At 60.9% G+C, this 54,672-nt stretch carries 54 protein-coding genes and 1 pseudogene; 31 read left to right on the top strand and 24 right to left on the bottom strand.

All coding sequences use genetic code 11. The annotated features are described in order from the left end of the window. Positions 1 to 639: HesA/MoeB/ThiF family protein (locus tag AKV04_RS04430; protein WP_202905562.1), on the top strand; the 639-nt coding region annotated here is incomplete at its 5' end. A gap of 141 nt (positions 640 to 780) precedes the next feature. Beyond that, positions 781 to 993 (top strand): hypothetical protein, encoded by a 213-nt coding sequence (locus tag AKV04_RS04425; protein ID WP_054005265.1) that lies wholly within the window; start codon positions 781 to 783, stop codon positions 991 to 993. A gap of 192 nt (positions 994 to 1,185) precedes the next feature. Here the strand turns inward: AKV04_RS04425 and AKV04_RS04420 are convergent, their stop codons facing one another. Further along, a complete protein-coding gene (locus AKV04_RS04420) occupies positions 1,186 to 1,980 on the bottom strand; it encodes a DODA-type extradiol aromatic ring-opening family dioxygenase (protein WP_054005264.1) in 795 nt (264 codons plus the stop codon). A gap of 179 nt (positions 1,981 to 2,159) precedes the next feature. Here AKV04_RS04420 and AKV04_RS04415 point away from each other — a divergent pair, with 179 nt between their 5' ends. From AKV04_RS04415 to AKV04_RS04395, 5 genes are all read left to right on the top strand, one after another. Beyond that, entirely contained in the window at positions 2,160 to 2,663 is a 504-nt protein-coding gene (locus AKV04_RS04415) for a hypothetical protein (RefSeq protein WP_162232831.1), read from the top strand. A gap of 100 nt (positions 2,664 to 2,763) precedes the next feature. Next, positions 2,764 to 3,555 carry a transporter substrate-binding domain-containing protein gene (locus AKV04_RS04410; RefSeq protein WP_054005262.1) on the top strand — a complete coding sequence of 264 codons (792 nt, stop codon included), beginning with the start codon at positions 2,764 to 2,766 and terminating at the stop codon, positions 3,553 to 3,555. Between the two features lie 36 nt (positions 3,556 to 3,591). Then, positions 3,592 to 4,383 (top strand): amino acid ABC transporter permease, encoded by a 792-nt coding sequence (locus tag AKV04_RS04405; RefSeq protein ID WP_054005261.1) that lies wholly within the window; start codon positions 3,592 to 3,594, stop codon positions 4,381 to 4,383. Positions 4,384 to 4,590: 207 nt separating this feature from the next. After that, positions 4,591 to 6,603, top strand: coding sequence for a M3 family metallopeptidase (locus AKV04_RS04400; RefSeq protein ID WP_054005260.1), 2,013 nt, complete (start codon positions 4,591 to 4,593; stop codon positions 6,601 to 6,603). 63 nt (positions 6,604 to 6,666) lie between these two features. Further along, on the top strand, positions 6,667 to 7,176 hold the full coding sequence (locus tag AKV04_RS04395; RefSeq protein WP_054005259.1) for an MgtC/SapB family protein: 510 nt from the start codon (positions 6,667 to 6,669) through the stop codon (positions 7,174 to 7,176). Here AKV04_RS04395 and AKV04_RS04390 read toward each other — a convergent pair. Next, a complete protein-coding gene (locus AKV04_RS04390) occupies positions 7,114 to 8,091 on the bottom strand; it encodes a GlxA family transcriptional regulator (RefSeq protein ID WP_054005258.1) in 978 nt (325 codons plus the stop codon). The two genes, AKV04_RS04395 and AKV04_RS04390, sit on opposite strands and share 63 nt — an antisense overlap. A 73-nt stretch (positions 8,092 to 8,164) precedes the next feature. Here AKV04_RS04390 and AKV04_RS04385 point away from each other — a divergent pair, with 73 nt between their 5' ends. From AKV04_RS04385 to AKV04_RS04355, 7 genes are all read left to right on the top strand, one after another. Next, positions 8,165 to 9,079, top strand: coding sequence for a BKACE family enzyme (locus AKV04_RS04385; protein ID WP_054005257.1), 915 nt, complete (start codon positions 8,165 to 8,167; stop codon positions 9,077 to 9,079). A 94-nt stretch (positions 9,080 to 9,173) separates the two neighbouring features. Then, complete coding sequence (locus AKV04_RS04380; protein WP_054005256.1) at positions 9,174 to 10,640, top strand: carnitine 3-dehydrogenase; 1,467 nt, start codon at positions 9,174 to 9,176, stop codon at positions 10,638 to 10,640. Continuing rightward, entirely contained in the window at positions 10,637 to 11,389 is a 753-nt protein-coding gene (locus AKV04_RS04375) for an SDR family oxidoreductase (RefSeq protein ID WP_054005255.1), read from the top strand. The genes AKV04_RS04380 and AKV04_RS04375 overlap by 4 nt, the downstream gene beginning before the upstream one ends. Positions 11,390 to 11,398: 9 nt before the next feature. Beyond that, positions 11,399 to 12,562: an acyl-CoA dehydrogenase family protein gene (locus AKV04_RS04370; protein WP_054005254.1), complete on the top strand. Its 1,164-nt coding sequence runs from the start codon at positions 11,399 to 11,401 to the stop codon at positions 12,560 to 12,562. Between the two features lie 15 nt (positions 12,563 to 12,577). Next, positions 12,578 to 12,880 carry a SelT/SelW/SelH family protein gene (locus AKV04_RS04365; RefSeq protein WP_054005253.1) on the top strand — a complete coding sequence of 101 codons (303 nt, stop codon included), beginning with the start codon at positions 12,578 to 12,580 and terminating at the stop codon, positions 12,878 to 12,880. A 3-nt stretch (positions 12,881 to 12,883) separates the two neighbouring features. Further along, entirely contained in the window at positions 12,884 to 14,872 is a 1,989-nt protein-coding gene (locus AKV04_RS04360) for an acetate--CoA ligase family protein (RefSeq protein ID WP_054005252.1), read from the top strand. Between the two features lie 2 nt (positions 14,873 to 14,874). Then, positions 14,875 to 15,669, top strand: coding sequence for a carnitinyl-CoA dehydratase (locus tag AKV04_RS04355; protein WP_054005251.1), 795 nt, complete (start codon positions 14,875 to 14,877; stop codon positions 15,667 to 15,669). Position 15,670: 1 nt separating this feature from the next. Here the strand turns inward: AKV04_RS04355 and AKV04_RS04350 are convergent, their stop codons facing one another. Both AKV04_RS04350 and sugE read right to left on the bottom strand, forming a co-directional pair. Then, positions 15,671 to 16,036, bottom strand: a complete 366-nt coding sequence (locus AKV04_RS04350; RefSeq protein WP_054005250.1) for a YciI family protein — start codon at positions 16,034 to 16,036, stop codon at positions 15,671 to 15,673. A 54-nt stretch (positions 16,037 to 16,090) separates the two neighbouring features. Then, positions 16,091 to 16,411 carry a quaternary ammonium compound efflux SMR transporter SugE gene (sugE, locus tag AKV04_RS04345; RefSeq protein WP_054005249.1) on the bottom strand — a complete coding sequence of 107 codons (321 nt, stop codon included), beginning with the start codon at positions 16,409 to 16,411 and terminating at the stop codon, positions 16,091 to 16,093. Between the two features lie 228 nt (positions 16,412 to 16,639). On the opposite strand from sugE, the gene AKV04_RS04340 reads away from it, so the two are divergent. Then, a complete protein-coding gene (locus AKV04_RS04340) occupies positions 16,640 to 18,253 on the top strand; it encodes a GMC family oxidoreductase (protein WP_054005248.1) in 1,614 nt (537 codons plus the stop codon). 257 nt (positions 18,254 to 18,510) lie between these two features. Here AKV04_RS04340 and betC read toward each other — a convergent pair whose 3' ends face one another. Beyond that, positions 18,511 to 20,019: a choline-sulfatase gene (gene betC, locus AKV04_RS04335; protein WP_054005247.1), complete on the bottom strand. Its 1,509-nt coding sequence runs from the start codon at positions 20,017 to 20,019 to the stop codon at positions 18,511 to 18,513. A gap of 182 nt (positions 20,020 to 20,201) precedes the next feature. Here betC and AKV04_RS04330 point away from each other — a divergent pair, with 182 nt between their 5' ends. The 6 genes from AKV04_RS04330 (at position 20,202) to AKV04_RS04305 (ending at position 28,260) form a co-directional block, all read left to right on the top strand. Beyond that, on the top strand, positions 20,202 to 22,235 hold the full coding sequence (locus AKV04_RS04330; protein WP_054005246.1) for a CocE/NonD family hydrolase: 2,034 nt from the start codon (positions 20,202 to 20,204) through the stop codon (positions 22,233 to 22,235). A 105-nt stretch (positions 22,236 to 22,340) separates the two neighbouring features. Then, positions 22,341 to 23,930, top strand: a complete 1,590-nt coding sequence (locus tag AKV04_RS04325; RefSeq protein ID WP_054005245.1) for an ABC transporter substrate-binding protein — start codon at positions 22,341 to 22,343, stop codon at positions 23,928 to 23,930. Between the two features lie 7 nt (positions 23,931 to 23,937). Beyond that, positions 23,938 to 24,894 (top strand): ABC transporter permease, encoded by a 957-nt coding sequence (locus AKV04_RS04320; protein ID WP_054005244.1) that lies wholly within the window; start codon positions 23,938 to 23,940, stop codon positions 24,892 to 24,894. Continuing rightward, positions 24,891 to 25,709 (top strand): ABC transporter permease, encoded by an 819-nt coding sequence (locus tag AKV04_RS04315; RefSeq protein ID WP_054005243.1) that lies wholly within the window; start codon positions 24,891 to 24,893, stop codon positions 25,707 to 25,709. Before AKV04_RS04320 ends, AKV04_RS04315 begins: the two co-directional genes overlap by 4 nt. Then, positions 25,702 to 27,348 carry an ABC transporter ATP-binding protein gene (locus AKV04_RS04310; protein ID WP_054005242.1) on the top strand — a complete coding sequence of 549 codons (1,647 nt, stop codon included), beginning with the start codon at positions 25,702 to 25,704 and terminating at the stop codon, positions 27,346 to 27,348. Before AKV04_RS04315 ends, AKV04_RS04310 begins: the two co-directional genes overlap by 8 nt. 78 nt (positions 27,349 to 27,426) lie before the next feature. After that, positions 27,427 to 28,260 (top strand): alkaline phosphatase family protein, encoded by an 834-nt coding sequence (locus AKV04_RS04305; protein ID WP_054005241.1) that lies wholly within the window; start codon positions 27,427 to 27,429, stop codon positions 28,258 to 28,260. A gap of 47 nt (positions 28,261 to 28,307) precedes the next feature. Here AKV04_RS04305 and AKV04_RS04300 read toward each other — a convergent pair whose 3' ends face one another. Continuing rightward, complete coding sequence (locus AKV04_RS04300; protein ID WP_156317353.1) at positions 28,308 to 29,054, bottom strand: class II aldolase and adducin N-terminal domain-containing protein; 747 nt, start codon at positions 29,052 to 29,054, stop codon at positions 28,308 to 28,310. Beyond that, complete coding sequence (locus AKV04_RS04295) at positions 29,051 to 29,971, bottom strand: alpha/beta hydrolase (RefSeq protein WP_054005239.1); 921 nt, start codon at positions 29,969 to 29,971, stop codon at positions 29,051 to 29,053. The genes AKV04_RS04300 and AKV04_RS04295 overlap by 4 nt, the downstream gene beginning before the upstream one ends. Before the next feature lie 179 nt (positions 29,972 to 30,150). On the opposite strand from AKV04_RS04295, the gene AKV04_RS04290 reads away from it, so the two are divergent. Then, positions 30,151 to 30,585 (top strand): hypothetical protein, encoded by a 435-nt coding sequence (locus AKV04_RS04290; RefSeq protein ID WP_054005238.1) that lies wholly within the window; start codon positions 30,151 to 30,153, stop codon positions 30,583 to 30,585. A 131-nt stretch (positions 30,586 to 30,716) separates the two neighbouring features. On the opposite strand, the gene AKV04_RS04285 is transcribed toward AKV04_RS04290, so the two are convergent. The 5 genes from AKV04_RS04285 to AKV04_RS04265 form a co-directional block, all read right to left on the bottom strand. Further along, positions 30,717 to 30,923: a cold-shock protein gene (locus AKV04_RS04285; protein WP_054005237.1), complete on the bottom strand. Its 207-nt coding sequence runs from the start codon at positions 30,921 to 30,923 to the stop codon at positions 30,717 to 30,719. A 164-nt stretch (positions 30,924 to 31,087) separates the two neighbouring features. Next, positions 31,088 to 31,288: a hypothetical protein gene (locus AKV04_RS04280; protein WP_054005236.1), complete on the bottom strand. Its 201-nt coding sequence runs from the start codon at positions 31,286 to 31,288 to the stop codon at positions 31,088 to 31,090. A 109-nt stretch (positions 31,289 to 31,397) separates the two neighbouring features. Next, positions 31,398 to 31,988, bottom strand: a complete 591-nt coding sequence (recR, locus tag AKV04_RS04275) for a recombination mediator RecR (protein ID WP_054005235.1) — start codon at positions 31,986 to 31,988, stop codon at positions 31,398 to 31,400. 15 nt (positions 31,989 to 32,003) lie between these two features. After that, positions 32,004 to 32,348 (bottom strand): YbaB/EbfC family nucleoid-associated protein, encoded by a 345-nt coding sequence (locus AKV04_RS04270; protein WP_054005234.1) that lies wholly within the window; start codon positions 32,346 to 32,348, stop codon positions 32,004 to 32,006. A 9-nt stretch (positions 32,349 to 32,357) separates the two neighbouring features. After that, positions 32,358 to 34,103, bottom strand: coding sequence for a DNA polymerase III subunit gamma/tau (locus AKV04_RS04265; protein WP_054005271.1), 1,746 nt, complete (start codon positions 34,101 to 34,103; stop codon positions 32,358 to 32,360). Between the two features lie 82 nt (positions 34,104 to 34,185). Here AKV04_RS04265 and AKV04_RS04260 point away from each other — a divergent pair, with 82 nt between their 5' ends. Continuing rightward, positions 34,186 to 34,659 carry a phosphatase domain-containing protein gene (locus AKV04_RS04260; RefSeq protein ID WP_054005233.1) on the top strand — a complete coding sequence of 158 codons (474 nt, stop codon included), beginning with the start codon at positions 34,186 to 34,188 and terminating at the stop codon, positions 34,657 to 34,659. A gap of 64 nt (positions 34,660 to 34,723) precedes the next feature. Here the strand turns inward: AKV04_RS04260 and rsgA are convergent, their stop codons facing one another. Further along, positions 34,724 to 35,740 (bottom strand): ribosome small subunit-dependent GTPase A, encoded by a 1,017-nt coding sequence (rsgA, locus tag AKV04_RS04255; protein ID WP_054005232.1) that lies wholly within the window; start codon positions 35,738 to 35,740, stop codon positions 34,724 to 34,726. A 123-nt stretch (positions 35,741 to 35,863) separates the two neighbouring features. Between rsgA and mog the strand changes: the two genes are divergently transcribed. Beyond that, complete coding sequence (gene mog, locus AKV04_RS04250) at positions 35,864 to 36,403, top strand: molybdopterin adenylyltransferase (protein ID WP_054005231.1); 540 nt, start codon at positions 35,864 to 35,866, stop codon at positions 36,401 to 36,403. Between the two features lie 69 nt (positions 36,404 to 36,472). On the opposite strand, the gene AKV04_RS04245 is transcribed toward mog, so the two are convergent. After that, complete coding sequence (locus AKV04_RS04245; protein WP_054005270.1) at positions 36,473 to 36,871, bottom strand: DUF4864 domain-containing protein; 399 nt, start codon at positions 36,869 to 36,871, stop codon at positions 36,473 to 36,475. Positions 36,872 to 36,987: 116 nt separating this feature from the next. Beyond that, positions 36,988 to 38,568, bottom strand: coding sequence for a lysine--tRNA ligase (locus AKV04_RS04240; RefSeq protein WP_054005269.1), 1,581 nt, complete (start codon positions 38,566 to 38,568; stop codon positions 36,988 to 36,990). Between the two features lie 109 nt (positions 38,569 to 38,677). Between AKV04_RS04240 and AKV04_RS04235 the strand changes: the two genes are divergently transcribed. The 3 genes from AKV04_RS04235 (at position 38,678) to AKV04_RS04225 (ending at position 41,643) form a co-directional block, all read left to right on the top strand. Beyond that, the gene (locus AKV04_RS04235; RefSeq protein WP_054005230.1) at positions 38,678 to 39,100 is read left to right on the top strand and encodes a tellurite resistance TerB family protein; all 423 of its coding nucleotides are present in this window, start codon (positions 38,678 to 38,680) and stop codon (positions 39,098 to 39,100) included. Positions 39,101 to 39,253: 153 nt separating this feature from the next. Further along, positions 39,254 to 39,871: a TRAP transporter small permease subunit gene (locus AKV04_RS04230; protein WP_054005229.1), complete on the top strand. Its 618-nt coding sequence runs from the start codon at positions 39,254 to 39,256 to the stop codon at positions 39,869 to 39,871. Next, complete coding sequence (locus tag AKV04_RS04225; RefSeq protein WP_054005228.1) at positions 39,868 to 41,643, top strand: TRAP transporter large permease; 1,776 nt, start codon at positions 39,868 to 39,870, stop codon at positions 41,641 to 41,643. Before AKV04_RS04230 ends, AKV04_RS04225 begins: the two co-directional genes overlap by 4 nt. 71 nt (positions 41,644 to 41,714) lie before the next feature. Here AKV04_RS04225 and AKV04_RS04220 read toward each other — a convergent pair whose 3' ends face one another. From AKV04_RS04220 to AKV04_RS04210, 3 genes are all read right to left on the bottom strand, one after another. Beyond that, complete coding sequence (locus AKV04_RS04220; RefSeq protein ID WP_054005227.1) at positions 41,715 to 42,824, bottom strand: TRAP transporter substrate-binding protein; 1,110 nt, start codon at positions 42,822 to 42,824, stop codon at positions 41,715 to 41,717. Between the two features lie 266 nt (positions 42,825 to 43,090). After that, a complete protein-coding gene (gene dacB / locus AKV04_RS04215; protein WP_235815536.1) occupies positions 43,091 to 44,602 on the bottom strand; it encodes a D-alanyl-D-alanine carboxypeptidase/D-alanyl-D-alanine endopeptidase in 1,512 nt (503 codons plus the stop codon). 87 nt (positions 44,603 to 44,689) lie between these two features. Then, complete coding sequence (locus tag AKV04_RS04210) at positions 44,690 to 45,286, bottom strand: nicotinate-nucleotide adenylyltransferase (protein WP_054005226.1); 597 nt, start codon at positions 45,284 to 45,286, stop codon at positions 44,690 to 44,692. A 143-nt stretch (positions 45,287 to 45,429) separates the two neighbouring features. On the opposite strand from AKV04_RS04210, the gene AKV04_RS04205 reads away from it, so the two are divergent. Next, on the top strand, positions 45,430 to 46,305 hold the full coding sequence (locus AKV04_RS04205) for a bifunctional helix-turn-helix transcriptional regulator/GNAT family N-acetyltransferase (protein ID WP_054005225.1): 876 nt from the start codon (positions 45,430 to 45,432) through the stop codon (positions 46,303 to 46,305). A gap of 57 nt (positions 46,306 to 46,362) precedes the next feature. Here the strand turns inward: AKV04_RS04205 and AKV04_RS04200 are convergent, their stop codons facing one another. Continuing rightward, positions 46,363 to 46,803: a hypothetical protein gene (locus AKV04_RS04200; protein WP_054005224.1), complete on the bottom strand. Its 441-nt coding sequence runs from the start codon at positions 46,801 to 46,803 to the stop codon at positions 46,363 to 46,365. Positions 46,804 to 47,329: 526 nt separating this feature from the next. Here AKV04_RS04200 and epsC point away from each other — a divergent pair. Continuing rightward, complete coding sequence (gene epsC / locus AKV04_RS04195) at positions 47,330 to 48,382, top strand: serine O-acetyltransferase EpsC (protein WP_082351514.1); 1,053 nt, start codon at positions 47,330 to 47,332, stop codon at positions 48,380 to 48,382. A 180-nt stretch (positions 48,383 to 48,562) separates the two neighbouring features. Continuing rightward, on the top strand, positions 48,563 to 50,218 hold the full coding sequence (ettA, locus tag AKV04_RS04190) for an energy-dependent translational throttle protein EttA (protein ID WP_054005223.1): 1,656 nt from the start codon (positions 48,563 to 48,565) through the stop codon (positions 50,216 to 50,218). Between the two features lie 128 nt (positions 50,219 to 50,346). Here the strand turns inward: ettA and AKV04_RS25350 are convergent, their stop codons facing one another. From AKV04_RS25350 to fnrL, 5 genes are all read right to left on the bottom strand, one after another. After that, positions 50,347 to 50,511: a DUF3309 family protein gene (locus AKV04_RS25350; RefSeq protein ID WP_082351512.1), complete on the bottom strand. Its 165-nt coding sequence runs from the start codon at positions 50,509 to 50,511 to the stop codon at positions 50,347 to 50,349. A gap of 91 nt (positions 50,512 to 50,602) precedes the next feature. Then, positions 50,603 to 50,788, bottom strand: a complete 186-nt coding sequence (locus tag AKV04_RS04185) for a CsbD family protein (protein WP_054005266.1) — start codon at positions 50,786 to 50,788, stop codon at positions 50,603 to 50,605. A 437-nt stretch (positions 50,789 to 51,225) separates the two neighbouring features. Beyond that, entirely contained in the window at positions 51,226 to 51,579 is a 354-nt protein-coding gene (locus AKV04_RS04180) for a COG4315 family predicted lipoprotein (protein ID WP_054005222.1), read from the bottom strand. A gap of 192 nt (positions 51,580 to 51,771) precedes the next feature. Further along, positions 51,772 to 52,167 (bottom strand): acyl-CoA thioesterase, encoded by a 396-nt coding sequence (locus tag AKV04_RS04175; RefSeq protein WP_054005221.1) that lies wholly within the window; start codon positions 52,165 to 52,167, stop codon positions 51,772 to 51,774. Positions 52,168 to 52,267: 100 nt separating this feature from the next. Then, entirely contained in the window at positions 52,268 to 53,011 is a 744-nt protein-coding gene (gene fnrL, locus AKV04_RS04170) for a transcriptional regulator FnrL (protein WP_054005220.1), read from the bottom strand. Positions 53,012 to 53,091: 80 nt separating this feature from the next. On the opposite strand from fnrL, the pseudogene hemN reads away from it, so the two are divergent. After that, a pseudogene (gene hemN / locus AKV04_RS04165) lies at positions 53,092 to 54,441 on the top strand (oxygen-independent coproporphyrinogen III oxidase); the annotation flags it as partial. Positions 54,442 to 54,672: the final 231 nt, after the last annotated feature.

The raw sequence follows: 54,672 nt of genomic DNA, 5'->3' as shown, positions 1-54,672 counted from the left end.
GGGTTGGGCTCTCCGGTTCTTTTGTATCTCGCGGCGGCGGGGGTGGGCGAGATTGGGGTGATCGACGATGACACGGTTGATCCTAGTAATTTGCAGCGGCAGATTATTCATAGCGATCAACGCATTGGCATGGATAAGGTGCGTTCGGCGGAAATCGCGATGCGGGCGTTGAACCCTTATATTGTGGTGAAGCCTTATATGCGGCGGTTGGATGCGGCCTCGGGCGGGTTGATCGCGGAATATGATCTGGTGCTGGATGGCTCGGACAATTTTGACACGCGGTATTTGGTCAATCGGTTATGCGTGGCGGCGGGCAAGCCCTTGGTGGCGGCGGCGATCACGCAGTGGGAGGGGCAGCTTTCGGTCTACGATCCAGTGAAGGGAAGCCCTTGTTATGAATGCGTTTTCCCGGTGAGGCCAGCGTCGGGCACGGTGCCAACTTGTGCCGAGGCTGGGGTGGCGGCCCCTTTGCCGGGGGTGATTGGCAGCATGATGGCGATGGAGGCGGTGAAGCTGATCACCGGGGCGGGGGAGCCGCTGCGGGGGCGGTTGCTGATCCACGATGCGCTGTATGGTGAGACGCGGGTGATTGGGGTGAAATCACGGGCGGATTGCGCGGTGTGTGGGGTAAGGCATTGAAGGCGCTGTGGAAATTTCTTGGGATCTGAGAAATTGGCGAATGGAAAAGGGTGTGAGCCGATACAGAACAGGGCAATATGTTTTGCCATTTGCGGCGGGTTAACCATTCTCAACTAAGATGGCCGAATCGGGGAGGTCGTTATGTTCGAGGGGGTGGATTGGCTGGGTGTGGGGGTCATCGCCGCCTTTATTGCCGGGTGGTTTTGGTATTCGCCGAAGGGGTATTATCCGGCGTGGAGCGCCTCGGCCAAAGTGCAGCATGCGCCCGGCGATCCGATGGGGCCAGCGTTTGGCTCGCTGGTGCTGGTGCTCTATGGGTTGTTCGTTGGCGTGATGATGGCGCGCGGACTTTGAGGGCCTCTGGTTTTGGGCATCGTGGCCTTCATCGTGATGGGATATTCCAACAATGCTTTCAAGAAGTTGGGACCCGTTAGCCGCTTGGTCGATGCGGGCAGTTGGGCCGTGTCGGGCGCGCCGATGATTTTGGCGCAGTGGCTGATTTAGCGCGTAGCGGGGACTGAGTTTAACCCAGCCCCCGCAGGCGTCTTAACCAATACGGTAGCTGGAGGCGGTAACACCGCCGAAGACATTTTTGTCGTGATAGACCATGGTGGCGCCTTCGTTTTCGGCAGCACCTAATGCGGCGAACAGCGGCACGAGATGGTCTTCTTGTGGGTGGCAGATGCGGGCGGAGGGGGCGTTTTCCCAATCCAGCAAGGCTTTGGTGCGTTGGCCGCCGGGCAGAGCCATGATGTCTGACAGCCAAGCATCGAAAGCGGCGGAGGGGGCTTTGGCGCCGGGGCCGAACAGGCGCAGGTTGTGGTAGCTGAGGCCGGAACCGACGATCAACACGCCTTCATCGCGCAGCGGGGCTATCGCGCGGCCGAGGGCGAAATGGGTGGCGGGATCGTAGCTGTGTTGCAGCGAGACTTGGAAGATTGGGATTTCGGCATTGGGATACATCACATAGGCGGGCGCGAAAGTGCCGTGATCAAAGCCGCGCTTGGGATCTAGGTGGGTGGGCAGGCCTGCGGATTTAATCAGATCGGCGGTGCGCTGGGCCAGTTCTGGTGCGCCGGGGGCGGGGTAGGTGATTTTATAGGTCTCGGGCGGGAAGCCGCCGTAATCATAGAGCATGCCGGGGCGAGCTGCGGACATCACGGCGAAATCGTCTTCCTCCCAATGGCCGGAAATCATCAGGATGGCTTTCGGGGTGGTGCCGATCTCCGCGGGCATCCGGGCGAGCGAGATCTCCAAACTGGCGAGCATCTGCCGCATGTTTGGCAGCCAAGGCCAGGGGCCACCGCCGTGGGAGATGAAATAGGTGGGAAGTTTGGGCATCGGCGCCTCCTGTGGTTATAGGGAAGATGAGGCCGGGGGAGGGCTGGCGCAATGGGGCGGAGTGGCGGGGATTTGGTGACAGGATGTGCGGGGATGCACAGGTCAAAAGGAGGCAGAAATTTACCGCCCGTTCATCTTTTCTGGGTTACTGTTGTTATGACAAATAGAGGTGATTGGCTGTGTCAGTCGTTCGGATTGTCTTACAGAGGATTACGGCGCTTGGATTTCTTTTCATCCTTTGGCCAGTCATGGCTGTGGCAGCGCCAAGGCCGTCAGATGGCGTACTTTTCGTTACAGTCCTTTCTGTGAGCGGCAGCTACGCAAACAACGTCGAATATGCCGTGGCTGGCAGTTCTCATGTGCCGGACACTGTCCAGTGGTGGATTTCACCGGAGGGCATTTGGCGGATCAGAACCTTTGGCGTTGATCACGATATTCACGTCTATAAGGTAGAGGGCGATCTAAAGGATCCGCTTGAGTTTGCGAAAGCAAATACGTTGAAGCATTTTGACGATGTTGTGGCTTCGCAGAATTTGCTGACCATTGAAGGCGAAGCGGATTCTGAGATGATTGCTGGACGCTTCGCTGATGAAGGGCTGGCACCTTACTTTGACGTTGCTCCGGCAGGCTTTATCTTTTGGCGACCTGATGCAGTGTATTACTTCTCACAAACGGCACCTTAGGTCTGCGCTAAGCAACCGATTTAGAATATTTGCCCCCCTTGCCCCCGCCCCCCTGCCACTGTCATAAACGCGCATCCACTCTGTGACAGGGAGTTCACATATGAAGATTGCTGCTGCCCTTGCGGGCCTTGCTTTGAGCGTTTCTGGGGCTTTTTCTGCAGCTTTTGCGGGCGATTTGCCCGATCTGGGCGGCAAAGAGATCACCATTGTGACCGAGAACGCCTATCCGCCGTTGCAGTTTGTTGACAAATCGGGGGCTGCGGTGGGCTGGGAATATGACGCGGTGGCGGAACTCGCCAAGCGGCTGAATTTCACGGTGAAATACGCCAATATTTCGTGGGATGCGATGATTCCGGCGGTGTCGGAGGGGCAGTTCGACATGGGGATGACGGGGATCACCATTAAGGATGATCGCAAAGAAAAGGTCGATTTCTCGGACCCCTATATGCGCTCGGAAAGCATGATGCTGGTGCGTGGCGATGAGGCACGGTTCAGCGATGCCGCGACTTTTGCCGCCAATGCCGATCTGCTGGTGGGCGCACAGGCCGGGACGACGCCGTTCTACACGGCGGTGTATTCGGTGCTGGATGGCAATGAGGCGAACCCGCGGATCAAGCTGTTTGAGACCTTTGGTGCCAGTGTTGAGGCGTTGAAGGCGGGCGATGTCGATACGGTGCTGACCGATATGACGGCGGGCAAAGGCTATGTGGATGCCTCAAACGGCGGACTGAAACTGGTGGGTGCGCCGCTGGGGTCGGAAGATTTCGGGTTTATTTTCCCCAAGGGATCAGACTGGGAAGCGCCGATCAATGCCGGGATTGCGGCATTGAAGGCGGATGGCACCTTTGAGGCGCTGAACAAGAAGTGGTTCTTGGATTACAAGGCTGAGTGAAGTGAGCGGCCCCGGCGGGTGTCGGGGCCATTTCCGATGAAGGCATTGAAAGATCAGGATTTTCCGTGGTGGCTGGTGGCGCTTGGCGGCATCGGGGCTGTGCTGTTTTACCAAGTTTGGGCGAGTGAGGTTTACTCCTCGGCGATGCGGTTGCTGGCCAAGGGGATTTGGCTGACGATTTTTGTGACCGTGGTGGCTTATGCGATGGCCTGCGTGTTGGGGCTGTTGCTGGCGCTGGCGGGGCTGTCGCGGTTTCGCGCGATCCGGCAGGTGGCGCGGTTTTATATTGAGGTGGTGCGCGGGGTGCCGATCATGGTGCTGCTTTTGTATGTGGCGTTTGTGGCGGCACCGGGGGCGATTTATGGTTGGAACTGGCTGACGGCGCATTTGGGGTTGGAACCGGTGAAGACGCGGGATTTTCCGCTGTTGTGGCGGGCGATTATCGCGCTGACTTTGGCCTATTCGGCGTTTCTGGCCGAGGTGTTCCGGGCCGGGTTGCAGGCGGTCGATAAGGGCCAGATCGAGGCGGCGCAGGCTTTGGGGTTGTCGGGCTGGCAACGGTTCCGGCACGTGGTGTTTCCGCAGGCGTTTCGGATGATCCTGCCGCCTTTGGGCAATGATTTTGTGGCGATGGTGAAGGATTCGTCCTTGGTGTCTGTGCTGGGGGTGGCGGATATTACGCAGTTGGGCAAAGTCACGGCGGCGGGGAATTTCCGCTATTTTGAGACCTATAATCTGGTGGCGCTGCTGTATCTGACGATGACGGTGGGGTTATCGCTGGTGCTGCGGCGGATTGAGGCGCGGTTGAAGGCGCGCGATCAGCGGTAAGGGGCGTGATCTGATTGCGCGCGTGCCGCGCAAGTCTCTTGAGCGCTTACGCGCGGTGGGTGCCTTGTGCGCAGGTTGGGATTGGGCTTGCGAGGCGGCGTTTGACGCCTGCAGCGGACGCTCCGCGGGGAGTATTTTAAAAAGAGCAATGGTTAGGCTGGACCTTATCGGGTGCGGTGCCTAGCTTTGGCGCAAAGGAGATTTGCGATGAATGTTTTGCTGAGCGCTTGGGATGGGGAATTTGGGCTGCCGCCGTTTGCGCAGATTAAGGACGCGGATTTTGCGCCGGCGTTTGAGGCGGCACTGATCGAGGCGCGGGCGAATATTGCGGCGATTACCGAGCAGGCTGAGGTGACGTTTGCCAATACTATCGAGGCGATGGAGCTGGCGGAGGGCGCGTTGGACCGGGTCGGTGGGGTGTTTTACAATCTTGCCGGGGCGGATTCGACGCAGGCGCGCGAGGCGTTGCAGATGGATCTGGCGCCGAAGATGTCGGCTTTTGCCTCGGAGGTGACAAATAATACGGCGCTGTTTGGGCGGATCGAGGATCTGTGGCAGCGGCGGGAAGGTTTGGGGCTTTCGGCGGAGCAGTTGCGGGTTTTAATGCTGTATCGGCAGATGTTCGTGCGCTCGGGCGCGTTGTTGCAGGGCGAGCAGGCCGAGCGGTTGACGGCGGTGAAATCACGGTTGGCGGTGTTGGGCACGCAGTTCAGCCAGAACCTGCTGGCGGATGAGCGGTCTTGGTTCATGGAATTGTCAGAGGCTGATCTGGAGGGATTGCCGGAGTTTGTGGTGGCCTCGGCCCGTGCTGCGGGGGTGGAGAAGGGTGCGGCCGGGCCGGTGGTGACGCTGTCGCGGTCGCTGATCGTGCCGTTTTTGCAGTTTTCACCGCGCCGGGCGTTGCGGCAAAAGGCCTATGAGGCTTGGGGTTTACGCGGGGCGAATGGCGGGGCGACCGACAATCGGGCGGTGGCTGCGGAGATTTTGGCCTTGCGGGCGGAGCGGGCGGCTTTGCTCGGCTATGCCAGTTTTGCCGATTACAAACTGGAGCCGGAGATGGCGAAGACGCCTGCTGCGGTGCGGGATTTGCTGATGCGGGTTTGGGCGCCCGCCAAGGCCAAGGCTTTGGAGGATGCAGGCCTTTTGGAGACGCGGTTGCACGCGGATGGCATCGCGGGGCCGCTGGAACCTTGGGATTGGCGGTATTATTCTGAGAAGCGGCGGGCGGCGGAGCATGATTTGGATGAGGCGATATTGAAGCCTTATCTGGGGTTGGAAGCGATCTTGGCGGCTTGCTTTGATTGTGCCAATCGGCTGTTTGGGTTGGAATTTCGCCAGTTGGACATCCCACTTTATCACGCCGATGCAAGGGCCTGGGAGGTCACACGCGACGGCGCACATATCGCGGTGTTCATTGGGGACTACTTTGCGCGGGGATCAAAACGCTCGGGCGCTTGGTGTTCGGCGATGCGGTCGCAGCGCAAATTGGGCGGCGATCAGCGGCCCGTGGTGGTGAATGTTTGCAACTTTGCCAAGGGCGATCCGGCGCTGCTGTCTTATGACGATGCGCGGACCTTGTTTCACGAATTTGGCCATGCGTTGCATCAGATGCTGTCGAATGTGACCTATGGCTTTATCTCTGGCACGTCGGTGGCGCGTGATTTTGTTGAACTGCCGAGCCAGCTTTATGAGCACTGGATGGAAGTGCCAGAGGTGCTGGAAAAGCATGCGCGGCATTGGCAGACTGGCGCGGCGATGCCTGCCGATCTGATCAAGCGGCTGTTGGATGCCGGGACCTATGATCAGGGCTTCTCGACGGTGGAGTTTATCTCGTCGGCCATGGTCGATCTGGCGTTTCACGAGGGGCCAGCGCCTGCCGATCCGATGCAGAAGCAGGCGGAAGTGTTGGAGGCTTTGGGGATGCCGCGTGCGATCAGGATGCGGCACGCGACGCCGCATTTCGCGCATGTGTTCTCGGGGGATGGCTATAGCTCGGGCTATTACAGCTATATGTGGTCGGAGGTGATGGACGCTGATGCGTTCGCGGCCTTTGAGGAGGCGGGGGATGCGTTTGATCGGGGCGTGGCGGCACGATTGGAGAAGTTCATCTTGTCGGCGGGGGGCTCGGAGGAGCCGGATGTTTTGTATACCAAATTCCGCGGCCGGATGCCGGGGGTGGAGCCTTTGCTGAAGGGGCGGGGATTGGTGGAACTGGCGTAGGAACCAAACCCAGATCAACGCGTTATCGCCGGATGTTTCAGCCAAGGAGTGTGTCCGGCGATGATGAGTTCTTTCGACCTGACGTTTGATGCGCAGGAAACCGCTTCGCATCTGATCAAGCTGGTGCTGGCTTATCTGCTGGCGCTGCCGATTGGCTGGAACCGCGAGAAGGAAGAACGCAGCGCGGGGATCAGGACGTTTCCGCTGGTGGCGATGGCGGCGTGTGGCTTTGCGATTATCGCGATTGGCGTGTTGGGCAAGGACAGCCCGGAGCAAGCTAAGGTCCTTGAGGGGCTGATCACCGGGGTCGGCTTTATCGGCGGTGGCGCGATCTTGAAGCAGGGTGCGCAGGCGCGTGGCACGGCGACGGCGGCGAGCCTGTGGGGCACCGGGGCTTTGGGCGCTGCGGTGGGCTATGGGTTGGTCGATATTGCGGTGATCTTGAGCGTGGTCACATATTTGGCGTTGCGGATTTTGTCGCCGCTGAAGGATGTGGTGCGGGAAGCGGAGTCAGCGGCGCAGGCTGCTGGGGGTGAGGCCGAGCTGAGCGCGGAAGGCGCGGGCAAGGCTTGAGGCCGAGGAAAAGCCGCACCGTAGGGCGACTTCGGCGAGCGGGTGTCGGGTGTCGGTGATCATGCGTCTTGCGGCGGCGAGGCGCAGGGTGAGCGCGTAGGTGGCGGGGGGCAACCCTAGGTTTTCTTGGAATATTTGCTCTAAGCGGCGCGACGACAGGCCGATAGCGGCGGCAGTTTGTGCTGTGGTTTCGGGGGCGTCGAGGCTGGCCTCCATCCTCGCGATGGCGGCGGATACACGCGGGTCTAGGCGGGGGTCGGGCTTTGCGCTGGTCATTTGCGGCTCGTGGCCGTCGCGGGCGGTGGTGATGAAAGAGGCCGCGACTTGCAGGGCCAAGACCGGGCCGTGGCGGGCGCGGATCAGGTGGAGCATCAGATCGCAGGCGGGGGCGGCACCACCTGCGGTGAAGCGGTTGCGGTCGATGACAAAGCGGTCGGGGGCGACGTCGATTTGGGGGTGGGTGGCGGCGAAATCCTCAAGGTCTTCCCAGTGGACGGTGGCTTTGTAACCGTTCAGCAGGCCCGCGCGGGCAAGCACCCATGCGCCTGCGTCGATGCCGCCGATGGCGGCAAAGCGCGGCGCGGCGCGGGAGAGGTCGCGGATCAAGGGTTGCGTGGCGGAGTGGGATTGTTGGAACCCGGCGATGACGATGAGGGCGTCGGCACCTTCGGCGGCGGACAGCGGGCCGTTGGAGGGCAGTTCAATGCCGCAGGTCAGCGGGACCGGGCGGCCATCGGGGGAGACGACGCGCCAGCGGTAGGCGTCATGCCCCAGATGGCGGTTGGCTGAGCGGAGCGGGTCCAGGGTGGAGGCAACCTCTAGGATGGAGGATTGCGGCAGGACCAGCAGGGCCAAGGTCAGCGGCTCGGGACGCGGCGCGAAGATGGATGTGTCGATTTTTGCGGATTTTGCCATGCTTATTGCGTAAATCGTCAAGCGTGGCGTTGCAAGCCCGCTATGCTGCCCGCAATCGAATTGGAGGATTCCCATGCCCTTGGCCATGAACCGCGAAGTTTTCATCACCGCCGCCATCACCGGATCGGGCGGCACGCAGGACCGCAGCCCGCATGTGCCGCGCTCGCCTGAGCAAATCGCGAAATCGGCGATTGATGCGGCGAAGGCGGGGGCGGCTGTGGTGCATTGCCATGTGCGCGATCCCGAAACCGGCAAGCCTAGCCGTGATTTGGCGCTTTATCGTGAAGTGACGGAGCGTATCCGCGATTCCGGCACCGATGTGGTGCTGAACCTGACGGCGGGGATGGGCGGCGATTTGCTGTTTGATGGCACCGAGAAGATGAACCAAATGGCGGGTCATTCCGACATGATCGGGGCGACGGCGCGGGTGGCGCATGTGGTGGAATGTCGGCCCGAGATTTGCACGCTCGACTGCGGCACGATGAACTTCAACGAGGCCGATTATGTGATGGTCAACACCCCCGGCATGTTGCGGGATATGGCCAAGCGGATGACGGCGGCGGGCGTGCGGATTGAGATTGAGGCGTTTGACACCGGGCATCTCTGGCTGGCGAAAGAGCTTGCGCGCGAAGGCGTGATCCCGGCGCCGACCTTGGTGCAGCTGTGCATGGGCGTGCCGTGGGGCGCGCCGGATGATCTGAACACCTTCCTTGCGATGGTCAACAATGTCCCCGCTGATTGGCATTGGAGCGCCTTTGCGATTGGCCGCAACCAGATGCCCTATGTCGCGGCCTCTGTCTTGGCGGGCGGCAACGTGCGCGTCGGGTTGGAGGATAACCTGTGGCTGGATAAGGGCGTGCTCGCCACCAACGCGCAACTGGTGGAGCGGGCGGTGACGATCATCTCGAACCTTGGCGCGCGGGTGATCACACCGGCTGAAGTGCGGGCGAAACTGAAGCTGGAGAAGCGCGCGCCGTTGCCGAAGTAAGACCCTCACCCCGGCCCTCTCCCTAAGTGGGAGAGGGAGAAGTGGCCCGCCGTCTTGTTGCGGCCAAACAAACCAGTGCGAATAGAGAGATAACATGACAAAAAAAGCAGCGATCATTGGTGGTGGGGTTATTGGCGGCGGCTGGGCGGCTCGGTTTTTGCTCAACGGCTGGAATGTATCGGTGTTCGATCCCGATCCGCAGGCAGAGCGCAAGATCAGCGAAGTGATGGCGAATGCACGGGCGTCGCTTCCGGCGCTGAGTGACATTCCGATGCCGAAGGAGGGTGTGCTGTCCTTCGCGCAGACCATCACCGAAGCCGTGGAAGGCGCGCATTACATTCAGGAATCGGTGTCAGAGCGGCTGGATCTGAAGCATCGGGTGTTTGCACAGATCCAACAATCGGCGGAATTGGGTACGCCGATCGGGTCTTCGACATCTGGCTTCAAACCATCCGAGTTGCAGGAAAATGCCGCCAATCCGGCGACGATTTTCGTCGCCCATCCGTTCAACCCGGTTTACCTGCTGCCGCTGGCCGAAGTGGTGCCGTCGCCGAAATCTGACCCTGCAGTGATCGAGAATGCCAAGCTGATCCTAAAAGAGATCGGCATGTTCCCGCTGCACATCAAAAAGGAAATCGACGCCCATATCGCCGACCGTTTCCTGGAAGCGGTGTGGCGCGAGGCGTTGTGGCTGGTGAAGGATGGGGTGGCTACGACGGAAGAAATCGACGAGTCGATCCGCATGGGCTTTGGTCTGCGCTGGGGCCAGATGGGGCTGTTTGAGACCTATCGCGTCGCGGGTGGCGAGGCGGGCATGAAGCATTTCATGGCGCAGTTCGGGCCGTATCTGACCGCCCCTTGGACCAAGCTGACCGACGTTCCCGAGTTCAATGACGCGTTGGTTGACCTGATCGCGGGCCAGTCCGATGCGCAATCGGGGATGCACTCGATCCGCGAGTTGGAGCGGATTCGCGACAGCAACCTGATCGGCTTCCTGCGCGCGTTGAAGGATCGCAACTGGGGCGCGGGCAAGGTTCTGCGCGAACATGACGCAGCCCGCGCGGTGGCGTTCCATGCGGAAATCGACAGCGCCCCGAAGGATGCGCCGCTGGTCATGGCGCAGATGCAGGTGTTGCCGGGATGGATCGACTACAATGGCCATATGACCGAGAGCCGTTACTACTTCGCCAACTCGGAAACCGTCGATGCCTTCCTGCGGCTGATCGGGGCTGGGATGGACTATGTGGCGGCGGGGAACTCGTTCTACTCGGCAGAAACCCATATCCGGCATCTGGGCGAGGCCAAGCTTGGCGACAAGCTGACGGGTACGTTGCAGATTATTTCGGCGGACGAGAAGCGGTTCCGTAGTTTCGTGCGGATCATGAAGGGCGAGGAATGTGTCGCCACGATTGAGCAGTTGTGCCTGCACGTGAATATGGCTTCGGGCAAATCGGCGCCTGCCTCGGCTGAGGTTTGGGCGAAGTTGAAGTCGATTGCCGAGGCGCAAGCCGGGCTGCCATTGCCGGAAGGTGCAGGTCGGGCTGTGGGGCAGAAGAAATGAAAACCGTTCTGATCACCGCAGGCGCGAATGGCATTGGTCTGGTGATGGCGAAAGCCTTTGCCGGGGCGGGCTATCGCGTCTGGGTGACGGATGTGGACGCAGCCATGGTGGCCGCATTGCCGCCGGGCATTCGCGGCTCGGTCTGCGATGCCAGTCTTGAGCCGGGGATGCAGGCGCTGTTCGAGCAGATCGCAGCGGAATGGGGCGGGCTGGATGTGCTTTGCGCCAATGCCGGGATCAAGGGGCCGACGGCGGCGATTGAAGATATGGATTTGGCGGCGTGGCATCAGTGTCTTGCCGTCAATCTCGATGGTGCGATGCTGGCGGCGAAATATGCCGCTAGACTGATGAAACCTGCCGGCAAGGGCGTGATGATCTTCATGTCCTCGACTGCTGGGCTTTATGGCAACCCATTCCGCGCGCCCTATGTGGCGGCGAAATGGGGCGTCATCGGCTTGATGAAAACCGTGGCGATGGAATTGGGTCCGCATGGCATCCGCGCCAATGCGATCTGCCCCGGTTCGGTGAATGGCCCGCGCATTGACCGGGTGATTGAGGCCGAGGCTGCGGTCAAGGGCATGACGCCCGATGCGGTGCGCCAAGGCTATGCTTCTGGCACCGCTTTGAAACGGCTGACCGACCCCGAAGATGTGGCGGCGATGGCGCTTTATTTGGCCTCTGACGGCGCGCGCATGGTTTCAGGCCAAGCGCTGGCGGTCGATGGCATGACCTACAACGTTGATCCGTAAGGAAATAAGATGAATTTCGGCCTGTCTGAAGAACAGCAGATGATTATCGACACCACCCGCGCCTTTGTGGAGAACGAGTTGTTCCCGCATGAGGCCGAGGTGGAGCGCACCGGGGTTTTGCGGCATGATCTGATGAAGGAAATCTCCAAAAAAGCCGTCGAGGCGGGGCTTTATGCGGCCAACATGCCGGAGGATGTCGGCGGGGCTGGCCTCGATACCCTGACGTGGCTTTTGTATGAAAAAGAGTTGGGCAAGGCGAACTATGCTTTGCACTGGAACTGTGTGGCGCGCCCTTCAAACATCCTTCTGGCGTGCACGCCAGAGCAGCGCGAGAAATATCTGTTCCCTTGCATCCGCGCCGAAAAGCACGACTGTCAGGCGATGACGGAACCCGGCTCGGGCTCAGATTTGCGCAGCATGAAGGCCTTCGCGCGCGCCGATGGCGGCGACTATGTGCTGAACGGCACCAAGCATTTCATCAGCCATGCTGACGTCGCGGATTTCGCGATTGTCTGGGTAGCGACGGGCGAGGAAGACACGCCGCGCGGCAAGAAAAAGCTGATCACCGCGTTTCTGGTCGATAAAGGCACGCCGGGATTCACCGTGCGCGAGGGCTACCGCAACGTCAGCCATCGCGGCTACAACAACATGATTTTGGAGTTTGATGACTGCCGTTTGCCGTCCAGCCAGATCCTCGGTGAAGTCCATAAGGGCTTTGAAGTGGCGGGGAAATGGCTGGGTGCAACCCGACTGCAAGTGGCCTCGACCTGCTTGGGCCGTGCGGAACGTGCGTTGGGCCATGCGATTTCCTATGCGGCAGAGCGTAAGCAGTTCGGCCAGCAGATCGGCAAATTCCAAGGCGTTTCGTTCAAGCTTGCCGATATGGCGATGGAGTTGAAAGCGGCGGAATTGCTGACGCGCGAGGCGGCTTGGAAATACGATCAGGGTTCGGTGACCGAGGCCGATATGTCGATGGCGAAACTGAAGGCCAGCGAAGTGCTGGCGATGATCGCCGATGAGGCGATCCAGATTCATGGTGGTATGGGCCTGATGGACGAGTTGCCGCTGGAACGCATCTGGCGCGACGCGCGCGTGGAGCGTATTTGGGAAGGCACCTCGGAAATCCAGCGCCACATCATCAGCCGTGAATTGTTGCGGCCCTTTGGCGCGTAACGAAAGGCCAGATTTATGAGCGATATCAAGCGGCCGGTGATCACCTTGAGCTATTGCACGCAATGCAACTGGCTTTTGCGCACGGCTTGGATGGCGCAGGAACTGCTGTCTACCTTCGGGCAGGACATCGCCTCTGTCACGCTGATCCCGGCGACGGGCGGGCTGTTTCAGATCACGCTGGACGGTGAGGTGATCTGGGACCGCAAAGAGCGCGGCGGTTTCCCGGATGTGAAAGTGCTGAAACAGATGGTGCGGGATCGGGTGTGGCCAGAGCGGGATCTGGGCCACATCGACCGCGCTGGTAAGACCGAAGGATAGTGAATGGCCAATCTTGACCGCCTGCTGCGACCCCGCAGCATTGCCGTGCTGGGCGCAGGTTGGGCGCTGAACGTGATCGAGCAATGCCGCAAGATGGGCTTTGCCGGGGATATTTGGCCGGTGCATCCGACCAAGGCCGAGATTGGCGGGCTGAGGGCCTATGCCTCGCTGGCCGATTTGCCCGCAGCGCCGGATGCGACGTTTATCGGGGTCAACAGGTTTGCGACGATTGAAGTGGTGGCGGAACTGGCGGCGATGGGGGCGGGCGGGGCGATTTGCTTTGCCTCTGGCTGGACCGAGGCTGGCGAGCCGGAGTTGCAGGCGCGGTTGATCGCGGCGGCTGGCGATATGCCGATTTTGGGGCCGAACTGCTATGGGGTGATCAATTACCTCGACGGCGCGCTGCTTTGGCCGGATCAGCACGGCGGGATTCCGGTGCAGACCGGAGTGGCTTTGGTCAGCCAATCCTCGAACATCGTGATCAATCTCGGTATGCAGAAGCGGGCTTTGCCGGTGGCTTATGTGGCATGTCTGGGCAATGCGGCGGTGGTGGGTTTGGCCGATTTGGCGGGCGCGTTGTTGGACGATCCGCGCGTGACCGCCTTGGGGATGTATATCGAGGGCATTGACGATGCGGTGGCCTTTGCCGCTTTGGCGGAACGTGCGCGGGCGAGGGGCAAGGGGGTTGTCTGTATTAAGTCCGGCAAGACGGAGTTGAGCCGGACGGCGGCGGCCTCGCATACCGCATCCTTGGCGGGGGGTGGAGCGGCGTCGTCGGCGTTTCTGCGCCAGATCGGCGTGGCCGAGGTGAATACGCCTTCGGAACTGATTGAGACTTTGAAGATTTTCCATGTGCATGGGCCGCAGATTGGTTCACGGATTTGCAGCCTGTCGTGCTCGGGCGGTGAGGCTGGCTTGGTGGCGGATTTGGCGGCACCTTATGGCATTGATTTCCCGCCCGTGCCGCAGGCGACGCATGACCGGTTGTTCAAGGTGCTGGGCGAAATCCCGACGATCTCCAACCCGCTGGATTATCACACGTTTATCTGGGGTGACGGGCCGAAAACTACCGAAGTTTTTACCGCGATGCTAGAGGCTTACGACGCGGGCCTCTATATCATCGACCCGCCGAGGAATGACCGCTGCGATCCGGCGGGCTATCAGCCTGCCTTGGAGGCTATTGTGTCGGCGCAGAAAACCAGCGGCAAGATTGCTTTGCCTGTGGCTTCGATGCCCGAGAATTTCGACGAGGCGCAAGCGATTGCCTTGATGGATCAAGGCGTTGTGACGCTGATGGGGCTGGAGACGGCACTGGCTGCGGTGAAGGCGGCGCAGGTGGCTCCGGGCGTTTCGGGGTGGCGGCCTGCCAAGGCGCTGCCGCCGCGCGACAGCCGGATGTTGTCGGAGGCCGAGGGGAAAGCTTTGCTGGCGCAGGCGGGCGTCGCGGTGCCACGGGCGGTTTCGGGGACGTTGGCCGAGGTGGTTGCGGGGGCGGCGGGGTTGACCGCGCCCTATGCTTTAAAGGGGCTGGGGTTTGCGCATAAGACCGAAGCGGGGGCGGTGCGCTTGGGGCTGTCTTCGCTGGAAGGGCAGGCCGAGATGCCGGGGGCCACGGGCTATCTGGCCGAGGAGATGGTGACGGGCGCGGTAGGGGAAATCCTGCTGGGGCTGCGGCGTGATCCGATTTATGGCGTCAGTTTGACCTTGGGCATGGGCGGGGTCACGGCAGAAGTGCTGGCCGATACGGTGACGTTGATCCTGCCCGTGAGCGTGCCACAGGTGCTGGAGGCAATGCGTGGCTTGCGGCTGTGGCCGCTGCTGGATGGCTACCGGGGGCGCACCAAGGCTGACATGCAGGCGGTGGCCGAGATTGCCGTAGCCTTGGGCGATCTGATGCTGGCCGATGCGCGTTTGGAAGAAATTGAGATTAACCCGATCCTCGTGCGGCCCGAAGGGGCGGTTGCGGTGGATGCATTGGTAAGGATGGCTTGAAGATGGAAATGCGAACCGAAGGCCCGATCAAGACCCGGCGCGAGGGGGCCATTCTGGAGGTCACGCTGGACAGCCCGAAAGCCAATGCGATCAGCCTGAAAACCAGCCGGGTGATGGGGTTGGTGTTCCGTGATTTCCGCGACGATGACTCTTTAAGGGTATGTATTCTGCGCGCGGCGGGGGAGAAATTCTTTTGCCCCGGTTGGGATTTGAAGGCTGCCGCAGAGGGCGACGCGGTGGATGGCGATTACGGCGTGGGCGGCTTTGGCGGCTTGCAGGAATTGCCGAACCTGAACAAGCCGGTGATCGCGGCGGTGAACGGGATTTGCTGCGGTGGCGGTTTGGAACTGGCGCTGTCGGCTGACCTGATCCTGTGTTCGGCCAACGCGACCTTTGCCTTGCCGGAAATTCGCTCGGGCACTGTGGCCGATGCCGCCAGCATCAAGCTGCCCAAGCGCATCCCCTATCACGTCGCGATGGATTTGCTGCTGACCGGGCGTTGGTTTGATGCCGAGGAAGCGCATCGCTGGGGGATTGTGAAGGAAATCACCTCATCCGCGGATCTGCTGCCGAAGGCTTGGGATCTGGCGCGGCTGTTGGAATCTGGACCGCCGCTGGTCTATGCCGCGATCAAGGAAGTGGTGCGCGAGGCCGAGAATATGCGCTTCCAAGACGCGCTGAACCGGGTGTCAAAGCGGCTGCTGCCGACGGTGGACAAGCTCTATTCGTCCGAGGATCAGTTGGAGGGCGCGCGCGCCTTCGTGGAAAAACGCGATCCGGTGTGGAAGGGCAAGTAAGCTACATATCGGCGAAATCCGCATCCTCATAGAATGGGCGGATTTCGATTTCCGACAGGCCGGGCATCGGGTTGGGGCAGCGTGTCACCCAATCCACCGCCTCGGCCATATCTTTGACCTCCCAAATCCAGAAGCCCGCGATAACCTCATTGGTGGCGGCGAAGGGGCCATCGGCGATCGTGCGTCCGGTGCCGTCAAAGCGAACCCGTTTGCCGAGTTTCGATGGCTTTAGCCCACCCATCGCGCGGGTGATGCCTGCGGCTTCGAGTTCGTCGTTGAACGCCTCCATCGCCGCCCATGCCTCGGGCGTGGGCATCAGGCCGAGTTCACTGTCTGCGGTGGATTTGACGATCACCATGACGCGCATTTGACACCCCCATTCGCGCCAAGGCATAGCAAACTTGCTGCGAAAAACCGCGCGCTAATGCGTGCTTGACAGTTTCATCAGCACCAAGCCGCTGACGATCAACGCGGCGGCGATCAGGCGCATCGGGGTCGCAGCCTCACCCAAGAACACGATGCCAAGGATGAAGGCGCCAACGGCACCGATGCCGGTCCAGATTGTGTAGGCGGTCCCTAAGGGTAGGCTGCGCATCGCCACAGCCAGCAGGCCAAAGCTGGCCGCCATCGCGACCAGCGTGATCAAGCTGGGGGTAAGTTGGGTGAAGCCTTCGGATTTCTTCATATAATAGGCCCAGACGACCTCAAGAACTCCGGCGATTGTCAGATAAATCCAAGCCATAGGGCCCTCATTAGCAAACCGGGCCGTCCCGAAGCGGTGCAGATGCCGCAGGCCGTCCTGCGCAGGCTGAATATGGCGGCGGGGGTGCTGGGATGCAAGAGTTGTGGGATGCAAGAGCGGGGCGTTTAGAAATACCGACATATTTTGTCGTATCTTGGCAAGGGGCCGCGTCATTGCCCCGTTACAAACGCAAGGCCCACCCCCCGGTGTGGCGCGAAGGGGCCGGATATGCAGGACACGGATTACATCATTGTGGGCTCAGGCTCGGCAGGCTCGGTGCTGGCCGAGCGTTTGACGGCATCGGGGAAACACAAAGTCACCGTGCTGGAAGCTGGCGGCACCGATCGGCGGTTTTTTGTGCAACTGCCGTTGGGATACGGCAAGTTGTTCTACGATCTGGCGGTGAACTGGATGTATCAGACCGAGCCTGATCCGGGACTGAACGGGCAGCGCGATCACTGGCCTCGGGGGAAACTGCTGGGGGGGTCATCGAGCATCAACGCGATGGTCTATATTCGCGGCCATAAGGACGATTACGCCGAATGGGGGGCAGAGAATCCGGGCTGGGGCTGGGACGAATGTCTGAGCGCCTATAAGGCGATGGAGGATACCGAGGCAGGCGGGGATGATTGGCGTGGCAAGGGCGGGCCGTTGTTTATCTCGGAAAACCGCAAGGGGCTGCATTGGCTGGTTGACGATTACATCAAGGCCTGCGGGCAGGCGGGGCTGGCCTATAACCGCGATTTCAACGGCGCCGAGCAGGAAGGTGCCGGCACCTATCAAATGACGATCAAGAATGCTCGGCGCAATTCGGCGGCGCGGGCGTTTTTGCGGCCTGCGATGAAGCGGTCAAACTTGCAGGTGATCACAAACGCACAGGTGACGCGGGTGCTGTTTGAAGGCAAGCGTGCGGTGGGGGTGGACTATCTGCGCGAAGGCGTGCGCTGCGCGCTGCGCTGCAATGCCGAGGTGATTTTGGCCGGGGGGGCGATCAACTCGCCGCAGTTGTTGCAACTGTCAGGCGTGGGGCCGGGGGCGTTGCTGGCGGGGCTGAATATTCCGGTATTGCTCGACAATCCGAATGTCGGCGACCATCTGAGCGACCATCAGGGCATCAACTACACATGGCGGATGAAAGTCGCGACCTACAACGATTTGCTGCGGCCGTGGTGGGGTAAGCTGTTCGTCGGCGCGCAGTATTTCCTGACCCGGGGCGGGCCGCTGGCGAAGTCGATTAACCACGCGGGCGGGTTTTTCAAGACCAGTGCCGATTTGGACCGGCCGAATATGCAGTTGTATTTGCAGGCGTTCTCGACGTTGTTGCCGAAGGCCGGGGAACGTCCCTTGCTGACGCCAGACCCATTTCCCGGCCTGTCGATCGGGCTTTCGAACTGCCGCCCGACCTCGCGCGGGCGTATCTATATCAACTCAGCCGATCCCTTGGCACATCCGGTGATCACCGCCAACGCGTTTTCAACCGATCACGATGTGGCCGAGATGCTGGCGGCGGTGAAATACCTGCGCCATATCGCGGCGCAGCCTGCTTTGGCGAGCCTGATTGCTGAAGAACTGCGCCCCGGCCCCGCTGTGCAAAGCGATGAAGATCTGATCGCCGATTTCCGCCAACGCTCTGGCACCGTCTATCACCCCAGTTGCACCGCGCGGATGGGGCGCGATGCGGCGATGTCGGTAGTGGATGCAGGGTTGAAGGTGCATGGCGTGCAAGGCCTGCGGGTGATTGATGCCAGCGCCTTCCCGAACCTGATCGCAGGCAACACCAACGCGCCCGCCATGCTGATGGGCTGGAAGGGCGCGGAGCGGGTCTTGGCCGACGCGCGCTGAACCTAAAACAGGGTGCCGCCTCGGGGCCCATCGAGGGCCCTCTCGGCGGCGCTGCCGGCGAATGGGTCTGGGGCGTTGCGTGGGATTTCAGGTTGGACGCTCCGCGGGGAGTATTTCGAAAAGAGCAACTGCATAGGATTTGCTCTTTTCGAAATACTCCCGCCGGAGGCTTCCACAGAGGAGCCGATACAGTCGTATCAGATTAAAATCCAACAGCGCCGCCACACGAATTTCGTCGTCTTTGAAATTCGCCTTGGTTACTCCCCGCGCGGGAAGCGTTTGTTGTCTTCCAGCAAGTTCAGATCCATGTGGTTGCGCATATACCGCTCGGATGCTGCACGCAGGGGTTGGTGATCCCAGGGGTAATAGGCCCCGTTGCGCAGGGCCTCGTAGACCACCCAGCGGCGGGCTTGGCTCTGGCGGACTTCGGCGTCATAGGCGGGAATGTCCCAGCGGTCTTGCGTGAGGGTTTGGAAATGGGCGAGGACTTCGGCAGCGCGGGGGTCGGCTGCCAGATTGAGGTTTTCTTCTGGGTCCGATGCGAGATCGAAAAGCTGATCGGGGTCAGCGGGGCAGTGGATGTATTTCCATGCGCCCAGACGCAGCGCGACCATGGGGGTGATGCTGCCTTCGGCGGCGTATTCCATCGCCACGGGGGTGGTGCGGGGGGTGCCTTTGGCCAGAGGCAGCAGGCTTTCGCCGTCGGTCCAGGGCATGACTTCCTCCATTGAAATCCCTGCCAGATCGCAAAGGGTTGGCGTCAGGTCGATGGTCGATACCGCCGTGTCGATGCGTTTGGGCTCAAGGCCGGGGGCGGATATCATCAGGGGGACGCGGGAGGCGCCTTCGAAGAAGTTCATTTTGAACCACAGGCCTTTGCGGCCCAGCATCTCGCCATGGTCGGAGACGAAGATCACAATGGCTTCTTGGCGGGCGGCTTCAAGGGCCTCAAAAATCTCACCGATTTTGGCATCGACGTAGGAGATATTGGCGAAATAGCCTTGGCGGGCGCGGCGGATGTGGTCTGGCGTTACTTCGAGGCCCCGCCAATCGCAGGCGTCCATCAGGCGTTGCGAATGCGGGTCCATGTCTTCGTAGGCGCGTGGTTCTGGCGGTTCCAATTCAGGTGCGTCGTTGTAAAGATCCCAGTATTTCTTGCGGGCGACGAAGGGGTCGTGCGGGTGGGTGAAGCTGGCGGTCAGGCACCATGGACGGGGATCGAGGCCGCGGGAGAGGTCGTAGATCTTCTGCACCGCTTGGTGGCAGACGTCATCATCGTATTCGAGTTGGTTGGTGATCTCGGCCACACCTGCGCCCGTGACCGAGCCCAGATTGTGATACCACCAGTCGATCCGCTCACCGGGTTTGCGGTAGTCGGGTGTCCAGCCGAAATCGGCGGGGTAGATGTCGGTGGTCAGGCGTTCCTCAAACCCGTGCATCTGGTCGGGGCCGACGAAGTGCATTTTACCTGACAAGCAGGTGTAATAGCCTGCGCGGCGCAGATGGTGGGCGTAGGTGGGAATATCCGAGGCGAATTCGGCGGCATTGTCGTAGACGCGGGTGCGGCGGGGCAGGGCACCGGACATGAAGGCGGCACGCGCAGGCGCGCAGAGCGGCGAGGCGGTATAGGCATTGGCGAAGCGCACCGAATGATCGGCGAGGCGGCGCAGATTGGGGGCGTGCAGGAAGGCGGCGGGGCCATCGTCAAACAGGGTTCCGGTCAACTGATCCACCATGACAATCAGGATATTCGGGCGGCTGGTCATGGTGGTTCCTTTGCGGTGTTCGGGGTTGCGCCAAAGTGGTGCCGCGCTTGGGTTTGCCTTGCAAGGGGGCATTTGACGCGAATGTGACATGAGGTCGCAAACGGGGTCTAAAGCGCCGCTTGAAGGACGGATTTCAACACCTTAGCGTCGCCTCATACGCGCGCAGCGCATGAGGGATCTGAATGAAAATTGTCACCGAGTTTCCCTTTGCGATTAGCGATGATCCCGACATGGGAATAGTGCTTTCCGACGGCTGCCGTTTGTCGGCGCGGGTGTGGCGGCCTGCTGGCGCGGGTCCGGTGCCTGCAGTGTTGGAATACATCCCCTACCGGAAGCGTGACGGCACTTTGCCACGCGACGAGATGATGCACGCCTATGTCGCGGGGCATGGCTATGCCTGCGTGCGGGTCGATATGCGTGGCAATGGCGATTCCGAAGGTCTGATGACGGATGAGTATACCATTCAGGAACTCGCCGATGCCTGCGAGGTGATTGAGTGGCTGGCGGCGCAGGAGTGGTGCTCGGGCGCGGTGGGGATGATGGGCAAAAGCTGGGGCGGCTTTAACTGCCTGCAGACGGCGTTTTTGCAACCCCGGGCGTTGAAGGCGGTGGTGTCGGTGTGCTCGACCACCGACCGTTTTGCCGATGATATTCACTACAAGGGCGGCTGTTTGCTGGGCGAGAATTTCGGCTGGGGGGCGGTGATGCTGTCTTATTCCAGCCGTCCCTCGGACCCGGTGCTGCGGGCTGACTGGCGCGCGGAGTGGTTGAAACGTTTGGAGAATGAGCCTTGGCTCGCGCCGCGCTGGGCCGAGATGCAAGAGAAGAACGATTACTGGAAGCATGGCTCGGTGTCCGAGGATTACAGCCGCATGACGGTTCCGGTGCTAAGCTGGGGCGGTTGGGCGGATAACTATATGAACACCGTGGCGCATCTGGTCGAGAATGTACCAGCGCCCGTGCAGGGCATTGTCGGGCCTTGGGTGCATCAATATCCGCATACGGCGGTGCCGGGGCCGGCGATTGGGTTTCTACAGGTGGCTTTGCGCTGGTGGGATCGCTGGTTGAAGGGGATTGAGAATGGCGCGGAGCATGATCCGGCCTATCGCGCCTATATGATCCATTCTGAGGCACCGGATGCATCGGCGAAGCATCGGGCGGGGCATTGGGTGGCGGAGGCGGCTTGGCCTTCGGCGCGGGTGTCGCGGGTTGTGTTGGCGCTTGGCGCTGGCGCTGGGGAGAGCGGGGCGCCCTCCCCAGACCCCTCCGGCGGCACTTTGGGCGGCAAGGTTGGGCAGGAATTCTCGGTTGCGGTTAGCACGCCGCAGCAGTTGGGGATGCACACGGGGGAGTTCTTCCCGATGGGCCTAAATGCTGAGATGCCGGGGGATCAGGCGAGCGATGATGCGTTGTCGGTGTGCTTTGATGGTACGGTTCTGAGCGCGCCGCTCGATCTGCTGGGCGCGGCGCGGTTGTCGCTGACACTGTCCAGCGATCAACCTTTGGGCTTCGTGGTGGCACGGTTGTGCGATGTAGGGCCGGATGGATCATCGGTGCGGATCGCGCATGGGATGTTGAACCTGTGTCATAGGGGTGGTATGGAAGACCCAGCGCCAATGCCTGTGGGGCAGGTGGTTGAAGTGGCGTTTGACATCGACCAGATGGCGTATCGCTTGGCTGCGGGGCATCATCTTCGCTTGGCTTTGTCCACAACTTATTGGCCGTTCCTTTGGCCCTCGCCCGAGGCTGCTATCTTGACCGTGACGGCGGGCAGCCTTGATTTGCCGGTGCATCAGGGCAGCGAAAATGAATGGACGCCGCCAAGTCCTGAAGGCGCAAAGTCGTGGGCGCATCGGGTGCTGCGCCCCGGCAAGACCACGCGCAAAATCGAAACTGACTTGATTTCGGGCACAACTGCCTTGGTGATCAGCGATGATCTGGGCGATGTGGAGAACCTCTCGCACGGGCTTTGCACCGGGGAGTCTATGACGGAACTGTGGGAAATCCACCCCGATGATCCGTTGTCGGCGCGCGCTGTGCATACTTGGGAGCAGCGGCAATCTCGGGGCGATTGGTCTGTGAAAACAAATGCTTGGGCCGAGATGACCGCCACTGCCAGCCATCTGCATCTGAAAGCCAGTCTGACCGCTTGGGAAGGCGACACCAAGGTGTTTGAACGCCACTATGACGACAAGGTGCCACGCCGATTTGTTTAACCCGCGCAGGGCAAGAATCGTTGCCAGAACGGAAATGCACGGGTTACTGATTGGGTAATCAACAAAAAACGGCCCACAAAACCGGGGCCTTCTAGGGAGACTAAAATGTCGAATGAGCTGAACTATCTACTCGCCCGTGCCGCCAAAGGTCTGATGAGCCGTCGTGAATTCGTCGGCCGTGCTGGGGCTTTGGGCGTGTCTGCGGCTTTGGCCTCGACCTTGCTCGCCTCAACTGCCCGTGCGGAAGAACCGAAAAAGGGCGGTCTGTTGCGCGCAGGGATGCAGGGAGGCGAGAGCACCAACTCGCTCGACCCAGCGCTGGCGGCCTCGGAAGTGCCTTTCGCGGTGAACATGATCTGGGGCGAAATGCTGCTGGACGTGAATGCCAAGGGCGAGCTGGATTACCGGATTGCTGAAGAAGTCTCGTCCAGCCCAGACGCGATGGAGTGGAAGTTCAAAATCCGCAAGGGCGTGGAATATCACGACGGCAAGACCGTCACCGCCGATGACGTGGTCGCCACCCTGAAACGTCACACCGATGAGAAATCGCAGTCGGGCGCTTTGGGCATTGTGAAAGATATCGTGGATATGAAGGCCGAGGGTGACATGGTCACGCTGAAGCTGAAGTCGGGCAATGCCGACTTGCCGTTCCTGATGGCGGATTACCACCTGATCATCCAGCCCGGCGGCGGTATTGATAACCCGACCGCAGGCATCGGCGCTGGTCCCTATAAGATCGTCGCCAACGAGCCGGGCGTGCGCCATACCTTCACCAAGCATGCCAATTATTTCGACAGCACCATCGGCCATGCCGATGATGTCGAGATCATTGTGATCAACGACAACACCGCCCGCACCTCGGCTTTGCAGGCCGGTCAGATCCATATGATGAACCGGGTTGATCCGAAGATTGTCGAACTGCTGAAAGGTGCGCCGGGGATTTCGATTCAAGCCGTAGCTGGCCGTGGTCACTACGTCTTCATCATGCATTGCGACAAGGCACCGTTTGACAACAACGACCTGCGGATGGCGTTGAAACTGTCGGTCAACCGGCAGGAAATGGTTGACAAGATCCTTGGCGGCTTGGGTTCGCGCGGCAACGACTTCCCGATCAACGCGGCGTATCCGCTGTTTGACGACACCATTCCGCAGCGCGAATATGATGCGGCAGCGGCGGCTGAGGCCTATAAGAAATCCGGCCATGATGGCTCGCCCATCGTGCTGCAAGTGGCGGCGGGTGCCTTCCCCGGCGCGATTGAAGCAGCCCAACTGTTCCAGCAATCGGCCAATGCGGCGGGCATCCCACTGGAAGTCAAGCGCGAGCCGGATGATGGCTATTGGTCGAACGTCTGGAACGTCGCTCCGTTCTGCGCCAGCTATTGGGGTGGCCGTCCGGTACAGGATCAGATGTATTCCACCGCTTATCTGTCGACCGCGGATTGGAACGACACCAAGTTCAAAGACCCGCATTTCGATGAGGTGCTGATCGCCGCGCGCGCCGAGTTGGACCAGACCAAGCGCAAGGCGGAATACTCGGAACTGGCAAATCTGGTGCGCGATACCGGCGGTCTGATCTGCCCGATGTTCAACGATTTCGTCGAGGCCAAACGCGAGGAAGTTGGCGGCTGGCAGTCGGACCCGAATGGCGAGTTGATGAACGGCCGCGCACTTGCCAAGTGCTGGCTGAACACCTGATCGCCGCATGCACCCGGTTGTAAAACTCGTGACCCAGCGTTTGGCGCTGGGTCTGCTGCTCATGCTGGCAGTCTCGGCGCTGATCTTTTTTGGCGTTGAGGCTTTGCCGGGCGATACCGCGCAAGCCATGCTCGGCCAATCGGCGACGCCCGAGGCTTTGGCCAACCTGCGCGAGAAAATGGGGCTGAATGAGCCGGTGCTCTGGCGCTATGGCCATTGGCTGTATGGGTTTGTCACCGGGGATATGGGCGTCGCGTTGACCAATGGCGAGGATATCGCCAAGTCGATCGGTTCGCGTCTTGGCAACACGCTGTTTCTGGCGTTCTGGGCGGCGCTGATTTCGGTGCCTTTGGCTATTTTGCTGGGGCTGCTGGCGGCCCGCTATAATGGGCGCTGGCCGGACCGGTTGATTTCCGGCGTGACGCTTGCCACCATCAGCTTGCCTGAGTTTGTGGCGGGCTATCTGGTGCTGTATTTCCTTGCCGTGAAACTGCAACTGTTCCCCGCCATGTCGATGGTGTTCCCCGGCATGGGGGTGTTTGAGCGGTTGCAGGCGATCATCCTGCCCGTCATCGTTTTGGTGATGGTGGTGCTGGCGCATATGATGCGGATGACGCGCGCGGCCATTCTGAACGTGATGCAATCGGCCTATATTGAGACGGCGGAGCTGAAGGGCCTCTCGCCGCTGACGGTGATCTGGCGGCACGCGTTTCCGAACGCCATCGCGCCCGTGGTTAACGTGGTGATGCTGAACTTGGCCTATCTGGTGGTGGGCGTGGTTGTGGTTGAGGTGGTGTTTGTCTATCCCGGCATGGGGCAGTATCTGGTCGATCACGTCACCAAGCGCGACCTGCCGGTGGTGCAGGCCTGTGGAATGATCTTTGCCGCCGTTTACATCGGGCTGAACATTCTCGCCGATGTGGTGTCTATCCTTGCCAACCCAAGATTGAGGCACCCGAAATGAGGCGTATTCCGCTTTCCGCCCTGCTCGGTCTCATCCTGACCGGGGGCTTTTTCTTCGTTGCCATCTTCGCGCAACTGATCGCGCCCTATAAGATGGATGAACTGGTCGGCGGCGTCTGGGACCCGATCTCGGCGGCACACTGGCTGGGCACTGATTCGATTGGCCGCGATCTGCTGACGCGGATGATCTACGGCGCGCAGGTGACGATTTTCGTCGCCACGTGTTCGACGATCCTGTCGTTTGTCACCGGATCGGTGTTGGGCTTTCTGGCGGCAACCGCTGGCGGCTGGGTGGACCAAGCTTTGTCGCGGTTCATAGATTTGATCATGGCGATCCCGACGCTGATCTTGTCGTTGGTGATCCTGACGGCGGTGGATGTGACCACGCTGAACCTGATCCTGGTGATGGGGTTTCTGGATGCGACGCGGGTGTTCCGTCTGTCGCGCGCGGTGGCCGTGGATATTACCGTGATGGATTACGTTGAAGCGGCGCGGTTGCGCGGGGAAAAGCAGGGCTGGATCATCTTCTCGGAAATTCTGCCCAACGCCTTGTCGCCTTTGGTGGCGGAACTCGGACTGCGCTTTATCTTCGCGGTGCTGTTCATCTCGACCCTGTCGTTCCTTGGCCTTGGCGTGCAGCCCCCCTTGGCTGATTGGGGCGGCTTGGTGAAGGAAAACTCCGCTGGTCTGGTTTACGGCATCCCGGCGGCCTTGGCCCCGGCGATTGCGATTGCGGCACTGGCGATCTCGGTGAACTTGGTGGCGGATTGGGTGCTGTCGCGCACCACCAGCTTGAAAGGCGGTCGCGGTGCTTGATCAAGCGAAACCCAGCCTGTTGGAAATCAAGAACCTGCGGATCGAAGCGACCTCGTATCCGCCCGGCGAGGCGCCGCGCAAAGTCGTGCTGGTCGATGATGTGTCGGTGGCAGTCGAGCAGGGCAAAGTGCTGGGGCTGATCGGCGAATCCGGCGCGGGCAAATCAACCATCGGGCTGTCGGCGATGGCCTTTGCGCGGGGCGGTGCGCGTCTAGCAGGCGGGCAAATTCTGCTGAACGGCCGCGATATTCGCAGTGCTGGCCCGAGTGATCTGCGGTCTTTGCGTGGTCGGGAAGTCACCTATGTTGCTCAGTCGGCTGCGGCGGCGTTCAATCCGGCCAAGCGGCTGATGGAGCAGGTGATTGAAACCTCGCTGCACCACAAGCTGATGACCCGCGCCGAGGCCGAGGCCCGCGCGGTCGATCTGTTCCGCAAACTCGGCCTGCCCAACCCGGAAACCTTCGGCACCCGCTACCCGCACCAAGTCTCGGGCGGCCAGTTGCAGCGCGCGATGACGGCGATGGCTTTGTGCCCGAAGCCTGACCTGGTGGTGTTTGACGAGCCGACCACCGCGCTGGATGTGACGACGCAAATCGACGTGCTGGTGGCGATCAAAGCCGCGATCCGCGATACCGGGGTGGCGGCTTTGTATATCACCCACGATCTCGCGGTGGTGGCACAGGTCGCCGATGATATCCTCGTGCTGCGCGGCGGCAAGAAGGTCGAATACGGTACGACCGATCAGATTATCAACGCGCCCCAGCAGGCCTATACGCAGGCGTTGGTTTCGGTGCGCTCGATTGACCACGTTGAAAAAGCCGACACCGCCCCGGTGCTGTCGGTCGCCAATATCACCGCCCGCTACAGAGGCACCAATTTTGACGTGCTGAAGAATGTCACCGTCGATCTGTCGGCTGGCCAAACCCTCGCCGTGGTGGGGGAAAGCGGTTCGGGCAAATCCACCCTTGCCCGTGTGATCACTGGCCTTTTGCCAACAGCGCAAGGTCGCATCACCTTCGCAGGCCGCATTTTGTCGCCCGATCTGGCCAGCCGCTCAAAGGATGATCTGCGCGAATTGCAGATGATCTACCAAATGGCGGATACCGCAATGAACCCGCGCCAGACCGTTGGCACCATCATCGGGCGACCCCTAGAGTTTTACTTCGGCCTGAAAGGCGACGCCAAGCGCAAGCGCATCCAAGAACTGCTGGAAGAAATCGAAATGGGCGCGGGCTTTATCGACCGCTACCCAGCCGAGCTTTCCGGCGGCCAAAAACAGCGCGTCTGCATCGCTCGCGCCTTGGCGGCCAAGCCCAAGTTGATCATTTGCGATGAGGTGACTTCGGCGCTGGACCCGCTGGTCGCCGATGGCATCCTGAAGCTGCTGCTGTCCTTACAAGCCCGCGAAGGCGTCGCCTATCTGTTCATCACCCACGACCTTGCAACGGTGAAAGCCATCGCCGACAAAATTGCGGTGATGTATCGCGGCCAAGTCGTGCGCTATGGCAGCAAAACCGACGTGCTTACGCCGCCGTTCGACGATTACACTGACCTCTTGCTGTCCTCGGTGCCCGAGATGAAACTCGGCTGGCTGGAAGAGGTGCTCGCCTCGCGCAAAATGGAAAGCGGCGGCAACTAAAGCCCGAACCAAGGCTTTCACATTGGCCCAAATATCCCCGCCGGAGGCTTCGACAGCTCCGTCGGGCCGGAGTTATAAATGCGTAAACTGCTGCTGATCATCCTCGACGGCGTCCCCTATCGCAACTGGCGCCGCTTGTTTGGCAATCTTGAGGGCTGGGTCGCGCAAGGCGAGGCCCGGGTGTGGCGGATGCGGTCGGTGCTGCCCTCCACCTCCGGCTCCTGCTATGCCTCGATCCACACTGGCACCCCGCCGCAGGTGCATGGCATCTGGGGCAACGGGTTGCGGCGTCGGTTGGAATTGCCGGATGTGTTCTCGGAAATCTCCAAGGCTGGCGGCAAAACCGGGGCGGTGACGCACAGCTTCTGGTCGGAATTCTTCAACCGCTATCCGTTCGATCTGGTCCGCGACATTGAATATGATGAACCCGATGGTCCGATCAGCCATGGTCGTTTCCACACCATGAGCGGAGATACCAGCTACAACCAAATGACCCCTTCCGATGTCGATCTGTTCGCCACTTTGACCCGGCTGTGTCTGGTCAAAGGCATCGACTACGGCATTTTGCACACCTGCACACTCGACAGCCTCGGCCATCGGTTCTTTCACGATTGCGAGGAAATGGACGACGCCTGTTACCGGATGGATGAAATGCTGGCCACATTTCTGCATCAATGGCGCAGCGCGGGCTATGAGGTGATCGTCACCGCCGACCACGGCCAAGACGAACGTGGTCACCACGGCGGCACCGGCGCGTTGCAGCAGGAATTCGCGTTCTACTACTTCGGCGAGTCTGAAATGCCGGGGCCCGATACCGTGCTGGACCAGTTGGCGTTGGCGCCGTCGATCCTGACCCGGATGGGGGCGCCGGTTCCGCCCAGTATGAAGGCGAAACCGTTCTTCACCGCCTAGCCGATTTTCGCGCGAAAATCGTCACGGAATTCGCGCGAATTCCGGCCTTAGCTGGCGTAGCTCGCGCCGTCTTCATCCAGTAATGCCTTAACCTCCCGCAGATGTGCCTCGGCATAGCCGGGGTAGCTGTCCCATTCGCCAGCGGTTTTCTCGGCCACCGCATCAGACAGGATCCGCAACTCGCGCCCGGTTTGCAAAGCGCGAATATACGTCTCAGCCGCGCGCTCAAAATAGGTCAGGCGGTTGAACGCATCGGCGACCGATTGACCGATGATCAGCACGCCGTGGTTGCCCATGATCATCGTGGTGATCTTTGGGTCGGCCAAAAGCTGCACGCAGCGGGCGGCTTCTTCCTCAAACGCCATGCCGCCGTAATCAGCATCCACCACTTGCCGCCCGAAGAACATTGCCGAGTTTTGGTCGATCGGGGGCAGATAACTATCCGCCAAGCTGGCCAGAACGGTGGCATGGATCGAATGCACATGCATCACGCAGCGCGCATGGGGCAAAGCGCGATGGATGCTGCCGTGTAGGCCCCAAGCGGTGGGATCGGGTGCATCCGGGCGGTTCATCGTGGAGGGATCGTTGGCGTCGATTTCCAGCAGGCTCGACGCAGAGATCCGGCCAAAGTGCCGCATGTTTGGGTTCATCAGGAACTTGCTGCCTTCGGGGTTCACCGCCAAACTGAAGTGGTTTGATACCGCCTCATGCAGGTTCAGCTTGACGCTCCAGCGGAAGGCCGCCGCCATATCGACGCGCTCGGCCCAGTGGGTGATATTGGCATGTGCGTTCATTTGATCTCTCCATAGGGCCAATTGCCTTGCGCCAAAGCGCTGATAGCGTTGCAAATTTCAGTGAAGGATGCCGCTGCCCGAGGCACCGTCACCCGTGCGCGCAAATAGCCATGCACCATCCCCGGCGCGGTAAATGATACGGCGCGCCCGCCAGCGGCCCGGATCGCCGTGGCATAGTCATGTGCATCATCGGCGAGCGGATCACATTCGGCAGCAATCGCGACGGTCGGCGGCAGTCCAGCAAAATCGGTATCCTGCAAGGGGGCGACGGTTGCATCGCCCAATACCTCAACCCCGCCATGTCGGATGCCCGCGTAGAAGTCCACATCCGCCAGCGTCAGCATTGGCGCGAAGGCGTGGGTCTGATAGCTGCCCTTGCTGCGATCGCCACCCAACCCCGGATAGATCAACACCTGCCCCAGAATCCGCGCCTCGCGTCGCAGGGCATGGCTGACCGAAGCCGCGAGATTACCGCCTGCGGAATCCCCCACCAGCACCAGCGGCCCCGGCAAGGCTTGCACCACCGCGCACGCGTCCTCAAACCCCGCCGGATGCAGATGTTCGGGCGACAAGCGGTAATCCACCGCCACCACCTGCAAGCCGGTTGCCGCGCGAATATCGGCGCAGACATCGTCATGGCTGTGCAAGCCGCCCACCACATAGCCGCCGCCATGCAGATAAACCACCGTGGGGGCTGCCCCCGGATAGACCCGACACGGCACGCCTGAGATCGCGCGATCTTGCGCCACCACTCCCGCCGGATAGCCGCGATGAAACTGCGCGCACATCGCATCATAAATCCGCCGTTGATCGGCAATCGTCAGGCTGGCGGTGTCCGGCGGATAGGACACCTCGCTATCGCGAATAAAGCCCCAAGTGGCGGCGTCGATAAGGCTTTGGTAATCTGGCGCTGGCATGATGAGCGAAATCCCGGTGCATTTGGGGGATCATGACGGGCAAAGCCTGCGGGTTCAACGCCCAATCTTCGCCACAATTCACCAAAGAACGTCTCATTGCCCGCCCAATTTCGCCGCAACTGTCGCCTAAAGTTAAACAATCAAGACGCAGACCGCCTACCATGTTTAGGGGAACAATCGTGCAAGTCATTCGGTCACTAGAACAGCACAGCGCCTCACCGGTCGGGCTTGGCATCCGGGTGATGTTGGTCAGCCAAGGCCAAGACGGCAACCCACTGCCACACCGCCTTGCCGGTCTTGGGGGCAAGGTGGAAATGACCGATGATCTGTTCGTGGGCCTAGAAGCGGTGATCGAAGATCCGGCAGGCTATGGGCTGTGCGTGATTGACTGTGATGCGTTTGGCGGGCTTGCGGCGGGTCGCCGTGCCCATGCGCTGCTGATCGACGTGGCGCGGCGGGTGCCGGTTATTCTGCTCTCAAAAGACTGCACCGCGCAGGAATTCCCTGAGGAACGCGGTGAGGCTGTGGTATTGCGCGCGCCCACCTCGGGCATCTCGCTGCGGGTGGGTTTTGAACATGCGCTGCGCGACCGGCTCGCCATGCGCCTGATGTGAGTTTTCGATCAAAAGAATCCTGATTGTCGATGGCGATCAGGGTCTGTGCTGTAATACAAAAGGGGCGCATCTGGGATGCGCCCCTTTCAAATCTCAATCAGCCCCTGACTTTAAGGTTAGAGGCTTTCGGTTCAGGCCAGCGCCAGATTGGTCGCCGATTCGCGGCCATCGCGACCCGCTTCGATGTCGAAGGTGACCGGCTGGCCATCTTTCAGCGAGCGCAGACCAGCACGCTCCAGCGCCGAGATGTGCACGAACACGTCCTTCTTGCCGCCTTCCGGGGCGATAAAGCCGAAGCCTTTTGTTTCATTGAACCATTTCACGGTGCCCTTAGCCATCGTGATGTCTCCCTTAGCAGTGCCGCCCGCGAGATTGCGGCGGCTTGGCGCAGTCAGCCTTTGTCGAATGCTGTGGCCGAAATCGGAGACAGAGATCGCAGAGAGTCAACGTCGCACTCTTTGATAGGGGCGACTCTGGCCACAGATCAAGAAAAAATTACGCGCTAGGCGTGTTCCGTCCGGTGCAACTCGACCGCTTTGCGGCGGGGCCACATCGCGCATCCGAGCAGCAAAGCGGCGACAGCGCAGCCAATACCGCTCCACAACCCTAGGGCCGTCATCCAGCTGACGTTCAATGCCACCAAGCTGAACAGAGCCGAGAAAAATCCCAGCATTCCGCCTGCAATCATTGAAACAATGGCCATAGCGCCCTCCGGTTTTCGGTTAACCCAGTTAAGAGCCGGAATATGGCGGGAATACGGCGAAAGCGCGGTATGGTTGTGAAGCAGGCTTAAGCTTGGGCGAGAAACGCCGTTAAAAGCTGCGGCGCGCCCGCAGCGCCGCGCCAATCGTACCATCGTCGAGATAGTTCAACTCGCCACCAATCGGCACGCCCTGCGCCAATGAGGTGATCTGCACGCCCAGCCCGGCCAGCGCATCGGCGATGTAATGCGCCGTCGTCTGGCCATCCACCGTGGCATTCAGCGCCAGAATAACCTCCGTCGCACCCGCCGCACGGTCCACCAAACGAGGGATGCCCAATTCTTCCGGCCCAATCGCATCCAGCGCCGAAAGCGTGCCGCCCAGCACATGATAGCGGCCCTTGAACGCCCCGCCGCGTTCCATCGCCCAAAGGTCCGAGACATCCTCGACCACACAAATCTCACCATTGGCGCGGGTCGCGTCGCTGCAAATCGGGCAGATTTCAGCCGTGCCGATATTGCCGCAAATGGTGCAATCCTTTGCCGTCAGCGCCACCGTCGCCATCGCCTGCGCCAAGGGGGCCATCAACGCTCCCCGCTTTTTCAGCAGCGCCAACACCGCCCGACGCGCCGACCGAGGCCCCAGCCCCGGCAGCCGCGCCATCAGTTCGATCAGCGTTTCAATGTCACGGGATTGCTCCATTCAGGCAGGGTCCTCTCAGATCGGCAGCTTGAAATCCGCAGGCAGGCCAAGCGCTTGCGTCATTTTCTGCATCTCAACCATGTTGCGAGCTTGCCCCTTGTTCTGCGCATCTTTGATCGCCGCAAGGATCAGATCTTCGACCACTTCCTTTTCCGAAGCGACCAAAATCGACGGGTCAATATCCAGCCCCGTGACCTCGCCCTTGCAGGTGGCACGTGCCTTGACCAACCCCGCGCCGGCCTCACCGATCACCACGGTGCGCGCCATTTCTTCTTGCAGCTCGGCCATCTTGCCCTGCATTTCCTGCGCAGCTTTCATCATCTTGGCCATATCGCCAATGCCGCCCAAACCTTTTAGCATGTTCGCTCCTTAGTCGTCTTCAAACGGATCAAATTCATCTTCCACTTCCGGCAAAGCCTCGATCGCGGCACTCGCCGCCATCGCCTCTGCCGTCCTGATTTCGGTAATCTGCGCCCCCGGAAACGCCAGCATCACCGCCTGTACCAAGGGGTTGCCCATCGCCTCGGCCTTGGCAGCATTAGAGGCCGCATCGCGCTCCTCGGCCAGCGTCGCAGCACCGCCGGTGTTGACCACCGACACACCCCAACGCGCGCCCGTCCAGCCTTGCAGCCGCTGGCTAAGTCGTGCCGCGAGATCGGGCTTCGCCCCCGGAGCCGGTTCAAACTCGATCCGCCCCGGCGCGTACTTCGCCAGTTTGACGCCTTCCTCAACCTCAACCAACAACCGCATGTCGCGCTTTTCACGGATCAATTCAATGACTTGCGCGAAGCTGGCATAGACCACCAACTGGCTTTCCGCCACGGCCAAAGCCTGCCCGCCCTGCATGGTCGGTCCCCGCATCGGCGCAGAGGGCGCCATCCGCAGCGCGCCATGCACCATGCCACCGCCGCCACCAGCCGGAGCCCCCCCGGTCGGTCGCGTAGGCGCACTTTGCGACATCAGCTTTTTCACCAAAGTCTCGGGGTCGGGCAAATCCGCCACATGGGTCAGCCGGATCACCGCCATCTCGGCCGCCATCATTGCATTCGGCGCAAGGGTGACTTCCTCCAATGCTTTCAATAGCATCTGCCACATCCGCGTCAGCACCCGCATTGGCAACACGGCGGCCATCGCCAGCCCGCGTTCGCGTTCATCCTGCGGCGTGGTCGGATCTTCGGCGGCTTCGGGCGTGATCTTGATCACCGAAACCCAATGGGTGATCTCGGCCAGATCGCGCAGAACCGCCATCGGGTCGGCCCCGTGGGCATATTGCCCAGACAGTTCCGCCAAAGCTGCGGCAGCCTCACCTTTCATAATCAAATCAAACAGATCAAGCACCCGGCCGCGATCCGCCAGCCCGAGCATCGCCCGCACCTGATCGGCGGTGGTCTCGCCAGCCCCATTCGAAATCGCCTGATCCAGCAGCGAGGTCGCATCCCGCGCCGAGCCTTCCGCCGCTCGCGCAATCAGCGCCAAAGCGCCATCGGTAATCTGCGCGCCCTCCGCCAAAGCGATCTTGCGCATCAAAGCCATCTGCACCTCCGGCTCGATCCGCTTCAGATCAAACCGCTGGCACCGGCTAAGAACCGTCACCGGAACCTTGCGAATTTCCGTGGTGGCAAAGATGAATTTCACATGCGCCGGAGGCTCTTCCAACGTCTTCAACAGCGCGTTGAACGCCGCGTTGGACAGCATATGCACTTCGTCGATGATATAGATCTTATACCGCGCCGAAGCCGCCCGATAATGCACAGAATCAATGACTTCACGCATGTCATTCACGCCGGTGCGCGAGGCCGCATCCATCTCCATCACATCGACATGACGGCCCTCGGCAATCGCCACGCAAGGCTCACACACCCCACAAGGCTCAGTCGTAGGCCCGCCTTTGCCGTCTGGGCCGACGCAATTCAACCCTTTGGCAATGATCCGCGCTGTGGTGGTTTTACCGGTGCCCCTGATCCCGGTCATCATGAACGCATGCGCAATCCGGTCCGCCGCGAAGGCGTTCTTCAGCGTGCGCACCATCGCCTCTTGACCGACCAGATCGGCAAAGGTCGCGGGGCGGTATTTGCGGGCCAAAACCTGATAGGTTTGCGGCGTGGTTTCGGTCATCATACCTCAGAGAACATGCGGGCGGATTCGGGTCGCGCCAGACTACGGCGCGCGCGGCGAAACGTAAACCAAAGAGGAACAGATGCGGCTGACAATCGCAGAGCTGGCGGTGGGGCAGGGGGTCTTAGGCATCAGCCCATGCCCCGGACGGGCGGGGTTCTACGAGGCCGATTTGATCGCGATCCAGCATTGGCATCCGGCGCTCGTGGTCAGCTTGGTGAGCGCCGAGGAACTTTCTCGCACAGCCCTCGGCCTTGGCGCAGACCTGTCGCACTTCGGCATCCAATGGGCGCATTTGCCCACCGCAGATTATGACACCCCAAGCACAGGCTGGGCCGAAATTTCTGCGCTCGCCCATAGCAAACTGGCAAAAGGCCACAAAGTCCTGCTGCATTGCATGGGCGGCTGCGGCAGATCCGGCACCGCCGCGCTGCGCCTGATGGTCGAGGCCGGAGAAGCCGCCGATCCCGCGCTCAATCGCCTCCGTCAAGTCCGCCCCTGTGCGGTGGAAACGCCCGAGCAATTCCTGTGGGCCAGCCAGGCCGCTTTAATTTAACTCAAATTTGCATTCATACTGGCAAAAATACTCCGGGGGCTTGGGGGCTGGCCCCCAATCAAAGCTAACCCCCAGGCCGCCGCTTTGCCGCTGATTTCTTGGTATATTTCCCCGCCGCCCGCACCTTAGACACCTGCATCGCCGATGAATTAGCCTTCTCCTCCGCCCCCAGTTTCCGCCAACTGTCCAACCTTCGCGCATCGACCACACCCGCTTTGATCGCCGCCTGCACCGCACAACCCGGCTCGACCGTATGTTTGCAATCACGGAACCGACAGCCCGCCGCCAGATCAATCAGATCGGAAAACAGCATATCAATACCATCGGCCACATCGGTCAGCTGCAACTCGCGCACCCCCGGTGTGTCGATCAGCCAGCCGCCTGCGGGCAAAGCCAAAAGATAGCGCGAGGTCGTCGTGTGCCGCCCCTTGGCGTCATCCTCGCGAACCGGGCCAACCTCCAATGCCCCACCGGTCAAGCTGTTGGCCAAAGTAGATTTTCCCACGCCGGATGAGCCCAACAAAACCACGGTCTGCCCCGCACGGCACCATGGGTCGAGCACTGAAAGATCGCCGGATTTGGCGTTCAACGCCACCACCGCCATGCCCGCCGACAGCCCCTCTGCCCGCGCGATGTAAGGCGCAGCTTCGGCCATATCCGCCTTGGTCAGCACCACCACTGGCGTGATCCCGGCAGAATGCGCCAGCACCAGATAGCGCTCCAACCGCGCCTCGTTGAAATCGGCGTTGCACGAGGTGACCACGAACATCGTATCGACATTGGCGGCGATCAGTTGCGCCACCGTCCCGGTTCCCGCCGCGCGGCGTTGCAACAGGCTAATGCGGTCGAGCACCCGGCCCACCCGAGGGCCATCCGCCAGCACCCAATCCCCCACCGCCATCCCAGCCACCGACAGCGTTGGCGGGCAGAGCAATTCCACCGCTCCCGAAGCCGTCAAAGCCTGCACCCTTGCCCGATGCAGCGAGCTAAGCCGCGCAGGCACAAACCCCGCATCTTCCTCGGTCAGCTGTTCAGAGAAATGGTCAGACCAGCCCAAATCGGGCAGCGTAAAATCAGGCAAACGGCATCCTTTTCGGCCCCAATCGGGCAATCGACAGCTTACGCGCGCAAGGCCCATGCGGCAAGCAGGGGCTTGCACCCGCACCGCCAAACCCGCACGCTGCGGCCAAAAAGGAGCCGCCCCATGTCCGCCAAAGCCGCCGCCCGCATCGCCATCCTCACCGTGTCCGACCGCGCCTCAAAAGGCGAATACCAAGACCGTGGCGGCCCCGCCGCCGAGGATTGGCTGCGCCGCATCATCACCACGCCCGCCGAAATTCTCCGCCGCATCACCCCCGATGGTCGCGCTGAAGTGGCCGGCGAACTGCGCGATCTGGCGGATAACTGGCACGCCGATCTGATCCTCGCCACCGGCGGCACCGGCCCCAGCCCGCGCGATCAGACGCCCGAGGCGCTTGCGGATGTGATCAATATGGAACTTCCCGGCTTTGGTGAGGCGATGCGGGCCGCGAACGGCAAAATCGTCGCCACCGCCATCCTGTCGCGGCAAACGGCAGGCATCCGCGGCAAAACCCTGATCATCACACTCCCCGGCAGCCCCAACGCCATCGCCACCAGCCTCGAATCCATCTTCGCCGCCGTGCCTTATTGCATGGACCTGATCGGCGCGGGCTGGGTTGAGACCGACCCCGCGATGATCAAAGCCCACCGCCCGAAAACATGATTCGGCTGATCGGCCCACTCAGGCCTCTGCACTGTCAAAGCCATGACAGCGGGCCGCTGGAAAAGCGCATCAGGCCCCCACGCCCTGCTGCGGCAACAGTTGCACGGCGTTGATCTGCCAGCCATCTGGCGTCTCAACCATCATATAATCCAGCAGATAGGTTCGCCCCCCGGCATCGGTGATCATCACCCGCTGCCAAAGATTGCCCGCCACCGTGCGCAATTCCAGCATCCGCACCGCGTCATGCCGCCAGACCATCGGATAGACCTTTTCGACCATCTCGCCAAACTGATCCGGTGTGCCGAAAACGCCTTTTATATTCGGCGAAGCATAGGTCCAAGCCTTGCTGATATCGCGGGCGTTGAAGGCGTCAAGCTGCTGTTGAATGGTCTGTTGAATAGGCACTTCCTGCGCCAAAGCAGGCAACGCCAGCCCCGCTAAAGCGGCAACATAAAGGTAAAGTCGCATCGCAACACCTCTTACCACCGTCCCCATTCATAAAGGTAAACCAGCGCGAGGTTTCGTCAAATAAAAACCCCCGACACACACGCTAGCGTTGAGTCGGGGGCGTATTTTTCAGCAGATCAGGCGATAAGCTCACCATTCAAGCCGCGATCCAGCAGGGCAATCGTCTCGTCCACGCCGTAAAGCGCGATGAAGCCGCCAAAGCGCGGTCCATCCGAGGCGCCGAGCAGCACCTCATACAGCGCCTTGAACCAATCGCGCAAAGGCTCGAACGCATGGTCCTTGCCGACGGCGAAGACCATGCTTTGCAGTGCCTCGTCGTCCAGCCCGCCATCCCAAGCCACCAACCGCGCCCGCAGATCCAGCATCGCGGCACGTTCCTGATCGGAAGGCAGGCGGAACACCCGTGTCGGCGCAATACGGTCGGCAAAATAGCGCAGGGCATAGCCCGCCGCCGCATCGAGATCGGGGTTGCCTTCGGGCGAAGCATCCGGCGCATAGCGCTTGATAAAACCCCACAGCCCCTTGGCATCCTTCGCGCCGGACACCGAGGCGAGGTTCAACAGCATCGAGAACGGCACCACCATTTTCGACAGGGGCGGATTGCCCTTGTGGATGTGCCAGACCGGGTTGTTGACCTGCTGATCGACATCCTGCGTCGGATAGGCCCGCAACTGCTGATGATATTCGTCCATCGCCCGCGGGATCACGTCGAAATGCATCCGCTTCGCCGTCTTCGGCTTTTGATACATGAAATACGACAGGCTCTCCGACGAGGCATAAGACAGCCATTCGTCAATCGTCAGGCCATTGCCCTTCGATTTGGAAATCTTCTGGCCCTGATCGTCGAGGAACAACTCATAAGACATATGGTTCGGCTTGCGCCCGCCCAGCACCTCACAAATCCCGTCATAGATCGGGGTATTGGTGGAGTGATCCTTGCCATACATCTCGAAGTCCACATCCAGCGCCGCCCAGCGCGCGCCGAAATCCGGCTTCCATTGCAGCTTGACGTTGCCGCCGGTGACCGGAAGCGTCCATTCGCGGCCCGTCTCATCATCGAAGGTGATGGTGTGGTTGACGGCGTCGACGTTTTTCATCGGCACATACATCACCCGCCCGGTCTCGGGATGGATTGGCAGGAAGCAGGAATAGGTCTGCTGGCGTTCTTCACGCAACGAGGCCAGCATGATCTTCATAATCGCATCATAGCGCTCGGTCGCCAGCTTCAGCGTGTCGTCGAACTTGCCCGATTTATAGAACTCAGTGGCACTGATGAACTCGTATTCAAAGCCAAACGTATCTAGGAACCGCCGCAGCATGGCGTTGTTATGCGCGCCAAAGCTGTCAAACTCGGCATAGGGATCGGGCACCGAAGTCAAAGGCTTCTGCATATGCTCGCGCAGCATATCCTGTTGCGGCACGTTCTCGGGCACCTTGCGCATCCCGTCCACGTCGTCCGAGAAACAGATCAACCGCGTTGGAATATCCGAAATCGCCTCGAACGCGCGGCGGATCATCGTCGTCCTCGCCACCTCGCCAAAGGTGCCGATATGCGGCAGACCTGACGGGCCATAGCCGGTTTCAAACAGCACATAGCCCTTTTCCGGGGCCTTTTTTTCATAGCGTTTCAGCAGCGCGCGGGCCTCTTCAAAGGGCCAAGCTTTCGATTTCATCCCAGCATCGCGCAAAGCGGACATCGCGGCATACTCCAACGCGTGATGACCCCATGTCATCACAAGCCCTTGTCCTCTATTGCCGCCAAGCCCTCAGGTCAATATTCTGCACTGCAACAATAGGAGAGCAGACGTGCCCGATACCCACCCCTCGCTGTCGCCCCAAGACGCACTGCTGGCCGTGATGATCGCGGTTTCCGCCTCGGATGAGAACATGCGCACCGCCGAATTGGTGGCGATTCAGCGCACCGTCAACCACATGCCGGTGTTCGCCAGCTATGACGCCGACCGCATCCGCGTCGTGGCACAAACCGTTTTTGATCTGTTTGAGGAGGAAGACGGCCTTGAAGCTTTGTTCGGCCTGATCCGCGATGCTTTGCCCGAACGGCTGAACGAAACCGCCTATGCCCTCGCCTGCGACGTCGCCACCGCCGATGGCAGCCTGCGTGAGGTCGAGTTGCGGATGCTGGAGGAGGTACGCGAGGAGTTGAATATCGACCGCCTGCACGCCGCCGCCATCGAATGGGGCGCAAGGGTGCGGCATTTGCGGCCCTGAAGCCGCGCCCCGGTTTTGCCGATGCCTGCGCCGCTTGACCTTACGTCATCGGTAAATCGAATCTAAAATTAAGCGCTGATTGCGATCTGCTTTGTATCGCTGATTGACCGATAGCCGCGAGTTGACCAAACTCAACCGCAACGGAGGGCCATCATGTTGATATTATCGCGCTTTATAGATCGAAGCACCGAGATGATCGGCAAGGCGGTCGGCTGGTTCATTCTGGCCGCCATCCTGCTCAGTGCCGGCAATGCGGTGGTGCGCAAGCTGTTCAACAGCTCATCCAACGCGCTGCTGGAAGCGCAATGGTATCTCTATGGCGCGGCGTTTCTGCTGGCGGCGGCCTACACGCTGCGGCAGAACGAACATATCCGCATCGACATTGTCTATGGTGCGCTGCCCCGGCGCGCGCAGCACTGGATTGATCTGCTGGGCCATCTGTTCTTCCTGATGCCGTTCGCGATCCTGATGGATGTGTATTTCACCTCTTATGTGCTGCAATCCTATCATTCCGGCGAAACCTCAAACAACGCGGGCGGTCTGACCCTGTGGCCCGCCAAGGCCTTGCTGCTGATCGGGATGCTGCTGCTGACCCTGCAAGGCATCTCGGAAATCATCAAGAAAATCGCGGTGATGCGCGGCATCATCCCCGATCCGACGCCCTTCGTATCCAGCCACGAAGCCGCAGCCAATGAGGGCGCGGAACTGGCTGAAAAACTCGCCGCCATCCAAGCCGAAGCCGATAAAACCGCCAAAGGGGACCGCACATGATGGAACTGATCGCGCAGAACATGGCGCCGATCATGTTCGTCTCGCTGGTGGTATTCCTGCTGGCAGGCTACCCGGTGGCGTTTTCATTGGCCGCCAACGGCCTGTTGTTCTTCGTGTTTGGGGTGTTTCTGGCCCCAATGTCCGAAGGCACCATCACCCTCGATTGGCCGCTGCTCTACGCCCTGCCGGAACGATTTTGGGGGGTGATGCAGAACGAAACCCTACTGGCGATCCCGTTCTTTACGTTCATGGGCATCGTGCTGGAACGCTCCGGCATGGCCGAGGATCTCTTGGAAACCATCGGCCAGTTGTTCGGCCCGGTGCGCGGCGGGCTTGCCTATGCGGTGATTATCGTCGGTGCATTGCTGGCCGCAACCACGGGCGTTGTCGCGGCATCTGTCATTGCTATGGGCTTGATTTCGCTGCCGATCATGCTGCGCTATGGCTATGATCGTCGGATGGCCAGTGGCGTGATTGCGGCCTCTGGCACCTTGGCACAGATCATTCCGCCCTCGCTGGTGCTGATCATTCTGGCCGACCAGCTCGGTCGCTCGGTCGGCGACATGTACAAGGGCGCGATGGTGCCGGGTCTGGTGCTGACCGGGCTGTATATGTCCTATGTGTTCCTCGTCAGCATGTTCCGCCCCAACTGGGTTCCGGCGCTGCCGAAAGAGGCCCGCACTTTGGGCAATGGTGTCAGCTCACTGGTGGTGTCGCTGCTGATCGCGGGGGTGATGGGCTATCTGATCATCAAAGCCCTGCTGCCACTCTACGGCGAAGGCGCTGATATCATTGGGGCTTCCGTCGCTATCATCGCGATCTATGTCGCGGCCTTGCTGGATCGGGCACTAAAGCTGAACCTGATGTCCAAACTGTGCTCGCAGGTGATCATCGTGCTGATCCCGCCGCTTGCGCTGATCTTTCTGGTGCTGGGCACGATCTATCTCGGCATCGCCACCCCGACCGAGGGCGGCGCGATGGGCGCGGTTGGCTCATTGTTCCTTGCAGGCATCAAAGGCCGCCTGAACCTGTCTGTCATCCAGCAGGCCCTTGCTTCCACCACCCGGTTGTCGTCTTTCGTGATGTTTATCCTGCTGGGCGCGCGGGTGTTCTCGCTGACCTTCTACGGCGTGCAAGGCCATCTCTGGGTGGAACATCTGCTGACAGCAATGCCGGGGGGGCAGTTGGGCTTCCTGATCGGGGTGTCTATCCTGGTGTTCCTGCTGGCGTTCTTCCTCGATTTCTTCGAGCTGGCCTTCATCCTTGTGCCGCTGCTGGCCCCGGTGGCCGAGAAGTTGGGGATTGATCTGATCTGGTTCGGTGTCATCCTCGGCGTCAACATGCAGACCTCGTTCATGCACCCGCCGTTCGGCTTCTCACTGTTCTACTTGCGCTCGGTCGCCCCGAAAGAGCCGTATAAAGACCGGGTGACCGGCAAGATGATGGCCCCGGTCAAAACCAGCGAGATTTACTGGGGAGCGGTGCCGTTCGTGATCATCCAAGTGGTGATGATTGGTCTGGTGATCTCTTTCCCGCAGATGGTGATGCATTACAAAGGTGCGGTGGTGGATACCTCGCACGTCACCTTCACCGCGCCGAATTCTGGCCTTGGTGGGCTGGGGGGCTTGGGCGGCTTGGATGGCGGGCTTGGCACTGGCTTGGGGGGCTCTGCTACCCCCGCCGCGCCCGCGACGCCTGCACCCTTGGGTAATGAACTGCTGTCACAACCGCCCAGCTTTGGCACAGCAAAACCTGCGGCTCCGGCACCATAACACCGCTGCGCTGAACGCATGAAAAAGCCCCCGCCGATCACTCGGCGGGGGCTTTTCTCAAAGCAATTCGCTTACAGCTTGCCGTCGCGCTGCTGGATCATCATGAAGGTGTCGTAGTTATACTCCGCAACCTGCGTCCACTGATAATAGTCATTGCGGAACGCCTTGATCGACTCCCAGATCTTCTTGAACGGCGCGTTGGTGGCTTCCATCTCGGCATAAACCTCATTCGCAGCGGTGAACGAGGCTTGCAGGATTTCCGGGCTGAACGGCCGCAACTGCACGCCCTGACCGACCAGAGATTTGATCGCCGTCGGGTTCTTGTAGTCGTACTTCTGCAACATATCGGCGTCGGCCGCGCGGCAAGCGGTGCGCAGCAGCGATTGATAGGTCGGGGTCAGCGCTTCGTATTGCGCCTTGTTGAAGAAGAAGTGAACCGTCGGCCCACCTTCCCACCAGCCCGGATAGTAATAGAACGGCGCGACCTTGAAGAAGCCAAGCTTTTCGTCGTCATAGGGGCCGACCCATTCCGCCGCATCAATCGTGCCCTTTTCCAGCGCCGGATAAATATCACCGCCCGGAATTTGCTGCGGCACGACGCCGAGCTTGGTCAGCACCTTGCCGGCAAAGCCACCGACGCGGAATTTCAAGCCCTGAAGATCGGCCAGAGTGTTGATTTCCTTGCGGAACCAACCGCCCATCTGCACCCCAGTATTGCCGCCCGGCAGGCCGAAAATGCCCTTGGTGGCGAGGAATTCGTTATACAGATCAATGCCGCCGCCGTGATAATGCCACGCATTGATCCCGCGTGCCGACAGCGAGAACGGCACCGCCGCCGCCAGCGCAAAGGTCGGGTCCTGCCCGAAATTATAATAGCCAACGGTATGACAAGCCTCGACGGTCCCGGCGCTCACCGCATCCGCCGCAGGCGCGCCACCGGGTACCAGCTCCCCCGCCGCAAACACCTGAATCTGGAAATTGCCATCGGTGGCTTCCGACAGCATCTTTGCGAGAACCTCAGCCCCGCCATAAATCGTGTCCAGCGATTTCGGGAACGACGAGGTCATCCGCCACGTCACCTTCGGGGACGACTGCGCAATCATCGGCGAGGCCAGCATCGCGGCCCCCGCAGCACCGACACCCCCGATAGAAGCTTTTGTCAAAAACGAACGACGATCCATGCAATCCTCCTGTTGATGCAATAGCGAACTCCGGCGCGGCCGTTCTGCCCGTGCCGACACATCGAAAGACTACACGCTCCGGTGGTTCTGTCTATGCGGTTAGAACGGGTTCTGCGCATTCAAGCGGGAAATCTCCGCGTGTTTTCCGCGTGATGCGGCTTAACGTAACGGCAAGTCGCGATCCGGGGCGCTGGCTGTATATGGGCTTTAGGGAAGCCCGCACGCTTGCGCAAAGACATCGGTCGGTCTGGCCTGCTGCACCCAACTTAAAGATAAACCTGCCCCCAGCGGTTCAACAACTGCCCTTGCAAACGATGCGCCCGCTTGACCCAAGCCTTATCCCCCTCGGGCGATTCGCGGTTCCATACCGGCACCGCCGCGCGACGCGGCAGATCGGCGGTGAAGATCGCAAAGGCCAGCGACCGCCCCCCCGGCGCATCGACATAGCCCGACAGGTTTGAGACGAAATTCATCGTGCCACTTTTCGCCGAAACCCGCGCCAGCTTGCCGGGCTTGCCAGCTTTCGCCGCAGGCTTGCCATCCGCACTAGGCAGATCGGCAGTTTTCAGCAGATCGTGCAGCAGCGACAACCGCTTATCCTGCCGCGTCTTGATCATCACCTGCACCATCTCCGCCGGGCTGATCCGGGTTTTCGGCCCCAGCCCGGAGTGATCGCCAAACACCGCTTGCACGCCAAACCGCCGCCGCGCCCAAGCGGTCATCACCGCCGCAGACCCCTCCAGAGTGCCCGCGCCCGAGGCGGTCAGCCCCACCGCCTCTGCCGTCAGATTGGTCGAGAATTTCAGCATCTTGCGCAGCAGATCCGGCAAAGCCTCGGACTCGTGCCGCACTATCTCTGCTGCCGCAGGCAAAGCGTACACCACCTCGGCCTCAGGCAGCTTTATCCCCTGCGCCGCACACAGGGTCTGGAACACCTCAGCCACATAGGTCGCCGCATGGCGCACCGGCAGCCAGCGCGAGCCCTCGCGCCCCAAAGCCCCGCGCGCCACTGACCAGTTGTCGCGCGCCGCCCCCGCTTCATAGGCAAACACCGGCACGTCCCGATCCACGACTTGCACGCTTGCCATCGTAACGGCTGGCACAAACCGCGCGCCCTCCGCGTTCATCGCCAGCGAATACCCGTCATTCACCGCTTTCCAGACGAAATTCACCCGATTGAAATTCAGCATCAGCCCCGAAATCGCTGGATTATAGCCGACGAAATCCGGCTGATCCGGCGCAATCTCGGCCCTTTCCGGCAAAGCCCCCGCGTAGGCCACGAACTTCCCCGTCACCTCGCGCAGCCCCGAGGCCGCCAGCGCCGCCACCAGATCGCCCATCTTGTCGGTGTCAAAGGTCGGATCACCGCCGCCTGCCAAGATCAGATCGCCGTCGAGCCGACCGTTCACCACCGCCCCCACCCGCATCACCCGCGTCACGAAGCGATGCTCGACCCCCAGTTTTTCCAGCGCAAAGGCGGTGGTCACGGTCTTGGTGACACTGGCAGGCGGCATCTCTTGTGCCTCACCCGCAGCCTCCAACACCCGACCCGAGGTCATATCAACCACGCAATACCCCACCGCCCCGGTCAGCTTGGCCGCCGCCACCAATGCCGCAGCGCCTTGATCCGCAGGCTTGACCAACGCGCTCGGACTTGGCCGCGCGCGGGGCCGCAGCGACAGGGCAGGCGCTTCCGCCCACGCAGGCAGCGCAGCCCCCGCCAGCAGCCCTCCCAACACCCATCTGCGCCCAACCTGCATCACGATTCCTTTGGTCATCCCGTCGTACAAATATCCCGCGCGCAGGCCGTGATGCAATCGTGAGCAGGGCCAGATAGCCTCCGCCCGCCGCAGATCACGGCAAATTCACCGCTTCCACTCGCCCCGCGCCCGGATCGCACTGGAAGACGCGCCATTCATCGGGATGTTCACAAAACACCATGCCGGAGCCCTGCGCCCGCGCAAATTCTCGCCCCGATCGACCTGATTGACCCGAAACGCCCGCGCGGCAACAGAGGTCCGCGCCGCCACTCCAGACCCCGGCCGCGCCAAAACTCCAACAGGCACGCTGCGCAGAATATCCCGCCAGCGGTTCCAGCGGTGAAATTGCACCAGATTATCCGCTCCCATCAGCCAGACGAAATGCACGCCGGGATAGATCGCCCGCAACTTGCGCAAAGTGTCCGCCGTCGCCCGCGTGCCCAACCGCGCCTCCAGATCGGTGATCACCACGCGCGGATCGGGCATCACCGCCCGCGCCCGCGCCAGCCGTTCCACCATCGGTGCAGGCTGGCGCGCCTTCAGCGGATTGCCGGGGCTGACCAGCCACCACACCCGATCTAAGCTCATCCGCTTGATCGCTTCCCGCGTGATATGCACATGCCCCTCATGCGCCGGATCAAACGATCCGCCCAAAAGGCCGATGACCATGCCTCTGGTCGCAATGGGAAACCCTGTTCTCATGCCGCCATGTTTCTCTGAAGCCTTGCAGCTTTACAATCGCTTCCCGCATGCCAAGCCCAGACTGTGCCCGATCTGCGCCAGCCCCTCTTGACCGCATAAACTACTTGACTAAAGTCAGGCAAAATATCTGACCGGGGCCAAACATGCTCGACGCCATCGACCGCCTGCGCCGCTTTAACCGCGCCGTCACCCGTGAGGTCGGCGCGCTTGACCATTCCTACCTAGGCCGGGGTCGCCCGCTTGGTGCCGCCCGCGTGCTGCAACTGATCACCCCGCAAGGCACTGACATCGCCGACATTCGCGCCAAACTGGCGCTCGACTCCGGTCTGCTCAGCCGCCTGCTGCGCGCGCTCGAAGCCGAAGCCCTAATCCAGCTTGCCACCGATCCCATTGATCGCCGCCGCCGCACTGCGCAACTCACCCCGGCAGGCCAAACCGAAATGGCTGCCTATGAGGCCATCGGTTACGCCCGCGCCGCCGAAACCCTTGCGCGCGCAGGCAGCCGTCCCCAAGCCCTGATCGACGCGATGGACCTGATCGCCACCACCCTGCTGGGCGACCAGATCGAGATCCGCGACGCCGACGCCAGTGATCCTGCTGCCATCGCCTGCCTCGACGCCTATTACCAGCTGCTGACCGAGAAAATCCCCAGCCTCAGCCGCGATATGCTGACCCTGCCGCTGACCGATCCCGAGGCTTACCGCCCACCCCACGGCGGCTTCCTGATCGCATGGAGTGACGACCTGCCGATCGGCACCGTCTCGCTCCGCCCTCTCGACAAAACCACCGCCGAGGTCAAACGCCTCTGGGTCGACCCTTCCGCCCGTGGCCAAGGCCTCGCCCGCCGCCTGATGCACACCGTTGAGTCCCGCGCGAAAACGCTTGGCTACAGCCAGTTGAAGCTCGACACCAACGCGGCATTGACAGAGGCCATAGCGCTCTACCGCCGCGACGGCTGGCAAGATATTCCGGCCTATACCAGCTTTCCCGCCACACTCTGGCTGGGCAAAACCCTGTAGGCACCTCAGCGGGACGGCGCGCCCAGTCTGCGTTGCGGCCGATGGGTGCACGCCCGATCAGAGCGCCTGCCACAGAACATCACGCTGCGGGTTGGTGAGCAGACCGCCCAACGCGCGCTGCTGCGCCATAAACTGCGCGACCACCAGCGGCGCACGCAGGTCGGCAGCGCTGTCTTGCGTCAACATGCGCTTGGCCCAAGCCTGCAGGTTTGGCAGTCCGGTCAGAAAATGCGTGTCACACCGCGTATCAAAAACCTGCAACCGCCAGAGCAACACTGCGCCATCGCGATCCCCCAGCGGCAACTCTGCGGTGGGCAGGCGCTCGATCTCTTGCAACAACCCGCGCAACCGGAACGCCGCCATGTCGTAATGGCTTTGCAAGGTGATCAGCGCCAACCCAGCCAAAGCGGCTGCGGCCTGGCGCACCAACAAGGCCAAGTCTGCCTCTGACGGGGACGGCACGCGGGGCAGCGGGAAGCTGAAAACCGAATAGCTCATTGCGGTCATCTCTCTATAGGAAGCTGTGCTTACACGACCTGTGTGATCGTGTTTATTCTGCGCCTTTGCCACCCAAATCGGAATTCTAAACTGAGTGGGTTTGAGAGAACGCCCATCCCGCAGCGGGCCATAACAGAGAAGATATCCATCGCAGCACAGCAATCGGGTGATTTTCCCGCCGAACAGGGCCGATACCTCCGCCCTGCGCAAAGGCTGGTTGGTCCAATCGCGGCCTGCCCTCCCGCAATCCACGGGCTGTTGCGGGGCGGGGGGGGGCGTGTGATTGAACCACACGCCTGCCGCAGGCGCGGTTCAGGCTGCAACACTTCCAGCCCTCAGCAGAACGGAAATGCTGCGGCCAAACCCCGGACAACCGCAAGTTTCTCTCTGCACGCCTCCCCCCAGCCGATTTCTTCCAAATGTGGCTCCTGCGCCGTGTCTCCATCATAACATACTGTTTGTACTTCGTAATTCTGATACATCTGTGATGAAAGACGCAAACGTTTGCGACCGCATGGATAAGACAATGGCCTCACCTGTACAAACCCTGCAGCCGGACAGCGCCCAGCCGCAAGTGACCATAGCTCAGGCCTTTGCCCCCGACCGGCCCGCTGCAAACCTAAGCGTTACGCCAGACCTCCGCCCGACCCCGCCACAAACCTTCGACCTTGACCGCGTGGTCGCTGATCTGGCACAGGCCCGGCAAGACTGGCGCGGTCTGCGCGACCGCAGCGCCGAGCCGTTTGGCCGCGAATTGCCCTCAGCTGCGGTGGTGCGCGGCATTGTTGAAGGCCTGCGCGGCATCCTGTTTCCGATGCGGCTGGGGCCCGCCGATTTGCGCCCCGAAAGCGAGAATTACTACGTCGGCCAGACCCTCAGCACCGTCTTGCAAGACCTGACCGCTCAAGTCCGGCTGGAACTGCTCTGGGCCGAGCGTCACGCCCTTGCCACCGCTGATCTGCCCGCCGATCTTGCAGCGCTGCGTCTGGTGCAAGATTTTGCCTCCAGCCTTGCCGACATCCGCCGCCTGCTCGATACCGATGTGCGGGCCGCCTTCGCTGCCGATCCTGCCGCCCGCAGCGTCGACGAGGTTCTGCTCTGCTATCCCGGCGTTCATGCGATGATCAGTCACCGCATCGCGCACCGTCTGCACCGCTTGGGCCTGCCCTTGCTGGCGCGGTTGGTGGCCGAATTGTCGCACAGCGCCACCGGCATTGATATTCATCCGGGTGCCACCATCGGCCAAAGCTTTTTCATCGACCACGGCACCGGCGTCGTAATCGGTGCCACCGCGATCATCGGCAACCGGGTGCAAATCTTCCAAGCCGTCACCTTGGGCGCGAAAAGCTTCCCCACCGACGAATCCGGCAACGCCATCAAAGGCCTGCCCCGGCATCCGGTGGTCCAAGACGACGTGGTGATCTATTCCGGTGCCACCGTCCTAGGCCGAGTCACCATCGGCCGCGGCGCGGTGCTGGGCGGCAACGTCTGGGTCACCGAAGACGTGCCACCCCACGCCGTGATCTCGCAAGCCAAAGCGCAACGTGAGGCGGATTTGGCAGAGCGGAAGCTGGCGTGAGATCGCCCTCCTTTCACTGAAGCTGAGGTTAGGCCCAAGCCGGGCACGCCAGATCGCAGCGAAATCTTCTGCGCGGCCCCGCTTCCCGCATCATAGCCACCACCCCCACGTTGCTCTTGCCACCAACAATCGCTACATACCGCCCCAACAGCGCAGAGCGACTTTGTCCAGGAGCACCCAATGGCCTCGTATCAATATGTCTACCACATGGAAGGCGTCTCCAAGACCTATCCCGGTGGCAAGAAGTGCTTTGAGAATATCCACCTGAACTTCCTGCCCGGCGTAAAAATCGGTGTGGTCGGCGTCAACGGCTCGGGTAAATCGACCCTGTTGAAGATCATGGCTGGCATGGACACCGACTTTAAGGGCGAGGCTTGGGCCGCTAAGGGCGCGAAAGTCGGCTATCTGGCGCAGGAACCCTACCTTGATCCGTCCTTGGACGTGAAAGGCAACGTCATGCTCGGCGTGGCGAAACAAACCGCCATTCTGGAACGCTACAACGAACTGGCGATGAACTACTCGGACGAAACCGCGGATGAGATGGCCGCGTTGCAAGACGAGATCGACGCGGGCAACCTGTGGGAGCTTGAGGCTTCCGTAGGTGTCGCGATGGACGCCCTGCGCTGCCCGCCCGATGATGCCGATGTGGAATCGCTGTCTGGCGGGGAACGCCGCCGCGTGGCTCTGTGCAAACTGCTGCTTGAAGCCCCCGACATGCTGCTGCTCGACGAGCCGACCAACCACTTGGACGCCGAATCCATCGCCTGGTTGCAAAAGCACCTGATCGCCTACCGCGGCACCATCCTGATCGTCACCCACGACCGTTACTTCCTCGACGACATCACCTCTTGGATCCTCGAACTCGATCGTGGCCGCGGCATCCCCTACGAGGGCAACTATTCGGCCTGGCTCGATCAAAAAGCCAAACGGATGAGCCAAGAGGCGCGCGAGGACAAGTCCAAGCAAAAAGCGCTGGAGAAGGAATTGGAGTGGATCCGCTCGGGGGCCAAAGCCCGCCAGTCCAAAGGCAAGGCCCGCTTGGCGCGCTATAACGAGATGGCAGGCCAAACCGTGCTGGAACGTGCATCCTCGGCGCAAATCATCATCCCGAACGGCGAACGTCTGGGCAGCAAGGTGATCGAAGTCACCGGCCTGAAGAAACACATGGGCGACAAGCTGCTGATCGAGGATCTGACCTTCACCGTGCCACCGGGTGCCATCGTCGGCGTGATCGGCCCGAACGGTGCCGGTAAATCGACGCTGTTCCGTATGCTGTCGGGGCAAGAACAGCCCGATGAAGGCAGCATCGTTCTGGGTAACACCGTGCAACTCAGCTACGTCGACCAATCCCGCGACGCGTTGGACCCCAACAAAAACGTCTGGGAAGAAATCTCCGGCGGCTCGGAGGTCATCCAACTCGGCGATATGTCGATGAACTCCCGCGTCTACACCGGCGCTTTCAACTTCAAAGGCACCGACCAGCAGAAGAAAGTCGGCCTGCTGTCCGGCGGTGAGCGGAACCGCGTCCACATGGCGAAACTCTTGCGCTCGGGCGGTAACGTGCTGCTGCTCGACGAGCCGACCAACGACCTTGACGTCGAAACCCTGCAAGCCCTTGAATCCGCGATTGAAGACTTCGCCGGCTGCGCCATCATCATCAGCCACGACCGCTTCTTTCTCGACCGCCTCTGCACCCATATGCTGGCGTTTGAGGGCGACGCCCATGTCGAATGGTTCGAGGGCAACTTCCAAGCCTACGAAGAAGACAAAGTGCGGCGTCTGGGGCCAGATGCGCTGGAGCCGAAACGCGCGAAGTACAAGCGATTCAGCCGTTAATCGGTAGGGTGGGTGGTTCCGCGCCGCTTTGCGCGAGTTCACCCACCGTACCCCGACGGTCATAATGGTGGGTGAACCCAAAGATTTGGCGCGCCAAATCCATGGAATCACCCACCCTACGCCGTCCTCTACATCCGCCCGGTCAGAACCAAGACCAGCACGATAATTGCCACCACGCCGATCACGCCGACGCCGCCGTGGCCATAGCCATAGCCGTAACCGCCGAAACGGCCGCTAAAGCCGCCGAGCAGGAAGATCACCAGAATGATCAGCAGAATGGTTCCAAGCGACATCGGATAACTCCATGATAAAGGGCCAGATCGGGCACAATCGCCAGATCGGGTGCGGGTCAGCCGGAACGGCAAACCCGCGAAATTCTTCGGCTTACTTGCCCTTGATCACATCGCGCACAGTATCCTTGGCGCTACCGACGGCGTTCTGCACCCGGCCTTCCACTTGATCGGCCTTACCTTCGGCCTGCATCTTGGCATCGCCGATCACCGAGCCAACCGCCGCTTTCGCCTTGCCCTTAACCACTTTGGCCGAGCCTACGATCCGGTCTTTGTCCATGATAATCTCCATTAACGCTTTGGGTTTGCACAAACGTCACCTTAGCCTGACCATCAGATCTCCCCTGATAAATCAAAGACTTCGGCACCGCTGTCCTGTGCAAGCTCAACGCGTGAAACCGCAAACGGTTCCCAAGGCCGCGCTCGCCGCGGCAAACCTCCCAATTCTGCAAACTTATCTCAAAGCTGCGCGACGACGGGAACCAAACCGCGCCCTCCGGGTTTTCCCAGCAGGTTCGACACCAAATATAAGGAGAACACCATGAAAGGCATCGTCGCCTATTTCCTCGGGATCCCGATTGTGATCATCATTCTGCTGTATCTGACGGGTGTTTTCTGATCGCCCCAAAGCGCAGAAACCGCTGCTCAAACAAGCGCGTTAAATCAAAGAGGCGAGGGATTTCCCTCGCCTCTTTGTCATTCAGAGCAAGGCTCAGATCATTCCTTGATCACATGCCATTTGCCGCCCATGCCGTCGCCCTTGGCATCGCCTTTGGCTTTATCCTCCACGAAATAATACACGGGCTTGCCGTCATAGGCCCATTGCTTGGTGCCATCGGTACGATCCACCAGCGTCCAGCCCTCGGTCATTTTGTCGGTCGCCGCACCCAGATAGGGCGGCCATTTCACAGCGCAATCGTCGTAGCAGGCTGAAACCCCGCCCGCATCCTTGTCGAAAGTATACAGAGTCATGCCCTTGGCATCGGCCAGCATCCCCGCCGCTTGTGCGGCAAGGCTGGAAGCCAAAATGAAAGCCGCACTCAACGCGGTCAGGTGTTTGCTATATTGCATCACAGATCTCCTTGCGGTCGGACGTTCCGCAGCAACGTCGCAGGATCAACCAAAGCCGCAGCGGCCCGGTCCTGCGAGACTGCAGGGGTGGCGCACCACGACCCTGCATGGCCACCATAGCACAAGGCAGGTGCCGCATGATCAGCCTTTGGTCTGATGATCGGCCCTGCTCGCGCAAGCGTGAAGGCTGGGCTATTCTGCCGGAAGCACCCGTGGCTTGCCGTCCTCATCAATGGCGACAAAGGTGAACAGCCCATGCGTGACCTTCTCGCGCCGCTCTTGCCGGTTGCGCAGCACCCAAGCCTCAATCTGCAAGCCCATCGAGGTCCGCCCGACCCGCGCAATGCTGACATAGATGCAGAGCACGTCGCCGACCTTCACCGGACGGATGAACTGCATCGCATCAATCGCCACCGTCGCCACCCGGCCCTGTGCGCGGGCCGAAGCCACAATCCCCGCCGCCATATCCATCTGTGACAGCACCCAGCCGCCGAAAATATCGCCGTTGTTGTTGACATCGCGCGGCATGGTCAGCGTGCGCAGGGTCAACGCTCCGGTGGGTTGCTCGGGGTCTGGCGATTGCGGCATGGGATCTCCTGCATCAGGGTTTGAAGGATTAAAAAACCCTTAATGAGGCAGGGTCAACCAATTGTTTACAAAGGATTATAAAAGGTCCCGAGTTGGGACCTCAGTTCAACATCCCACCATCGGAATCGTCTCCTGTTTCTTCCAGCAATCGGTCCAGATTCGGCACCACCACATGCCGTTTCCCCTCCAACACAATCACCCCCTCGCGTTTCAGGGTCGAGATCTGCCGGCTGACCGTCTCCAATGTCAGCCCTAGATAATCCGCCATCTCCTCACGGGTCAGCGGCAAATCAAACCGCACGCCACCCTTCGTCGCCTGCTTCAAAGACGCATTCCGTCGCGCAATGATCGTGAGCAGCGAGGCAATCTTCTCCCGCGCCGTCTTGCGGCCCAACAGCAGCATCCATTCCCGGGCTGCATCCAACTCATCCAGCGTCATTTCCAGCAACCGCTGCGCGATATGCGGGGTCGAGCCCATCAATTCCTCAAACGGCTTCTTGCGAAAACAACACATCACCAGATCGGTGGTCGCGGTCACATCATAAGCCGCCGTCGCCCGACCGGGCCGCCCGACGAAATCCGACGGCAGCAACAAGCCCACCATCTGCCGCCGCCCATCCTCCATCGTCTGGGTGAGGGTGGCGATGCCCGTGACCACAGAGGCCACAAACTCCATCCGATCCCCCGACCAGATCACCGGTTGCCCAGCCTGAAAGCTGCGATAATATTTGATCGCTTCCAACTGATGCAGTTCATCCGTCTCACAGCGCGCGCAAACCGCCCGGTGTCGGATCGGACAGTCGCCGCAATTCAGATCGGCGATTTTGGGGTCGTTATGTGACATATCCGGCCTTTCGGTTGGTTGGGTCGGGTCAGTTGATCTGGGTCAAGGCATCCGAGCGCCCTCGCTGCCAAACTACGCGCATGACAGTCCATTCGCAACTGATGCAGCTCGGTCTTTTTGACGCGCGCGTGCCCCGCTATACCAGCTACCCCACGGCACCGCAGTTCAGCGGCGCAGTGGGCCCTGCCGATTTCGCAGGATGGATAGGCAGCATTCCTAGCAGTACAGAGATTTCGCTCTATGTCCATGTCCCATTCTGTAGGCGCCTGTGCTGGTTTTGCGCCTGCCGCACCCAAGGTACGGTATCGGATGATCCGGTGCGCGCCTATGCCAAGGTTCTGAAAGCCGAGATTGATCTGCTGCGCAGCCATCTTGCGCCCGGCATTCGGCTGGCGAAACTGCATTGGGGCGGCGGCACCCCTACCATGCTTGCCCCCGAACTGATCCACGAACTTGCGGGCCAGATTTTCGATGTGGTGCCGATGGCCGATGGCGGCACCTTCTCGGTTGAAATTGACCCGATGGAAATCGACGCCCCCCGCCTCGACGCATTGGTCGCCGCAGGCATGAACCGCGCCTCGATTGGCGTGCAGGACTTCGATCCGCAAATCCAAGCCGCGATTGGCCGGGTGCAGCCCTCCGAGACAACCCTCGCCGTGGCCGAGATGATCCGTGCCCGTGGCGTGACCAGTCTTAACGCCGATATCCTCTACGGCCTGCCACATCAGACCCCAGTCCGCATCGCCGATTCCGTGCAAAAACTGCTGGCCTTGTCGCCTGACCGGGTGGCACTTTACGGTTACGCCCATGTGCCGTGGATGAGCCGCCGCCAACAGATGATCCCCTCCGACACCATGCCAACGCCCGAGGAACGGCTGGAGTTGTTCGAGATCGCCCGACAGCTGTTCGTCGCCGATGGTTACGCCGAGATCGGCATCGACCATTTCGCCAAACCCACCGACAGCATGGCGCAGGCCGCTCAGGCGGGGAAGCTGCGTCGGAATTTCCAAGGCTATACCGACGATACATCCCCCATCCTGATCGGGCTTGGGGCCTCGTCAATTTCCCGCTTCCCGCAAGGCTACGCGCAAAACGCCCCCGCCACCGCCGCCCATACCAAAGCCATCCGCGCAGGGCAGTTCTCAACCGAGCGCGGCCATGCTTTTGCCGGAGAAGACATCCTGCGCGGGCGGTTGATTGAGGCGCTGATGTGCGATTTCCACATCAACCGCGCCGAGATTCTGCGCGATTTTCCAGTGACGCCTGAGCGGTTGGACACGCTGCTGACCAATGCCGCGCAGGCCTTCCCGCAGATGCTGGAGTTGGATGCAACCGGCCTTTCGATCCCAGAGCCCAGCCGCCCTTTGACCCGCATGGTGGCGCGGATGTTCGACGCTTACGACCAAAGCAAGGCGAAGCACTCGGCGGCGTGGGATAGAGGGAGCGCGTCATCACCGTTAACCCTTCGGCGCAAAACTCTCGACAAACGCTACCATACGCGGCAGGCAATTCCCGCGCAGATCATAGCGCTCCAGCGCCACTTTGCGCACCGCCGCCCGCATCTCGGTAAAGCGCTCCGGGTGCGCCAGCCCTTCAATCATCGCCGCCGACCAACCCGGCACATCGAAGAAATCCACCAAGGTTCCAGTCTTGCCATGCTC

This window comes from Cypionkella psychrotolerans, assembly GCF_001294535.1.
In the GTDB taxonomy this organism is placed as follows: Bacteria; Pseudomonadota; Alphaproteobacteria; order Rhodobacterales; family Rhodobacteraceae; genus Cypionkella; species Cypionkella psychrotolerans.
The sequence above is the reverse complement of the archived record's forward strand: the minus strand, read 5'-3'. Positions and strand labels throughout refer to the sequence as shown.

Excerpts from the sequence above, each read along its gene's own strand:
- AKV04_RS04425 (WP_054005265.1), top strand. The coding sequence starts at position 781 with ATGTTCGAGGGGGTGGATTGGCTGGGTGTGGGGGTCATCGCCGCCTTT.
- AKV04_RS04420 (WP_054005264.1), bottom strand. The coding sequence starts at position 1,980 with ATGCCCAAACTTCCCACCTATTTCATCTCCCACGGCGGTGGCCCCTGG.
- AKV04_RS04410 (WP_054005262.1), top strand. The coding sequence starts at position 2,764 with ATGAAGATTGCTGCTGCCCTTGCGGGCCTTGCTTTGAGCGTTTCTGGG.
- AKV04_RS04405 (WP_054005261.1), top strand. The coding sequence starts at position 3,592 with ATGAAGGCATTGAAAGATCAGGATTTTCCGTGGTGGCTGGTGGCGCTT.
- AKV04_RS04400 (WP_054005260.1), top strand. The coding sequence starts at position 4,591 with ATGAATGTTTTGCTGAGCGCTTGGGATGGGGAATTTGGGCTGCCGCCG.
- AKV04_RS04395 (WP_054005259.1), top strand. The coding sequence starts at position 6,667 with ATGAGTTCTTTCGACCTGACGTTTGATGCGCAGGAAACCGCTTCGCAT.
- AKV04_RS04390 (WP_054005258.1), bottom strand. The coding sequence starts at position 8,091 with ATGGCAAAATCCGCAAAAATCGACACATCCATCTTCGCGCCGCGTCCC.
- AKV04_RS04385 (WP_054005257.1), top strand. The coding sequence starts at position 8,165 with ATGCCCTTGGCCATGAACCGCGAAGTTTTCATCACCGCCGCCATCACC.
- AKV04_RS04380 (WP_054005256.1), top strand. The coding sequence starts at position 9,174 with ATGACAAAAAAAGCAGCGATCATTGGTGGTGGGGTTATTGGCGGCGGC.
- AKV04_RS04375 (WP_054005255.1), top strand. The coding sequence starts at position 10,637 with ATGAAAACCGTTCTGATCACCGCAGGCGCGAATGGCATTGGTCTGGTG.
- AKV04_RS04370 (WP_054005254.1), top strand. The coding sequence starts at position 11,399 with ATGAATTTCGGCCTGTCTGAAGAACAGCAGATGATTATCGACACCACC.
- AKV04_RS04365 (WP_054005253.1), top strand. The coding sequence starts at position 12,578 with ATGAGCGATATCAAGCGGCCGGTGATCACCTTGAGCTATTGCACGCAA.
- AKV04_RS04360 (WP_054005252.1), top strand. The coding sequence starts at position 12,884 with ATGGCCAATCTTGACCGCCTGCTGCGACCCCGCAGCATTGCCGTGCTG.
- AKV04_RS04355 (WP_054005251.1), top strand. The coding sequence starts at position 14,875 with ATGGAAATGCGAACCGAAGGCCCGATCAAGACCCGGCGCGAGGGGGCC.
- AKV04_RS04350 (WP_054005250.1), bottom strand. The coding sequence starts at position 16,036 with ATGCGCGTCATGGTGATCGTCAAATCCACCGCAGACAGTGAACTCGGC.
- sugE (WP_054005249.1), bottom strand. The coding sequence starts at position 16,411 with ATGGCTTGGATTTATCTGACAATCGCCGGAGTTCTTGAGGTCGTCTGG.
- AKV04_RS04340 (WP_054005248.1), top strand. The coding sequence starts at position 16,640 with ATGCAGGACACGGATTACATCATTGTGGGCTCAGGCTCGGCAGGCTCG.
- betC (WP_054005247.1), bottom strand. The coding sequence starts at position 20,019 with ATGACCAGCCGCCCGAATATCCTGATTGTCATGGTGGATCAGTTGACC.
- AKV04_RS04330 (WP_054005246.1), top strand. The coding sequence starts at position 20,202 with ATGAAAATTGTCACCGAGTTTCCCTTTGCGATTAGCGATGATCCCGAC.
- AKV04_RS04325 (WP_054005245.1), top strand. The coding sequence starts at position 22,341 with ATGTCGAATGAGCTGAACTATCTACTCGCCCGTGCCGCCAAAGGTCTG.
- AKV04_RS04320 (WP_054005244.1), top strand. The coding sequence starts at position 23,938 with ATGCACCCGGTTGTAAAACTCGTGACCCAGCGTTTGGCGCTGGGTCTG.
- AKV04_RS04315 (WP_054005243.1), top strand. The coding sequence starts at position 24,891 with ATGAGGCGTATTCCGCTTTCCGCCCTGCTCGGTCTCATCCTGACCGGG.
- AKV04_RS04305 (WP_054005241.1), top strand. The coding sequence starts at position 27,427 with ATGCGTAAACTGCTGCTGATCATCCTCGACGGCGTCCCCTATCGCAAC.
- AKV04_RS04300 (WP_156317353.1), bottom strand. The coding sequence starts at position 29,054 with ATGAACGCACATGCCAATATCACCCACTGGGCCGAGCGCGTCGATATG.
- AKV04_RS04295 (WP_054005239.1), bottom strand. The coding sequence starts at position 29,971 with ATGCCAGCGCCAGATTACCAAAGCCTTATCGACGCCGCCACTTGGGGC.
- AKV04_RS04285 (WP_054005237.1), bottom strand. The coding sequence starts at position 30,923 with ATGGCTAAGGGCACCGTGAAATGGTTCAATGAAACAAAAGGCTTCGGC.
- AKV04_RS04280 (WP_054005236.1), bottom strand. The coding sequence starts at position 31,288 with ATGGCCATTGTTTCAATGATTGCAGGCGGAATGCTGGGATTTTTCTCG.
- recR (WP_054005235.1), bottom strand. The coding sequence starts at position 31,988 with ATGGAGCAATCCCGTGACATTGAAACGCTGATCGAACTGATGGCGCGG.
- AKV04_RS04270 (WP_054005234.1), bottom strand. The coding sequence starts at position 32,348 with ATGCTAAAAGGTTTGGGCGGCATTGGCGATATGGCCAAGATGATGAAA.
- AKV04_RS04265 (WP_054005271.1), bottom strand. The coding sequence starts at position 34,103 with ATGACCGAAACCACGCCGCAAACCTATCAGGTTTTGGCCCGCAAATAC.
- AKV04_RS04260 (WP_054005233.1), top strand. The coding sequence starts at position 34,186 with ATGCGGCTGACAATCGCAGAGCTGGCGGTGGGGCAGGGGGTCTTAGGC.
- mog (WP_054005231.1), top strand. The coding sequence starts at position 35,864 with ATGTCCGCCAAAGCCGCCGCCCGCATCGCCATCCTCACCGTGTCCGAC.
- AKV04_RS04245 (WP_054005270.1), bottom strand. The coding sequence starts at position 36,871 with ATGCGACTTTACCTTTATGTTGCCGCTTTAGCGGGGCTGGCGTTGCCT.
- AKV04_RS04240 (WP_054005269.1), bottom strand. The coding sequence starts at position 38,568 with ATGTCCGCTTTGCGCGATGCTGGGATGAAATCGAAAGCTTGGCCCTTT.
- AKV04_RS04230 (WP_054005229.1), top strand. The coding sequence starts at position 39,254 with ATGTTGATATTATCGCGCTTTATAGATCGAAGCACCGAGATGATCGGC.
- AKV04_RS04225 (WP_054005228.1), top strand. The coding sequence starts at position 39,868 with ATGATGGAACTGATCGCGCAGAACATGGCGCCGATCATGTTCGTCTCG.
- AKV04_RS04220 (WP_054005227.1), bottom strand. The coding sequence starts at position 42,824 with ATGGATCGTCGTTCGTTTTTGACAAAAGCTTCTATCGGGGGTGTCGGT.
- dacB (WP_235815536.1), bottom strand. The coding sequence starts at position 44,602 with ATGACCAAAGGAATCGTGATGCAGGTTGGGCGCAGATGGGTGTTGGGA.
- AKV04_RS04210 (WP_054005226.1), bottom strand. The coding sequence starts at position 45,286 with ATGAGAACAGGGTTTCCCATTGCGACCAGAGGCATGGTCATCGGCCTT.
- AKV04_RS04205 (WP_054005225.1), top strand. The coding sequence starts at position 45,430 with ATGCTCGACGCCATCGACCGCCTGCGCCGCTTTAACCGCGCCGTCACC.
- AKV04_RS04200 (WP_054005224.1), bottom strand. The coding sequence starts at position 46,803 with ATGAGCTATTCGGTTTTCAGCTTCCCGCTGCCCCGCGTGCCGTCCCCG.
- epsC (WP_082351514.1), top strand. The coding sequence starts at position 47,330 with ATGGCCTCACCTGTACAAACCCTGCAGCCGGACAGCGCCCAGCCGCAA.
- ettA (WP_054005223.1), top strand. The coding sequence starts at position 48,563 with ATGGCCTCGTATCAATATGTCTACCACATGGAAGGCGTCTCCAAGACC.
- AKV04_RS25350 (WP_082351512.1), bottom strand. The coding sequence starts at position 50,511 with ATGTCGCTTGGAACCATTCTGCTGATCATTCTGGTGATCTTCCTGCTC.
- AKV04_RS04185 (WP_054005266.1), bottom strand. The coding sequence starts at position 50,788 with ATGGACAAAGACCGGATCGTAGGCTCGGCCAAAGTGGTTAAGGGCAAG.
- AKV04_RS04180 (WP_054005222.1), bottom strand. The coding sequence starts at position 51,579 with ATGCAATATAGCAAACACCTGACCGCGTTGAGTGCGGCTTTCATTTTG.
- AKV04_RS04175 (WP_054005221.1), bottom strand. The coding sequence starts at position 52,167 with ATGCCGCAATCGCCAGACCCCGAGCAACCCACCGGAGCGTTGACCCTG.
- fnrL (WP_054005220.1), bottom strand. The coding sequence starts at position 53,011 with ATGTCACATAACGACCCCAAAATCGCCGATCTGAATTGCGGCGACTGT.